This window comes from Pseudomonas hunanensis, assembly GCF_013393325.1.
Lineage (GTDB): Bacteria > Pseudomonadota > Gammaproteobacteria > Pseudomonadales > Pseudomonadaceae > Aquipseudomonas > Aquipseudomonas putida_P.
In genome coordinates this window covers 619,461-674,866 of the sequence record NZ_QJRC01000095.1, presented here as the reverse complement: position 1 = coordinate 674,866, position 55,406 = coordinate 619,461, and the positions used below count along the sequence as shown (strand labels likewise).

At 60.5% G+C, this 55,406-nt stretch carries 56 protein-coding genes and 3 pseudogenes (2 of these 59 cut by a window edge); 26 read left to right on the top strand and 33 right to left on the bottom strand.

Going from position 1 to position 55,406, the window contains the following annotated elements; genetic code table 11:
• Nucleotides 1-631 carry the 3' portion of a choline ABC transporter substrate-binding protein gene (locus tag DM807_RS19930; RefSeq protein WP_060492521.1) on the top strand. It extends 317 nt beyond the left edge of the window, so the window shows 631 of its 948 coding nt (coding positions 318-948); its start codon lies off the left edge, out of view; the stop codon is at nt 629-631.
• Between the two features lie 71 nt (nt 632-702).
• Here the strand turns inward: DM807_RS19930 and DM807_RS19925 are convergent, their stop codons facing one another.
• From DM807_RS19925 to DM807_RS19910, 4 genes are all read right to left on the bottom strand, one after another.
• Nucleotides 703-1,752: a GlxA family transcriptional regulator gene (locus tag DM807_RS19925; protein WP_049773300.1), complete on the bottom strand. Its 1,050-nt coding sequence runs from the start codon at nt 1,750-1,752 to the stop codon at nt 703-705.
• A gap of 111 nt (nt 1,753-1,863) precedes the next feature.
• On the bottom strand, nt 1,864-3,525 hold the full coding sequence (locus tag DM807_RS19920) for a choline dehydrogenase (RefSeq protein ID WP_179027781.1): 1,662 nt from the start codon (nt 3,523-3,525) through the stop codon (nt 1,864-1,866).
• 22 nt (nt 3,526-3,547) lie between these two features.
• Nucleotides 3,548-4,711, bottom strand: a complete 1,164-nt coding sequence (locus DM807_RS19915) for an aromatic ring-hydroxylating oxygenase subunit alpha (RefSeq protein ID WP_060492523.1) — start codon at nt 4,709-4,711, stop codon at nt 3,548-3,550.
• A gap of 664 nt (nt 4,712-5,375) precedes the next feature.
• The gene (locus tag DM807_RS19910; protein WP_060492524.1) at nt 5,376-5,810 is read right to left on the bottom strand and encodes a PRC-barrel domain-containing protein; all 435 of its coding nucleotides are present in this window, start codon (nt 5,808-5,810) and stop codon (nt 5,376-5,378) included.
• 580 nt (nt 5,811-6,390) lie between these two features.
• Between DM807_RS19910 and DM807_RS19905 the strand changes: the two genes are divergently transcribed.
• A complete protein-coding gene (locus tag DM807_RS19905; protein ID WP_060492525.1) occupies nt 6,391-6,906 on the top strand; it encodes an MgtC/SapB family protein in 516 nt (171 codons plus the stop codon).
• A 40-nt stretch (nt 6,907-6,946) separates the two neighbouring features.
• On the opposite strand, the gene DM807_RS19900 is transcribed toward DM807_RS19905, so the two are convergent.
• The 3 genes from DM807_RS19900 to DM807_RS19890 form a co-directional block, all read right to left on the bottom strand.
• On the bottom strand, nt 6,947-11,056 hold the full coding sequence (locus tag DM807_RS19900; RefSeq protein WP_063426138.1) for a CheR family methyltransferase: 4,110 nt from the start codon (nt 11,054-11,056) through the stop codon (nt 6,947-6,949).
• A gap of 121 nt (nt 11,057-11,177) precedes the next feature.
• Complete coding sequence (locus DM807_RS19895) at nt 11,178-12,275, bottom strand: mechanosensitive ion channel family protein (protein WP_060492527.1); 1,098 nt, start codon at nt 12,273-12,275, stop codon at nt 11,178-11,180.
• Nucleotides 12,276-12,346: 71 nt separating this feature from the next.
• Nucleotides 12,347-12,847, bottom strand: a complete 501-nt coding sequence (locus tag DM807_RS19890) for a DUF4142 domain-containing protein (protein ID WP_060492528.1) — start codon at nt 12,845-12,847, stop codon at nt 12,347-12,349.
• A gap of 216 nt (nt 12,848-13,063) precedes the next feature.
• Between DM807_RS19890 and DM807_RS19885 the strand changes: the two genes are divergently transcribed.
• The 6 genes from DM807_RS19885 (at nt 13,064) to ku (ending at nt 17,746) form a co-directional block, all read left to right on the top strand.
• Entirely contained in the window at nt 13,064-13,249 is a 186-nt protein-coding gene (locus DM807_RS19885) for a hypothetical protein (protein WP_060492529.1), read from the top strand.
• Between the two features lie 14 nt (nt 13,250-13,263).
• Nucleotides 13,264-14,589 (top strand): iron-containing redox enzyme family protein, encoded by a 1,326-nt coding sequence (locus DM807_RS19880; protein WP_060492558.1) that lies wholly within the window; start codon nt 13,264-13,266, stop codon nt 14,587-14,589.
• Nucleotides 14,589-15,542, top strand: a complete 954-nt coding sequence (locus DM807_RS19875; RefSeq protein WP_060492530.1) for a methyltransferase — start codon at nt 14,589-14,591, stop codon at nt 15,540-15,542. The genes DM807_RS19880 and DM807_RS19875 overlap by 1 nt, the downstream gene beginning before the upstream one ends.
• 7 nt (nt 15,543-15,549) lie before the next feature.
• Nucleotides 15,550-16,656, top strand: coding sequence for a carboxylate-amine ligase (locus DM807_RS19870; protein WP_060492531.1), 1,107 nt, complete (start codon nt 15,550-15,552; stop codon nt 16,654-16,656).
• Nucleotides 16,657-16,762: 106 nt separating this feature from the next.
• Nucleotides 16,763-16,900 (top strand): PSPA7_2676 family Cys-rich small protein, encoded by a 138-nt coding sequence (locus DM807_RS19865; protein ID WP_169725120.1) that lies wholly within the window; start codon nt 16,763-16,765, stop codon nt 16,898-16,900.
• Nucleotides 16,901-16,909: 9 nt separating this feature from the next.
• Nucleotides 16,910-17,746: a non-homologous end joining protein Ku gene (ku, locus tag DM807_RS19860; RefSeq protein ID WP_060492532.1), complete on the top strand. Its 837-nt coding sequence runs from the start codon at nt 16,910-16,912 to the stop codon at nt 17,744-17,746.
• Between the two features lies 1 nt (nt 17,747).
• Here ku and DM807_RS19855 read toward each other — a convergent pair whose 3' ends face one another.
• The 6 genes from DM807_RS19855 to DM807_RS27785 are packed head-to-tail and all read right to left on the bottom strand — an operon-like array spanning nt 17,748 to nt 23,256.
• Entirely contained in the window at nt 17,748-18,410 is a 663-nt protein-coding gene (locus DM807_RS19855) for a glycosyltransferase family 2 protein (protein WP_060492533.1), read from the bottom strand.
• Nucleotides 18,407-19,006, bottom strand: a complete 600-nt coding sequence (locus tag DM807_RS19850; protein ID WP_060492534.1) for a class I SAM-dependent methyltransferase — start codon at nt 19,004-19,006, stop codon at nt 18,407-18,409. The genes DM807_RS19855 and DM807_RS19850 overlap by 4 nt, the downstream gene beginning before the upstream one ends.
• A complete protein-coding gene (locus tag DM807_RS19845; RefSeq protein ID WP_060492535.1) occupies nt 19,003-19,773 on the bottom strand; it encodes a PIG-L deacetylase family protein in 771 nt (256 codons plus the stop codon). The genes DM807_RS19850 and DM807_RS19845 overlap by 4 nt, the downstream gene beginning before the upstream one ends.
• Nucleotides 19,770-20,795, bottom strand: coding sequence for an acyl-CoA dehydrogenase family protein (locus DM807_RS19840; protein ID WP_060492536.1), 1,026 nt, complete (start codon nt 20,793-20,795; stop codon nt 19,770-19,772). Before DM807_RS19840 ends, DM807_RS19845 begins: the two co-directional genes overlap by 4 nt.
• On the bottom strand, nt 20,792-22,798 hold the full coding sequence (ligD, locus tag DM807_RS19835; RefSeq protein ID WP_244965062.1) for a DNA ligase D: 2,007 nt from the start codon (nt 22,796-22,798) through the stop codon (nt 20,792-20,794). The genes DM807_RS19840 and ligD overlap by 4 nt, the downstream gene beginning before the upstream one ends.
• Nucleotides 22,717-23,256: a DNA polymerase ligase N-terminal domain-containing protein gene (locus DM807_RS27785; protein ID WP_244965061.1), complete on the bottom strand. Its 540-nt coding sequence runs from the start codon at nt 23,254-23,256 to the stop codon at nt 22,717-22,719. The genes ligD and DM807_RS27785 overlap by 82 nt, the downstream gene beginning before the upstream one ends.
• A gap of 154 nt (nt 23,257-23,410) precedes the next feature.
• Between DM807_RS27785 and DM807_RS19830 the strand changes: the two genes are divergently transcribed.
• Together DM807_RS19830 and DM807_RS19825 are read left to right on the top strand one after the other, a co-directional pair.
• A complete protein-coding gene (locus DM807_RS19830; protein WP_060492538.1) occupies nt 23,411-23,872 on the top strand; it encodes a hypothetical protein in 462 nt (153 codons plus the stop codon).
• Complete coding sequence (locus DM807_RS19825) at nt 23,869-24,099, top strand: metallothionein (RefSeq protein ID WP_081238088.1); 231 nt, start codon at nt 23,869-23,871, stop codon at nt 24,097-24,099. Before DM807_RS19830 ends, DM807_RS19825 begins: the two co-directional genes overlap by 4 nt.
• An 81-nt stretch (nt 24,100-24,180) precedes the next feature.
• On the opposite strand, the gene DM807_RS19820 is transcribed toward DM807_RS19825, so the two are convergent.
• From DM807_RS19820 to DM807_RS19800, 5 genes are read right to left on the bottom strand one after another with little or no spacing between them, the layout of a single operon-like run.
• Nucleotides 24,181-24,609, bottom strand: a complete 429-nt coding sequence (locus DM807_RS19820; RefSeq protein ID WP_060492539.1) for a hypothetical protein — start codon at nt 24,607-24,609, stop codon at nt 24,181-24,183.
• Nucleotides 24,610-24,636: 27 nt separating this feature from the next.
• Complete coding sequence (locus DM807_RS19815) at nt 24,637-25,596, bottom strand: lysylphosphatidylglycerol synthase domain-containing protein (protein WP_060492540.1); 960 nt, start codon at nt 25,594-25,596, stop codon at nt 24,637-24,639.
• Complete coding sequence (gene clsB / locus DM807_RS19810) at nt 25,596-26,798, bottom strand: cardiolipin synthase ClsB (RefSeq protein ID WP_063426153.1); 1,203 nt, start codon at nt 26,796-26,798, stop codon at nt 25,596-25,598. Before clsB ends, DM807_RS19815 begins: the two co-directional genes overlap by 1 nt.
• Nucleotides 26,795-27,568 carry an endonuclease/exonuclease/phosphatase family protein gene (locus DM807_RS19805; RefSeq protein ID WP_060492542.1) on the bottom strand — a complete coding sequence of 258 codons (774 nt, stop codon included), beginning with the start codon at nt 27,566-27,568 and terminating at the stop codon, nt 26,795-26,797. The genes clsB and DM807_RS19805 overlap by 4 nt, the downstream gene beginning before the upstream one ends.
• Nucleotides 27,565-28,485: a DUF72 domain-containing protein gene (locus tag DM807_RS19800; protein ID WP_060492543.1), complete on the bottom strand. Its 921-nt coding sequence runs from the start codon at nt 28,483-28,485 to the stop codon at nt 27,565-27,567. Before DM807_RS19800 ends, DM807_RS19805 begins: the two co-directional genes overlap by 4 nt.
• A 166-nt stretch (nt 28,486-28,651) precedes the next feature.
• Between DM807_RS19800 and DM807_RS19795 the strand changes: the two genes are divergently transcribed.
• Together DM807_RS19795 and DM807_RS27780 are read left to right on the top strand one after the other, a co-directional pair.
• Entirely contained in the window at nt 28,652-29,032 is a 381-nt protein-coding gene (locus DM807_RS19795) for a low affinity iron permease family protein (protein WP_060492544.1), read from the top strand.
• A gap of 83 nt (nt 29,033-29,115) precedes the next feature.
• A complete protein-coding gene (locus tag DM807_RS27780; protein ID WP_169725121.1) occupies nt 29,116-29,280 on the top strand; it encodes a DUF6021 family protein in 165 nt (54 codons plus the stop codon).
• A 48-nt stretch (nt 29,281-29,328) separates the two neighbouring features.
• Here the strand turns inward: DM807_RS27780 and DM807_RS19790 are convergent, their stop codons facing one another.
• The 4 genes from DM807_RS19790 to DM807_RS19775 form a co-directional block, all read right to left on the bottom strand.
• Complete coding sequence (locus DM807_RS19790) at nt 29,329-31,773, bottom strand: TonB-dependent siderophore receptor (RefSeq protein ID WP_060492545.1); 2,445 nt, start codon at nt 31,771-31,773, stop codon at nt 29,329-29,331.
• Nucleotides 31,774-31,910: 137 nt separating this feature from the next.
• Nucleotides 31,911-32,867, bottom strand: a complete 957-nt coding sequence (locus DM807_RS19785) for a FecR domain-containing protein (protein ID WP_060492546.1) — start codon at nt 32,865-32,867, stop codon at nt 31,911-31,913.
• A complete protein-coding gene (locus DM807_RS19780) occupies nt 32,864-33,370 on the bottom strand; it encodes a sigma-70 family RNA polymerase sigma factor (RefSeq protein WP_060492547.1) in 507 nt (168 codons plus the stop codon). Before DM807_RS19780 ends, DM807_RS19785 begins: the two co-directional genes overlap by 4 nt.
• Nucleotides 33,371-33,532: 162 nt before the next feature.
• On the bottom strand, nt 33,533-34,072 hold the full coding sequence (locus DM807_RS19775) for a type 1 glutamine amidotransferase domain-containing protein (protein WP_060492548.1): 540 nt from the start codon (nt 34,070-34,072) through the stop codon (nt 33,533-33,535).
• A 167-nt stretch (nt 34,073-34,239) separates the two neighbouring features.
• On the opposite strand from DM807_RS19775, the gene DM807_RS19770 reads away from it, so the two are divergent.
• Nucleotides 34,240-34,482 (top strand): hypothetical protein, encoded by a 243-nt coding sequence (locus DM807_RS19770; protein ID WP_060492549.1) that lies wholly within the window; start codon nt 34,240-34,242, stop codon nt 34,480-34,482.
• Entirely contained in the window at nt 34,479-35,276 is a 798-nt protein-coding gene (gene xth, locus DM807_RS19765; RefSeq protein ID WP_060492550.1) for an exodeoxyribonuclease III, read from the top strand. Before DM807_RS19770 ends, xth begins: the two co-directional genes overlap by 4 nt.
• Nucleotides 35,277-35,391: 115 nt before the next feature.
• On the opposite strand, the gene DM807_RS19760 is transcribed toward xth, so the two are convergent.
• The 7 genes from DM807_RS19760 to DM807_RS19730 form a co-directional block, all read right to left on the bottom strand.
• Nucleotides 35,392-37,935 carry a bifunctional diguanylate cyclase/phosphodiesterase gene (locus DM807_RS19760; RefSeq protein ID WP_060492551.1) on the bottom strand — a complete coding sequence of 848 codons (2,544 nt, stop codon included), beginning with the start codon at nt 37,933-37,935 and terminating at the stop codon, nt 35,392-35,394.
• A 148-nt stretch (nt 37,936-38,083) separates the two neighbouring features.
• Entirely contained in the window at nt 38,084-38,332 is a 249-nt protein-coding gene (locus tag DM807_RS19755; protein WP_060492552.1) for a hypothetical protein, read from the bottom strand.
• A gap of 78 nt (nt 38,333-38,410) precedes the next feature.
• A complete protein-coding gene (locus DM807_RS19750) occupies nt 38,411-38,875 on the bottom strand; it encodes a PA2171 family ribosome-binding persister protein (RefSeq protein ID WP_063426161.1) in 465 nt (154 codons plus the stop codon).
• Between the two features lie 143 nt (nt 38,876-39,018).
• Nucleotides 39,019-39,462 (bottom strand): DUF421 domain-containing protein, encoded by a 444-nt coding sequence (locus tag DM807_RS19745; RefSeq protein WP_060494708.1) that lies wholly within the window; start codon nt 39,460-39,462, stop codon nt 39,019-39,021.
• A gap of 9 nt (nt 39,463-39,471) precedes the next feature.
• Nucleotides 39,472-39,978 (bottom strand): hypothetical protein, encoded by a 507-nt coding sequence (locus DM807_RS19740; protein ID WP_060494713.1) that lies wholly within the window; start codon nt 39,976-39,978, stop codon nt 39,472-39,474.
• Between the two features lie 10 nt (nt 39,979-39,988).
• Nucleotides 39,989-40,492: a CinA family protein gene (locus DM807_RS19735; RefSeq protein ID WP_060494709.1), complete on the bottom strand. Its 504-nt coding sequence runs from the start codon at nt 40,490-40,492 to the stop codon at nt 39,989-39,991.
• A 362-nt stretch (nt 40,493-40,854) separates the two neighbouring features.
• Nucleotides 40,855-41,712, bottom strand: coding sequence for a glucose 1-dehydrogenase (locus tag DM807_RS19730; protein ID WP_054881852.1), 858 nt, complete (start codon nt 41,710-41,712; stop codon nt 40,855-40,857).
• Between the two features lie 196 nt (nt 41,713-41,908).
• On the opposite strand from DM807_RS19730, the gene DM807_RS19725 reads away from it, so the two are divergent.
• From DM807_RS19725 to DM807_RS19700, 6 genes and pseudogenes are all read left to right on the top strand, one after another.
• Nucleotides 41,909-42,433: a hypothetical protein gene (locus tag DM807_RS19725; RefSeq protein ID WP_004573937.1), complete on the top strand. Its 525-nt coding sequence runs from the start codon at nt 41,909-41,911 to the stop codon at nt 42,431-42,433.
• 99 nt (nt 42,434-42,532) lie between these two features.
• On the top strand, nt 42,533-42,826 hold the full coding sequence (locus DM807_RS19720; protein WP_060494710.1) for a DUF6555 family protein: 294 nt from the start codon (nt 42,533-42,535) through the stop codon (nt 42,824-42,826).
• Nucleotides 42,827-42,864: 38 nt separating this feature from the next.
• Nucleotides 42,865-43,023, top strand: coding sequence for a hypothetical protein (locus DM807_RS19715; protein ID WP_169725122.1), 159 nt, complete (start codon nt 42,865-42,867; stop codon nt 43,021-43,023).
• A gap of 29 nt (nt 43,024-43,052) precedes the next feature.
• Nucleotides 43,053-43,487 carry an HhH-GDP family DNA glycosylase gene (locus tag DM807_RS19710; RefSeq protein WP_060494711.1) on the top strand — a complete coding sequence of 145 codons (435 nt, stop codon included), beginning with the start codon at nt 43,053-43,055 and terminating at the stop codon, nt 43,485-43,487.
• A gap of 82 nt (nt 43,488-43,569) precedes the next feature.
• The gene (locus DM807_RS19705) at nt 43,570-44,004 is read left to right on the top strand and encodes a response regulator (protein WP_060494712.1); all 435 of its coding nucleotides are present in this window, start codon (nt 43,570-43,572) and stop codon (nt 44,002-44,004) included.
• A 142-nt stretch (nt 44,005-44,146) separates the two neighbouring features.
• Nucleotides 44,147-45,489: pseudogene (locus DM807_RS19700) on the top strand (cation:proton antiporter).
• Between the two features lie 59 nt (nt 45,490-45,548).
• Here DM807_RS19700 and DM807_RS19695 read toward each other — a convergent pair.
• On the bottom strand, nt 45,549-45,767 hold the full coding sequence (locus DM807_RS19695; protein WP_060494690.1) for a con-10 family general stress protein: 219 nt from the start codon (nt 45,765-45,767) through the stop codon (nt 45,549-45,551).
• Nucleotides 45,768-46,043: 276 nt separating this feature from the next.
• Here DM807_RS19695 and DM807_RS27775 point away from each other — a divergent pair, with 276 nt between their 5' ends.
• Nucleotides 46,044-46,322, top strand: a complete 279-nt coding sequence (locus tag DM807_RS27775) for a hypothetical protein (RefSeq protein WP_060494691.1) — start codon at nt 46,044-46,046, stop codon at nt 46,320-46,322.
• A 243-nt stretch (nt 46,323-46,565) separates the two neighbouring features.
• Here the strand turns inward: DM807_RS27775 and DM807_RS27965 are convergent.
• The 3 genes and pseudogenes from DM807_RS27965 to DM807_RS19680 form a co-directional block, all read right to left on the bottom strand.
• A pseudogene (locus tag DM807_RS27965) lies at nt 46,566-46,913 on the bottom strand (SDR family oxidoreductase); the annotation flags it as partial.
• 32 nt (nt 46,914-46,945) lie between these two features.
• The gene (locus DM807_RS19685; RefSeq protein ID WP_014859183.1) at nt 46,946-47,179 is read right to left on the bottom strand and encodes a PLD nuclease N-terminal domain-containing protein; all 234 of its coding nucleotides are present in this window, start codon (nt 47,177-47,179) and stop codon (nt 46,946-46,948) included.
• Between the two features lie 13 nt (nt 47,180-47,192).
• The gene (locus DM807_RS19680) at nt 47,193-48,395 is read right to left on the bottom strand and encodes a zinc-dependent alcohol dehydrogenase (protein ID WP_060494693.1); all 1,203 of its coding nucleotides are present in this window, start codon (nt 48,393-48,395) and stop codon (nt 47,193-47,195) included.
• A 424-nt stretch (nt 48,396-48,819) separates the two neighbouring features.
• Here DM807_RS19680 and DM807_RS19675 point away from each other — a divergent pair.
• From DM807_RS19675 to DM807_RS19655, 5 genes and pseudogenes are all read left to right on the top strand, one after another.
• A pseudogene (locus DM807_RS19675) lies at nt 48,820-52,942 on the top strand (CheR family methyltransferase).
• A gap of 646 nt (nt 52,943-53,588) precedes the next feature.
• Complete coding sequence (locus DM807_RS19670; protein WP_081238041.1) at nt 53,589-53,981, top strand: NUDIX domain-containing protein; 393 nt, start codon at nt 53,589-53,591, stop codon at nt 53,979-53,981.
• 153 nt (nt 53,982-54,134) lie between these two features.
• Nucleotides 54,135-54,425, top strand: coding sequence for a hypothetical protein (locus DM807_RS19665; protein ID WP_063425418.1), 291 nt, complete (start codon nt 54,135-54,137; stop codon nt 54,423-54,425).
• 27 nt (nt 54,426-54,452) lie between these two features.
• The gene (locus DM807_RS19660) at nt 54,453-54,704 is read left to right on the top strand and encodes a hypothetical protein (RefSeq protein WP_060494599.1); all 252 of its coding nucleotides are present in this window, start codon (nt 54,453-54,455) and stop codon (nt 54,702-54,704) included.
• Nucleotides 54,697-55,406, top strand: partial view of a cytochrome ubiquinol oxidase subunit I gene (locus DM807_RS19655; protein ID WP_060494600.1) — the 5' portion only. The gene runs 667 nt beyond the window's last position; only the first 710 of its 1,377 coding nucleotides appear in the window; its start codon is at nt 54,697-54,699; the stop codon falls past the right edge of the window. Before DM807_RS19660 ends, DM807_RS19655 begins: the two co-directional genes overlap by 8 nt.

Below are 55,406 nucleotides of genomic sequence, written 5' to 3'. Positions count from 1 at the left end.
GGTACGCACCAACCTGACCGGTGCCAAATACACCCTGGCCGTGCCGGACTATGCCTACGAGGCCGGGCTCAAGCGCTTCGAGGACATCGCCCGGTTCAAGGACGAGTTGCAAGGGCGCATCTACGGCATCGAGGCCGGCAATGATGGCAACCAGATCATCCAGGGCCTGATCGACAAGGACAGCTATGGCCTCAAGGGTTTCCGCCTGGTCGACTCAAGCGAGGCCGGCATGCTGGTGGAAGTACGCCGGGCGGTGCGCTCGAAAAAGCCGATCGTGTTCCTGGGGTGGGAGCCGCACCCAATGAACAGCCAGCTCTCGATGCGCTATCTGAGTGGTGGCGACGCTGAGTTCGGCCCGAACTACGGGGCTGCAGTGGTCGACACCCATACGCGCAAAGGCTTCGGCCAGGAATGCCCGAACGTAGGTGCGTTACTGTCTCGGATGGCGTTTGAGCTGGGGATGGAAAGCCAGATCATGGGGGCCATTCTCAACGACAAACAAAAGCCTGCGCTGGCATCACGGGAGTGGCTCAAGCGCAACCCACAGGTGCTGGAGAACTGGCTGGCGGGGGTGACGACGTTCGATGGCCAGCCAGGGGCATCGGCGGTGCGCAGTTACCTTGGGCTTTAACCTATGGCCCTGGGGCGCTTTGCGCCCCAGGGCGGCGATGCATCTGTGCAAGCCCGCGCAATGCACCGAGATCAGATCGCCAACGGCTGCCGGTCATGCCCCAACGGCTGGCGCATGACCGGGGCGCTCAAACTCTGCGAACGGTCGTTGCTCGGTGCACAGCCGAATTTGGCGCGGTAGGCGCGGGAGAAGTGTTCCAGCGAGCCGAAACCTGCACTGGCTGCAACCTGGGCAACGCTCATGCGGGTTTGCTGCAACAGGTTGTGGGCGCGCGCCAGGCGCAGGCTGAGGTAGTACTTCAGCGGCGTAAGGCCGGTGTGCTGCATGAACTGGCGCTCCAGTTGGCGACGCGACAGTGCCACACGCTCGGCGATGGCCTCGCAGCTCAGCGGTTCTTCCAGGTGCTGTTCCATCAACTCGATGGCCCGCCCCATCTTGCCGGCCTGGGCATGCAGGTTGCGGCGATAGCCTTCGGCTTGCTGGACCTGCGGCTCGCGTACCTGCTCGATGAGCATGTGCATGGCCACTTCGCGTGCCAGGTTGCCACCGGCCAGCCGGTCCAGCCAGCTGAGCACCATGTCCAGCACGGCAGTGGCGCCTGCGCAGGTCAGGCGCTTGCGGCCCAACGAGTAGAGCTGCGCGCAGGCTTGCACCCTAGGGTAGCTTTCCTGGAAACCTTGCAGGTTGTCCCAATGGACGGCGGCCGGGTGGCCGTCGAGCACACCTGCCGCAGCCAGCAGCTCGGTGCCGGTTTCGATCCCTACCATGACTGCGCCGAAGGCCGCCTGGCGCTTGATCCAGGCCTTGAGGGCCGGGTTGCGCGCGTGGCGGTGCACATCGAAGCTGGCGATCACCACGCAGGCATCGAATTCGCTGTGCTCGCCGATGCCCGCCTGGGCACCGGCGAGCAGGCCGTTGCTGGCGGGCACCGGCTGGCCGTCTACCGAGAGCAGGGTCCACTGGAACAGGTTGCACTGGGCCAGCCAGTTGGCGATCGAAAGCGGCTCGATCAGCGAGGCCAGGCCGAAGTTGGAAAACGAAGGCAGCAACAGGATGCCGATGCGCAGCGGAGGGCTGGCAGGGCCCTGCCACTGAAGGTCAAGGGTTTCGGATCGTTTCATGGTTGCACCAGGCTCGGCAATGGGCGCCGGCTGCATTGGCCGGCACCTCGTTCACAGGAAAGGCCCGCTGCGCCTATGCAAGCGCAGTGGGCCGGCTTTGGCAAGTACCCCTCAACGCTGGCATTCGCGCCAGCGTGGGTGAACCCACACAGGTGCATCGCTTGCGGTAAGCGCGGTGAGGCCACGGATCAGGTCGCTGGCCTTCTCGGCGATCATCACCGTGGGCGCGTTGGTGTTGCCGCTGACGATCTGCGGCATGATCGAGGCATCGACCACCCGCAGCCCGCGCAGACCGTGCACGCGCAATTGTGGGTCGACCACTGCTTCGGGGTCGCTGGGCGGGCCCATCTTGCAGGTGCCGCTGGCGTGGTAGCCAGTCTCGGTGATGCGTCGCGCCCAAGCGTCGAGCTGCGCATCGCTCACCTGGTCGGCACCGGGTACCAGCTCGTCACCGGCATAGGCGCGCATGGCCGGCTGGGCGAGGATCTCGCGTACCAGGCGGGCGCCTGCACGCATGTCGGCGCGGTCGCGCTCGGTGGTCAGGTAGTTGAAGAGGATGCGCGGCGCCTGGTGCGGATCGGTGCTGACCAGGCTGACGCTGCCCAGGCTGGTGGGGCGCATCAGGTCGATGTGCACCTGGAAGGCGTGCTCGGGCACCAGGTCGACGCTGCCTGGCTGGACCGCCAGCGGCATGAACGTCAGTTGCAAGTCGGGAAACTCCACCCCGGCCCGCGAGCGAATGAACGCGCCCGCCTCGAAATGGTTGCTAGCCGCCAGGCCATCGTGGCTGGCGAACCAGCGCGCGCCGATCAGCCATTTGCCCGGTGCACGTGTCCAGGGGTAGAGCGACACCGGCTGCTTGCAGCGGTACTGCACGACGGTATCGGGATGGTCGTTCAGGCGCTGGCCTACTCCCGGCAGGTCGCGTACCAGGGGGATGCCCAGGCGCCGCAGATGCTGGGCCGGGCCGACGCCAGAAAGCATCAGCAGTTGCGGTGAGTTGATGGCGCCAGCACTCAGTAGCACCTCTTGGCGCACACGCACCTGGTGCACCACGCCGTCCATTTCGAACTCCACCCCGTAGGCTTGTTCGCCGTCGAAGAGAATCCGCCGGCTCAGCGCCGAGGTGGCGATGGTGACGTTGCCGCCTTTGAGTGCTTCAGCCAGGTAGCCGCGCGCGGTGCTCCAGCGCTTGCCGTCGCGGGTGGTGCGGTCGACCGGGCCAAAGCCTTCCTGGCGACGGCCATTGAGGTCGCTGCTCACGCCATAGCCGGCTTGCTGGCCGGCCTCGATGAAGGCCTGGCACAGTGGCGGCGAGGTATCGCCTGGTGTGACGTGGAGCAGCCCGGTTGCGCCGCGGTAGGTGTTGGCGCCGTCCCGATGGTTTTGCGCCCGCATGAAGTAGGGCAGCACCTCCCGATAGCTCCAGCCTTCGCAGCCTTGTGCAGCCCAGCCGTCGTAGTCGCGGGCATGGCCACGAATGTAGACCATGCCGTTGATCGACGACGAGCCGCCCAGGGTACGCCCGCGTGGTGTGCCGATGCGTCGGCCGTCCAGGCCCGGCTCCGGTTCGCTGGTGTAGCTCCAGTTGAAGCGGGTGCCGCCTACCACGATGCCCACTGCCGAGGGCATGTCGATGGTCCAGCTGGCGTCCGGCGGGCCGGACTCCAGCACCAGGATGCGCAGGGCCGGGTTCTCTCCCAAGCGCTTGGCCAGCACGCAGCCGGCCGAGCCGGCACCAATGATCACATAGTCGTATTCATGCCCGAGCATAAAGGCTCCCCCATGACAGTGGTCAGCGGCCTGCGCCGATGCCGTCGAACACCAGCTTGTGGAAGTGATGCACCAAATGCTCGCTTTCGTTGCTGCGCTCGGCGTCGATCATGTAGCGGCCCTGGTCGTAGCCGAGCGAACGCAGGCCTTTCTGCACGCTGATGTTGAGCTCGATGTCCTCGGGGCCGAGGTCCTCGTTCATCCACTTCATGCAGGCGTGGGAAACCTCCGGGACCTGCTCGTGGGGGCTGTAGTAGCCAAAACGCAGCAGTGAGCGCTCTGCGTCCAGCGGGATCATGATGAACGTGCCGAGAAACGCCGAGAAGGGGAAGGTATAGAAGGTGTTGTTCGGCCACAGCCCGATGTTGAAGAAGCGCTCATCGGGGTTGCGTGGCCCGCTCAGCTTGACGCCGTAGGCTTCCTCGGCCTGCTGGTTGGCCGGTGCGATGTACGTCCACCAGTTGTCGCGCTTGGTCAGGCGGTAGCCCTTGAAGTCGATCAGCTTGGCCAGGTCGATATGGCAGGGCCCGGACAACTTGAAATGGTACCCCTCGATGGAGTTGTCCATGATCACCTTCCAGTTGGCCGGTACGATCACGTCCTGCTCTTCGATCAGGCGCATCTTGCCAAGGTCGGGAAAGACCGCGCGCATTTCTTCGTCGGCACCTGGGAACAGCTCCGCCAGCGACGGCGCGTCTGCATCAAAGTTGAAGTAGACGAAACCGCCGAGTTCTTCGACGCGGACCTTGGGAATGTTGAATTGCTGCTTGTCGAAGGCTATCAGCCGTTCGCTGCGTGGCGCACTGCGCAGGCTGCCGTCCATTTCGTAGCACCAGGAGTGGTAGGCGCAGCGCAGCACTCGGGTGTCGTTACCACGACGCACATCCAGCAGGCGATTGCCACGGTGCTGGCAGACATTGTGGAAGGCATTGATCTTGCCATCGTTGCCACAGGCCACCACCACGCTCTGGTCGAACATGTCGCACACCACGAACTGACCAGGCTCGGCGAACTCGTTGCGATGGCCGGCCAGGTGCCAGGCACTCATGAAGATACGGTCGCGTTCGGCAGCGAAGATCTGCTCGTCGAAAAAGTACCGCGAGGGCAAGGTGAAGGCGTGTTCCGGGCGCTGCTCGGCCCAATCTGCAATGGAAGTGCTGTGTTTGAACTGCTCGACGGATTGCATGGCTGGTCTCCTCCAGACACTGCCCCTGGGGTTCGATCAGGGGCTCGCTCGGGAGTCAATCTAGGGGAGGGTGAGGGGCTGCTCTTGATGGAAAGCGACAACATACGCCGATGTGCGCGGTGTCGAGGCCAAGCCTGAGCAGCACAGGCCTTGAGCAGGGGCAATGGGCGTCAGAGGATGGCTGTGCCTTGCGCATCAAGGGCACCGGCAGCGTGACGACGGTGAAGCACGCCATGATCACGCAGGGAATGCGTCGGCGTAGGTCAGGCTTTGTGCTTCGCGTGAACAAGCCCGACGCGAGCTTCAAGCGTGCTGGATGTGAAGACCCACGTTAGGGGTGCGAATCAAAGACTGTCCGGATCCCCGAAGAACATTTGGAAAGGCCTCTGGAACGGCATTTCTGGCTTCAAAAAGCAGAAATGTACCCCCAAAAATACCCGCGATACCCCCAGCAGGATGCACGATCGAGAATGGCGATTTCTGACAGCTGTCGAGATGGTGCAGCTTGGATTTCAGTGTAACTCCATGGCGGTGTGGTCGAAAGCAGGACAGTGCCTCGTCCGTATGGAAATTTTTCCACACGGCTGCTATCGACCCAAATCCGCCTGCCACGACCCTGTTGGTCAGGATAAGCTTGGCCGGAAGCCCGGCCAAGCAGGGCCCATCACAGCCGGGGATCGCTTTCCCACGTGGTGCCGTAGTAGTCGTGGATACCTCTGCCCCAAGTCGGATCGCTCATGTTTGGCCAGTTGTCCTTATCGAAGCCTGGGGCGTTCTTCAGGCGGTCCTTGTCGGCATCAAGGACGAAGCGCTTGTTCACCGTGTCCAGGCGCAAAGCAGCCCACGGCACGGCGAACAGCTTTTCACCCATCCCCAGGAAACCGCCAAACGACAGTACAGCGTACGCAACCTTGCCGCTGGCGGTGTCCAGCATGATTTCCTTGATGTCGCCCAAGTCTTCGTCTTGCGTGTTATACACGTCGTTGCCGATGAGGGTATCCGCGCCCATCAGCCGCGGCCCCGGGCCGCGGTCTCCCTCGGCAGTGAAATCGGTCCGTCCCTTGTACATACCGTACTTGTCGCGCTCTTCGAAATTCATAGTACGCTCCTGGCCAGCGGCCACAGGCAGTAGAGCCTCTCGACTCTTTGTTCAAGGCTGCTCGAGTGACGCCGGCGGGAATGTCGGCGTCATCTCACATTTTATAACCGCGCGATATCCCTCGAGCATTTAGTAAGGCTCGTACGAGAAGCGGGCGGGACAGCGAGCGACGGAATAGGACACTAAGCTACGACAGCCTGGATGCGTTCTGCGGCGCTCAGAATAGGAGAGTGGTCAGCATAACCAGCCGTTCGCTATTTGCGACCAGTGGTGGGACATGGAGTCGACTGAAGCGGCTGCGACTGGCCGTCAATTCGGTCTGAACGCCTTACCGACAGCACAGCACGCGCTGAGAATATCTACGGCGACCTGCGAAACTTGATGCTGACCGTCAATTGCAGAGACGAACAAGAGGTTTGCCCACGAATACTGCAAGGCGACCACTTGAGCGTTCGATGCAGCAAACGTGCAGTGCTCGCAGTCACACTCTGTAACTGCCTCCGGAAGACCCGGCCATGCCCATCGAGATCGTAAAAAGCGCCAGCAGAGGCCGAACGTGTAAACGGCACGGACCCCATCCATGGATCTGATCTGGCAAACAATCCAGGCCGAATTCGCCGATATCGGCGATGTGCGTGAGGTCGTGCGGATTCTTGTACGCCTCGTGATGGCTGCCGTACTAGGCGCGGTGCTGGGTTTCGAGCGCGAGCACAAGGGCAAATCTGCCGGGGTGCGCACGCACATGCTGGTTTCGCTCGGCGCGGCGCTGTTCGTACTGGCACCGAGCACGGCAGGTGCCGATGCGCAGGCGCTCAGCCGGGTGATTCAGGGCATCGTTGCCGGTATCGGATTTCTGGGCGCGGGCACCATTCTCAAAGGCAATGGCCAGGACACCAGTCATGTCAAAGGCCTTACCACAGCTGCCGGGTTATGGATGACGGCTGCCATCGGTACGGCAGCGGGGATGGGACGCGAAGCCACGGCGCTGGTCAGCACGGTGCTGGCGCTGTTGGTGCTGGGAACGATGCCTTTGCTGGTGGACAAGGTTGAAGGGCAGGACGAAGAAAAACAGAAGGAGGAGGGCAGGAAGCACTGAGGGGCGTGAGTCGCCCCCGGTAAAGCCCATCTTCTCCTATTCAAACCGACGCTGAGCCATTCAGGCGCTCGATCGCGTCAATCAAGTCGTCATAACCCACCGGCTTGTTCAAGTGGCGGTCAAAACCGGACTGGCGAGACTTGTGTTGGTCCGCGCTTGCCCCATAGCCAGTCAACGCAATGGCAGGGATGTAGCGCAGATGCTCCAGGCCGCGCAGCGCCCGGATCAGAGCATGGCCATCCATGCCAGGCATGCCGATGTCGGAAATGATCACGTCGTAACGCGCATCTGCCGCCGACTGCAGCGCCAGTTTCGGGTCGCTGTACGCATCGACGTCGGCATCTTCCATCAACAGCAATTGTTCCATCACTTCCAGCACATCGACCGAGTCATCCACCAGCAGGATGCGAACCCCTTTCAGGCGACCTTCTGAGGGCAGCACTTCGCCCTGAGCCTGGGGTTGCTGGGTATACACGCACAAAGGCAGGGTAATGATGAACGTACAACCCTGGCCTATTCCGGGAGACTCCACGCTTACCGCTCCGCCATGGGCTTCTACCAATTGACGAACCAGGGAAAGGCCAATACCTAGCCCCTCTCGCCCATGGCCGGTGGGTGCAGCCTGGTTGAACAGCTCAAAAATATCTTCCAGGGAGTTTTGGGCGAGGCCTATGCCCTGATCGATGACTTCAAGTCGCGCCTGCTCATCCTGTCGAGCAAGTCTCAACAGAATTTCGCCATCGGCAGGGCTGAACTTCAGTGCGTTGTTCAGCAGGTTCCAGATGATCTGCTCGACACGGGTGCTGTCGGCCTCCACATAGACCGGTTCGCCATCGGCCGGCAGCGTCAGCCGAACACTTCGGCCGCGCTGCTCATTGCAGGCTACGGAGCAGATACCCTGCAGCACGGCGCACAAATCGACCGGCTGGGTCTTCAGTTTGAGTTTGCCCGTGCGGATGCGCGCTACATCGAGCAAGTCATCGATGATCCGCGCCTGGCTGGTGACCGCTTCGCGAATGACGTTGACCGCTTTGCTCGCCATGCCGGTACTTGTGACCGATGGTATACGTCGCAAGATATCGGCATTGAGCTGAATCAGGTTCAACGGGTGCTTGAGCTCGTGGGACATCACCGCGAAGAACTCATCCTTCATGTGGCTGGAGCTTTGTGACTCGGCCAGGCGCTTGCTTTGTTCGTCCTGCAGGCGCTTGTGGCCGGTCAGATCACGGGCGATCTTCACGTAACCGCGCAGGCTGCTGCCCTTGAGGCGTGAAACTTCACCACTGCAATAAAAGCGGCTGCCGTCCTTGCGCACATGCCAGCGTTCGTCCTGGCCGCGGCCATGCAGGCGGGCAGCGCGCAATTCGCGTTCCGGCTCGCCGTTTTCGCGGTCCTGCTCGGTGAAAATCAGCGCATAGTGAATGCCCAGCACTTCATCCTTGGCGTAGCCGAAGATCAGCGCAGCGCCCGTGTTCCAGTCGATGATCAGGCCTTGTTCGTCAAGCAGGATGATGGCGAAGTCATGGGTGCTCTCTGCGACCAGGCGCATGCGCTCCTCGCCTTGACGCAAGCGTTCTTCGGCTGCGCGACTCTTGGTGATGTCGATAAACGTCAGCACGGTGCCATCGACATTCTGCTCGCTGGCCCGGTACGGTAGCAGGCGCGCCAGGTACCAATGCTGGTCCTGGCCGATCACTTCACGCTCGATCGTGGTTTCGCGTTCGATCACGGCGCGCGCATCGTCCGCCAGGCCTGGGTATTCCAGACGATGGGTGATGTCGAGCAGCGAGCGGCCGGTGTCGACCGGCAGTATGCTGAAAATGGCGGTGGCCCCAGGGGTGAACCAGCGAATGTGCAAGTTGCGGTCGACAAACACGGTGGCGATCTGGGTGGAGGCGATCAGGTTGCTCAGGTAGTCGTTGATCTTGTCGGTTTCATCGACCTTGGTCTTGAGCTCGTAGTTGACCGTCAGCAGTTCTTCGTTGATGGATTGCAGCTCTTCCTTGCTGGTTTCCAGCTCTTCGCTGGCCAGGCGCAGCTCCTCGTTGATCGCCTGCATTTCTTCGTTCGAGGCCATCAGCTCCTGGCTGGAGATATCCGACTGCTCGATGGTTTCCTGCAACTGCTGACGGGTGCGCTGCAGTTCGCGCTCCAGGGTGTTCAACACCATGCCTTCGGTTTGCTGGATAGCAGGCGGGGTATGGGGATCAGCTTCGCGAACCTGAAAAACCACCAGCAGGCATTCGCTGCCACTGGGTTCGTCCTGGTGGGGCTGGACCTGTAACTGGACTTCGACGCGTTGATCGTCGACGGTGGTGATCACTGCGCCAGAGCTGACCGGCTGACCGGTGTTCTGGGCCTGCAACAGGGTACTGCGCAGGGCAGGGCGCAGCGGCGTGAGTACCAGGTTGAGCAGGCTGGGGCTGACTTCGCCACCGGCGTGGCGCAGGAAGCGGCCGACACCATCGCTCATGTGCAAGATGTTGCCGTCAGTATCGACGATCAGGCTGGGCGGTGTGCGTCTGGACAATGCACGGTGATGGATTTCAGCATAGGACAGCTTGCGCAGGGGCTTGGGTTTGGTGCGTACTGCTTGCGTGTCGGGCGCTTGAAGCCGCCCTGGGCGGCTCGCCGGTTCTACTTCCCTGGCGCGGAAGATGCGATGGCGCTTGTCCACGGCAATAAACAGGTCGGCCGCCACGTCCGCTGATTCCGAACTGCCCAGGAACAGGTAACCTCCTTTGCGCAGGGCGAAGTGGAACAGCCGCAGGATCTCCCGTTGCACTTCCCGGTCCAGGTAGATGAGCAAGTTACGGCATACCACCAGGTCCAACTGAGAGAACGGTGGATCGGACAACAGGTTGTGCCGGGCGAACAGGACTTTTTCGCGAATGTCCTTGCGTACCTTGTAATGCTGGTCTTCCTTGATGAAAAACTGACGCAACCTGGCCGTGGGTACATCGGTGGCGATGGCATCGGGGTAGACGCCCAGCCGGCCGACATTGATCGCGTGTTCGTCGAGATCGGTGGCGAACACCTGGACTTTGGTGCTGCGCTGCTCCATGGCCAATTGCTCGGTCGCCATCATCGCCAGGCTGTAGGCTTCTTCGCCGGATGAGCAACCTGCCGACCAGATGCGCACTTCGCGCTGAAGCTCTTCGTTGTCGTCATTGGCAAGGCCCGGCATCACATGCTGCTGCAATGCTTCGAAGGCTTCGCGGTCACGGAAGAAATTGGTGACCCCTATCAACATGTCAGCCAGCAATGCACGGCATTCCTCAGGATGCTGCTCGAGGTATTCGCGGTAACCGGCCAGGTCGGTCTGTGCAGTGACATGCAGGCGCCGTTCAAGTCGGCGCAGGACCGTCGCGCGCTTGTAGTGCTGAAAGTCGTGACCGGTGCTGGCATGCAGGCGGGCAAGGATGTCGTCGAGCAGTGGGTCGCATTGAGCCGGGTCGCCTGAACGCTCGCCCAGAGGCGGTGGGAGGCTGTCATCCTCGATTTCAGGAAGTTTCACGTTCTGTGCCGAGCGCCACAGCTCCAGCAGCTTGCCCGGAATCTCGGTTACCGGCAGGATCAGGTCGACCATGCCGGTGGCGATGGCAGCCTTGGGCATGTCGGGGTACTGGGCGTCATCGGGGGACTGCACCAGGGTTACGCCACCCTGTTCCTTGATGCGTGACAGGCCCACTGCACCATCGCTGCCGCTGCCCGAAAGCACCACGCAGAACGCATGGTCCTTGTGCACGTCGGCCAGGTCGCGGAAGAACAGGTCGATGGCAACATGGTCGCCGCGGCTGCGCCTGGCCGGGCTGACCCGCAGGTAGCCGTCATTGGTGGACAGGCGGTTGGCCGGTGAAATCACATAGACGTGATCACGCTCGATCGGTACCGGCTCGCTCACCTGGCACACCGGCATGCGCGTGACACGCTGAATCAGGCGGTCGGCCTGGCTCTGGTGGTCCGGCGACAAGTGCAACACTACAACGAACGCCATGCCGCAGTGCTCGGGGGCGTGCTGGAAAAACGCCTGGACCGCCTCCAGCCCGCCAGCCGATGCGCCGATGCCCACCACTGGAAAGTCCAGGTGGCTAGGGCTGAGCGCAGGGTTGTGCGGCGACGCGATGGAAGTCTTGCTGGACGATTTCATTGGCACGAGCCTTGTGCGAACCGGGAGTGAGCTTTGGCACCGATTATAGGCCCGACACCCTTCAGACGACGAGCGGGGTTCACGTTAGGACAGCCCTCGTTGGCCAAAGTGCCGCTATTTATCAGTGAGCCGGTGGCTCAGCGGGCGGCTGCGGCAGCGCGGTGACCTTGATGGCACGTACCGGCACGGCAAACTTGGCTCCGATCCGGGTGAAGCGCTCTAGCAGGTGGAAGTTGATGGCCTGCTGGATATCCATGTAAAGGTTGTAGCCAGGGTCCCGCACGATATAAACGCACTCGAACTCCAGCGCCTCTTTACCAAAGCCGCGCAGGTGAGCGCGGTCGAAGCGGACCTGCTGCTGGGCCTTGATTGCCTCCTCGACGATGGCGGGTGCCTTTTTGACCGCATCAGTGGGGGTGTCATAGGACAAGCCGAACTCGAACACGATGCGTCGTTCCTGCAAGCGCTTGTAGTTCTGGATCGTGCTGCTGATCATGCTGGCATTGGCCATGACGATCTGCTCACCGCCCAGGCTGCGGATGCGTGTAGTCTTCAGCCCGACATGTTCCACTGTGCCGGCCAGTGGGCCGATGACGATGAAGTCGCCGACTTCGAAGGGTTTATCGACGGCGATCGACAATGAAGCGAACAGGTCACCCAGAATGTTCTGCACGGCCAGGGCGACGGCAATGCCGCCCACACCCAGGCTGGCCACGAAGGCGGTGATATTGACGCCCAGATTGGACAGCATGGCCAGCAACACCACCGACCACAACAGCACGCGCGCGCCCCAGGCCGAAAGCGTGGCCAGCGCACTGCCTTGGTAAAGGCCGTCGGCGCTGTGCCGGCTGAAGTAGCGGGTCAGGCCCAGCGCGATGGCGCGATTGACCCAGAGGCCGATCTGCAGGGCAGCGACCACGAACCACAAGCTACTGACCCGGCCCAGCCAGCGCTCGGGCAGGTCCAGCATGCTCAAACCCACCAGCAGCGAAGCGAGCAGCAGCAGGCTGTTGCTGGTGCCGGCCAGTACCTTGGCCAGCACCTGACTCATTGCCCCGTCATGTTCGGACCAGCGCTGCACCCGGCGCATCAACAGGCCGATGACAGCTCTGGCAATCAGGAACGTCAGCACAGCAACGCACAGCGCCACCAGCAGGTTGAGGATGGAAATGCCGAAGAATGTGGTGTCGGTGAACAGTTCGATGATTCGATCATTCATGGGGAGCCCACCTCCAGATGGCTCAAGGCAGGGCCGCAGGGCGGCCCCTGGATAGCGTGGTGACGTGTGGGTTACTTGCCGTGGGTGGCTTGCAGCGCCTTGGCCTGTTCCAGATGGTGTTGCAGCGTTGGCAGCTTGTCGCTGGCGAAGGCCTTCAGCTCCGGCTTGTCGGAGGAGGCGGCCTCTTTCTTGAACAGTTCCACGGCCTTTTCGTGCGCGTCGATCTGATTATTGACGTATGACCGGTCGAAAGACTCCTCGCGCCATTCGAGGATCATCTTCTTGACCTTGTCGGTCAGCGCCGCTTCGTCGGGCACGCTGATGTCCAGCTTGCGGGCGATATCAGCGAGTTCCTGGTTGGCTTTGGTATGGTCCGTGACCATTTGCTGGGCGAATTGCTTGATGTCTGCGCTCTGGCTCTTTTCCTGTGCCAGGTTGCCGGTGACCACTTCGGCGATACCGGCTTCAGTGGCCGCATCGACGAAATCGTCCGAAGACGCTGCCTGTACTTGCAACGAAGCCAGGCCCATCAACAGGGTTACCCCGGCGATTTTCAAGAATGGTTTGTTCATCTGTCACTCCTTCGCTTGGTGGCTGCGACCTCTGTGTCGCACTCGGTTGAGCGGTGGGAGCAGGTGAAGGTTTAGTTTTTCTCGAATTCAGGGCCGCCGTGAGGGCGCAACCGGCGTTTCGGGCACCGCTCATCCGCTATGTCGGAATCAGAACGAATTCACGGGTACCGGTCGGACTCGTTGCTGTAAGTCTTCACAAAAACGAGAGCTCATCAGATGAAAAACAACCTGTTTGTCGTGCTGCTGTTGTCTGCCAGTTTTTCGCTGCTCGGAGGTTGCTTCGACCGCGACAAGGATCATCCGGCGAAGGATGCTGACCCAAGTAAACCGTCGCTTCAGATGCAGCAACCCACACCGTCCGTAACCAATCCTCCAGCTGAGACCAAACCGCAGAATCAATGATCGAGGTACAAGGCATGGTGGCAATGACACAGGCAGGTACCACGACCCACAAGGCCAGCGCAGGGCTTGAACGCCGCTATCGAGCGCTACTTGAGGGCCCTGAACCGACGGGCGAGGCCTGGCTGGAGGAGCAATTGCGTCATGCCCGTCTGCTTGTCGACGATCTGCCAGAGGATCCGGGGCTACTTGCGCAATGGGCCGATGCCCATGCAGGTTGTGTCGCCAAAGCGCATGCGGCCTATCTGGAACACCGGCGTCAGGGTGGGGCCCGCCGTTATTTTGCCAACCGTTCCCATGCCTTGTGGTTCCTGCAACAAGTCGCGCCGACCAAGGCGGTCGACGGTGCATGGCTGCACGGGGCCCTGTGGCACTGGCAGGACCCGCGCTTCCATGGGCTGATCCGCACCTTTCTCGAAGAGCTCGGGGACGGCGACCCACGCTGCAATCACGTGCTGATCTACCAGCGTTTGCTCAGCCGTCTGGGTTGCTCGCAGGAGCGGCCGCTTGATCCTGCTCGTTACCTGCAGGGCGCGCTGCAACTGGCGCTCGGCCAGCACTGCGAGCGTTTTCTTCCAGAAGTGATCGGTTACAACCTGGGTTACGAACAGCCCCCCTTGCATCTGCTGATCACCACCCACGAGCTGGCCGAGCTGGGTATCGACGCCCATTACTTCCAGTTGCATGTGACCATCGATAATGCCGCCAGCGGCCATGCGCGCCGCGCCATAGAGAGCTTCACCGAGCTGATGCGGGATGAGCGACCCGCGTTTTACGAGCGTGTCAGGCATGGTTACCGTCTTAATGACCTGGGGATCGACACGCCGTCGTTGATCGCCTCGTTCGACCTGCGGGCCGAATTGCTCGGCGCGCTGGAGCGCAAGCGCATCTATGGCCAGTGCATGCATTCGGACCGTTGTCGCCTGCAAGGACGCACCATCAACCAGTGGCTTGCCGAACCCGGCGCGATGCCTGATTTTCTGGAGGCGCTACAGGTTCAGGGTTGGATCAAGCGCGACACCGATCCCCGACAAAGCCGCTTCTGGTCGCTGATAGAAGGCCCTGTAGCGGCCATGTTCGGTGTGTTCGATGCTTATGAAAAGCAGCTTTGGCATGACTGGATCGCCGGAGACTGGCAAGGCGCAGAAATCCGTCGGGTGCCGCCAGGGCAGTGGGAGCACGCCTTGCAGTTGGCAGATGAAACACCCCTTGCGCCGCCTGCTGCAGACATGGCTGCGCTGATCGAAGCAATGGCTGGCAATCGGCATGCTACCCCGCAGGGCCTGCACGCCACCCGCGCGTTCATTCAGGCCACCGGCTTGATGCAAGGAGGGCTCTACTGATGCTGCTCGACCAGGACCAGATCCGTGCCGATGAGGCCTTGTTGCAGTTGGGGCGTCGACTGCGTGCCGACGGCTATCGTTTCACCTGTGTGACGCCGGCGACCCAGGCCAGGGTCAATGCCCGGGCCGATGCGCAGCAGGCGCGTACCTTGCGTGATGTGTTCGGCTGGAGTCGACCGTTTGCCGCGTCGCTGCTTAGCCCTGACGAACTGGAGCAGCTGCGCCTCGCTGGCGTGCTGGAGGCCCAAGGTGCGCTGTGGCGCAGCACTGTGCGCTGGTCCAGCCTGGACGATCTGTTGCTGGTACATGCTGCCTGGCCAACGGACAGCCGCGACGCGGTGTTCTTTGGCCCGGACAGCTACCGTTTCGCCCAGCTGATACACGATCATTTGAGAAGCACGCCCGAGCGCGTGCAGCATGCCGTAGACATCGGCTGTGGCAGCGGTGTAGGGGCGTTGCTGATCGCTCGCGCCGCCCAACACGCTCAGGTTTGCGCAGTGGACATCAACCCTATGGCATTGCGCTACACCGCCATCAATGCCGCCTTGGCCGGTGTGGCCAATGTTTCGGTCGAGCGCAGTGACCTGCTCAATGACATCGCAGGTACGTTCGACCTGATCGTCGCCAACCCGCCGTACATGCTCGACGCCGGACAGCGCGCCTACCGCCACGGCGGCGGCGCACTGGGGGCCGAGCTGTCGCTGCGCATCGTGGAGCAAGCCCGGGAGCGCCTGTCGCCAGGGGGCACGTTGCTGCTCTACACCGGTGTCGCCATCGTCGAGGGGCGCGACGCGCTGCTCGAAGCCATGCGGTTGCGCCTGGCAGGGCCTGCGTTCAGTTGGTTCTATCGCGAGCTGGACCCGGATGTATTCGGTGAGCAATTGCTTGAACCCGGTTACGAGCAGGTCGAGCGCATTGCCGCCGTGGCCCTGACCGTCACCCGTCGCGGCTGATAGCGTCGTGGCGCGGCAGTGCACGTTTGGCATCGAGGAAGAATACCTGCTGGTGAAGCTGGCCACCGGGCAGGTCATGGCGGCTCCGTCAGCAGCCGTGGCCAGCTGTTGTCGGGATGCGCTGGGCCCGTGGTTCGCCGAGGAAATGTTCCACAGCCAGATAGAGCTCGCTTCGCCCATATTCGACGCACTGCACCAGGCGCGTGATTTCTTTGGCGAGCGGCGTCAGCGCCTGGCCCAGGCACTGGCCGACGAGGGCGCCGGGCTGTACGGCGCGGCGAGCCACCCCAGCGCCCAGTGGCTGCGCCAACGCCCACGTGGCACCCCGCACTATCGCCAGTTGTTCGACGATTATCAGCTGGTGGCCCAGCGCAGCCTGTTGAATGGCTTGCACGTGCACGTTGGCGTACCGGTGGGCATCGATCGGATGCGGGTGATCAATCGGGTGCTCTACTGGCTGCCCTTGTTGTTGGCGCTCAGTACCTCGTCTGCGTATTGGGGCGGGGAGGATACCGGCTACATGAGCTACCGCCGCGTGGTGTGCGGGGAATGGCCGCACATGGGGCTGCCTGAGCCGTTGCCGGACTGGAGCGCGTACCAGCGCTACCGGGCATTGCTGCAACGGACCGGCAGCTTGGCCAAGGACGGCGACTTCTGGTGGGCGATCAGGCCCTCGCGGCGGTTCCCTACGGTCGAGCTGCGTATCTGCGATGGCTGCCCGCGGCTGGAAGATGCACTGGCCGTCGCCGGCCTGTTTCGCCACCTTGTCGAGCTGGCGCTGGCCCGCCACGATGACCCCGCCAGCCGCGAGATGCGCTGGGTCACCCAAGAGAACTACTGGCGCGCCCTGCGTCAGGGCCGCCTGGCCACCTTCATCGGTGTCCACGAGCAACAGCCGGTAAGCGCCGAAGGTTGGCTCATGCAGTTGCAGCTGCAATGCCCGCCGGACACTGCAGATGCCGAGCGTTCATTCATTCAGGCCCGGCACATCCTGCGCGAGGGCAGCAGTGCCGATCGCCAGCGGCAGGCCTTCGCGTTGGCCCGTGAACAGGGCCTGGATAACCGCCAGGCGATGCGCGCAGTGGTCGGGCAGGTGATGAGCGATCATCGGTAGGCCGGTGGCGAGCCGCTGCCCTTGGAAATCCGGATAAACCTTCGCGGCGCCTTGGAGTCAGTTTCAGTAAGGGCCCGGATACTCCAGAGGGCCAGGGAGGTGGCTGATGAAACTCTACTGCCTGCTGCGTGGCTGCCAATGGCGCAGCCTGCTGGTGTGTGAAGTCGCCGGGTTTCACTGCCAGTGTTGCGAACGCTGTGGCGCGCTGCGCTACAGCCAGCCCGGCCAACCCTTCAATACGTAGGAGCGGACCATGGCCCGGTCAATCTGGAAAGGCGCGATCAGCTTCGGCCTGGTGCACATCCCCGTCTCGCTGAATACCGCCGTGCGCAGCGAGCGTGTGGACTTCGACTGGCTGGACAAGCGCAGCATGGAGCCGGTTGGCTACAAGCGAGTAAACAAGGTGACCGGCAAGGACATCGACAAGGAGCACATCGTCAAGGGCGTGGAGTACGAGAAGGGCCGTTATGTGGTGATCAGCGAGGAAGAAATCCGCAAGGCCAGGCCCGAGGCGACCCAGACAATCGATATCTTCTCGTTCGTCGATGCCGGCGACATCCCGCTGCAACAGTTTGACACTCCCTACTACCTGAGCCCCGACCGTCGTGGCGGCAAGGTCTACGCCTTGCTGCGCGAGACCCTGCACAGCACCGGCAAGGTGGCCCTGGCCACTGTGGTGCTGCACACCCGCCAGCACCTGGCCCTGCTGCGCCCGCTGGAAGACGCGCTGGTGTTGATCACCCTGCGCTGGCCGGAAGAGGTGCGCGGGCTGGATACGCTGGAGCTGGACAAGAGCGTGACCGAGAGCAAGGTCGACAAGCGTGAGCTGGACATGGCCCGGCGCCTGGTGGAGGACATGAGCGGGCAATGGACGCCGGATGATTACCATGATGCGTTTCGCCAGACCATCCTCGACCTAGTGGAAGAGAAAGCCAGCAAAGGCAAGATCGAGACCGTGGACAAAGGCGAGGGCGCGACGGCTGAGAAGGGCGCCGACATCATCGACCTCACTGAACTGCTTAAACGTAGCCTCGGCGGAAAGACCAAAGCGAAGAAGCCGGCAGCCAAGCGACCGCGCAAGGCGTCATGAGTTATGCAAACGGCCCCTCCAGCGCCTTGAGATAGTCCCCAAAGCCCTCGCGCGCACGGCTGTCCACCCGGCTGCTGGTGGCCACGCTGTGCGCTGCGGTCCAGACGATCTGTGCGCCGCTGGCTTCGAGGGCGAGCACCAGATGCACATCTTCATGCGCCGGCAATGGCTGGAAGCCGCCCACGCGCTGGTAGGCCTTGGTGCATACACCGAGGTTGGCGCCATGGATATGTCGATGCCCGTCTCGTGCCTGATAACGGCTGCGGTACAACTGGCGTAACGCTGCGTTCTGCCACGGCTGCCAGCGTTCGATGTGCACCGTGCCGCACACCGCGTCCGCGCGCCATTGCAGTTGTGACACCAGCCAATGCCCAGGCACGCGGCTGTCGGCGTCGGTGAAGGCCAGCCACTGGGCACCGCGCTCGATCATCCACTCCGCGCCCAGCCGCCGGGCGATGCCGACGTTGCCGGCCTCCAGTTCCAGGGTATGCACGCCATGGCGGCGGGCGATGCGCGCGCTGGCGTCGACACAGCGGTCGAGCACCACCAGGACCTCCACTGCCAAGCCCGCCGCTTCCGCTTGCGCCACCGCCAGCTTGACGGCGGCCAGACAGTGCCCGAGGCGACGAGCTTCGTTGTGGGCGGGTATGATGACGGCGATCATGGGCAGGTCTCGTCAAGGTCCACCACGCTGGGCTGACACGACCAGTATTCGAGCAGGAAGTCTGCCTCCTCGTGGCGCAGCACTGGATAAAGTGGCAGATGCCTGGCCAGCAGGGCATGCACCTCGCGGCCATCCTGCGGGCAACCGGCGATGGGATGGCGCCAGTGGCAGGCCAGCAAACCACCGTCATACGCCAGGCTGGCCACCGATTGCTCGATCACCTGCAGCCAGTCGGTGGGGTCCAGGTAGTAGCCGATTTCGCTGAGCACGATCAGGTCGAACTGCCCGCCCGGCCAGTCGCCCGGCAGGTGGCCCTGTTCGACATGGGCGTGGCTCACACCTGCAAGCCGCTGACGGGCAAGGGCCACGGCGGTCGCGTCGATGTCCTGGCACGACAGGCTGGCGCAGCGTTCGGCCAGCAGGATGCTTAGCTCGCCATTGGCGCAGGCTGGCTCGAATACGCGTTCATAGCATTGGCGCGGCAGGCTGGCCAGGGTCAGCTCGCGCTTGCGCCGTTCGTACCAGCGGGTACGAAAGGCCCAGGGGTCATCGCTGCCGGCATACAAGTCGGCGAAGTACTGTGCGTCCAGGCTCATGTTGCCTCCGTTGACAGGAATATCAGCTCGAACGGTTGCAACAGGCAAGCCTGCAGCTGTTCTGACACAACCGGTGGCCGATCACCATCGGGCTGCAACTGGCTGGCATGTGCGGCAAGGGCTTGGCGCTTGAGCGCCAGATGCTCATCGCACAGCTGCAGGCGGTGAGCCCGGGGCCAGGGCAGGCGCGGGTCATCGGGGCTTGCCCAGTGCCAGGCCCAGACCGGGACCTCAGCCAGTTGTACACGCCTGGCCTGGGCAGCCTGGGCACAGGCGCGACCTGCTGCTTCGTGGTCGCAATGGCCGTCGCCGCGCCATGTGGTCAGCAGCAGGTCGCCAGGTTTGAGCAACTGGTTCAGGTGATTGACCAGGAAGGCTTCATCATGGGGCAGCGCGCCATCCTTGAGGTTGAGTCGTCGCCAGTCCAAACGGTTGAGGTCCAGCCCAAGCAGTTGCAGGGCATGGCGGCTTTCCAGTAGGCGCTGATGACGCAGGCGGCGCTCGGGCCATTGCGAGGAATGCGGGTGGCTGCCCTCGCCATTGGTAGCAGAAATCAGCAGCACGTCCTGTTCTCGTCCCTGGAAGCTGGCCAGCAGCCCGCCGGCCATGAAGATTTCGTCGTCCGGGTGCGGAGCCAGCAGCACCAGGCGCCTTCCGGGGGGGCACAACTGCTCGGGCAGCGTCCAGCTGGCGCGGGCCAACTGAGCAGAATGCTGCCAAGCGCCCCATGGCGTTCCTTGCGCAGCCTGTATCAAGTTCTGGCTCATAGTTGCCATGCTCCCGCCGGCAGGCCGGTCAGTTGCCGGCCCAACTCGGCCAGGTCGCGTTCGGCATGGCTCTGGCGTATGTATACCGGCAGGTCGGCACTGAGCCGGGCGAAATGGCTGCTGCAACAGAACGGCGTGGCACCGAGCGCCCGGCCGACATGCTGAATGACCTGCTCGACCGCCTGCTCGACCTGGGCGCGGGTGCGCCGCACCTCGAAGCTGGCGTCGTCCTGAGGGTGGAGGTCGATCCAGGTGGCGCATTCGCGAAGGGCGGCACGGGCACCGTACAAGGCAGCATCGACTGCGCCCAGATGCGCATCGGCATGCGGGTCGCGCCGGGGTTTACGGCAATGTTCGCGAAGGTAGTCCGCCAGGGCCTCGGCGGCGCCATACCAGCAAGCGGCGATACCCGCGCCGCCTTGCCAGAAGCCGGGCCGGGACAGGTACTGGCCGGGCGAACCGATGGCCAGCCCTGGCGAGTCGTCGAATTCGATGACGACACTGCGGGTGGCGGCCATGCCTACGGCCTGCCAATGCTCGGCCAGGATGCGCTGGCTGGGATGAGGCAGTTCGATGGCCACCAACTGAGGCTGGTCGTCTTCCCAGGCCGTGAGCAGGGCACGGTCGACCTGCAACGCGCCCGAACACCAAGCCTTGCGGCCTTGCAGGCGCACGCGTTCACCGTCCCGCTCGACGATGTATGCCCGGGCATCTGGCGGCTCGGCGGCCCACACGCCCCAAATGCCGTTGGAGGCATGCTGGGCGGCACCGCATTCGGCGAGGATCGCCAAGGCGTCGGTATGGCCTTCATAGAGTTTGGCCAGGCTTAGATCGCAACCGGCGACCCGCGCCAGGACGCGCCAGCGTTCGAGCGTGCAGCCCTGGCCGGGCAACGGGAGCACGTCGAGCCGTTCGCCCTGCAAGGCCTGCATCAGTTCTATTAGCGAAGCGTCGCGTTCGATGGCCTGCGAACGGTGAGCAAAACGGTGTAACAACGAATCGAAGTGGGTCAGTTCCATCATGCAATACCCAACTGCTTGCGCATACGCAACGTGATCGACTGGCGTGTCTTGCCCATTTCGGCCCACGGGTCTTCGACCTGTGCAAGCCGCGTGTGAAGGTTGCCGATGTTCCACTGGTTGGCACCCTTGAGCTGGCTCAGTTCCTCACGCCAGATCGGCACCGACACCGGCAGGACCTCGCGGGCCCGCAGCGAGTAGGCGGCAACGGTGGTGGCACCCTTGCCGTTACGCAGATAGTCGATAAAGATCCGCCCGACCCGGTTCTTCGGCCCGGACACGGCGCTGAGACGATCAGGGAACAGCCCGGCCATGTGGTTGACCAAGGCATGGCTAAAGTCCTTCACCTCGTCCCAGCCAGCGCGTCGGGTCAAGGGTACGACGAGGTGCATGCCCTTGCCGCCGCTGGTCTTGAGAAACACCTTCAGGCCCAGTTCGTCGAGCAGGGTAAGGATCAACTGGGTGGCCTCAAGCATGGCTTTCCAGGGCAGCGCCGGGTCAGGGTCCAGGTCGAGGACAAAGCGGTCGGGTTTATCGAAATCCTTGGTGGTGGCATTCCAGGTGTGCAGCTCAAGCGTGTTCATCTGCACCGCGCCCAGCAGGCTGTCGGCGCGGTTGAGCACCATGGCCGCCTGGCCGGCCTGGGCCTTGTTGTAGCTGAGCACCTTGGGAATATGCAGCTGGCCGGCGTTTTTCTGGAAGAACAGTTCGCCGTCCAGACCATCCGGGGCCCGGACGAGGGCTACAGGCCGGTCCTTCAGCTGTGGCAGCAGCCAGTCGGCGACCTGAGCGTAGTAGTGAGCGACCTCGCGCTTGGTGGTACCCGTGGTTGCGTCGACCACGCGGTCGGGGTGGGTCAGGCGCAGGGTGCCCAGGTTCTCGGGTTCTGTCTGTGCTGCGCGCTTGGTGGGCATTGCTCGCTCCAGGTCGATGGCGGTGGCAGGTTTATCGTCACGCAGGCCGTGGAACACCGAGTGGCGAACGATGCCTTCACGGGTCATCTGGGCATAGGCGACCTCTGCCAGCAGCTGTGGTTTGAGCCAATGCACGCCGCGGGCTTCGGCACCGGTGGGTGGTTTCGGCAAGGGCGATCTGTCGGTTTGCAACGGCTTGAGGCGGGCGTGAATGCTATCCAGGGTGGTAGCGCTGAAACCGGTGCCGACCTTGCCGGCGTAGCGCAACTGGCCGCTGCCGTGGTCGTGCAGGGCCAGCAGCAGGGCGCCGAAGCCGTTGCGGCTGCCTTTGGGGTCGGTGTAGCCTACGATCACGAATTCCTGGCGCTGCTTGCACCTGAGCTTGATCCAGTCGCTACTGCGCCGGCCAACGTAGGGGCTATCGGCACGCTTGCCGATCAGGCCTTCGAGTTCCAGCCGGCAGGCGCTATCGAGCAGTGACTCGACGGGTTCCTCAAAATCGGCGGAATACCTGAGTACCTGCGATGCATGGCCTTCCAGTAACCGGGCCAGGCTGTCGCGACGCCGTTTTAGCGGCAGTGCACGCAGGTCCTCGCCACCCAGCCAGGGCAGGTCAAACAGGTAGTAGGTGATGCGCTCGTCATGCTCGGTGTCGAAGGCGTTCTGCAAGGCCTGGAAGTCGGCCACGCCGTTGTCGTCGACCACTACCATCTCGCCGTCCAGCCATGCCGAGTCCAGGCCCAGGGCCTTGAGCGCCTCGACCTGCCGGGGCATCTTCGCACTCCAGTCGTGGCCATTACGGGTAAACAGGCGTATGTCGTCACCGTCGATACGCGCCAGGATGCGGTAGCCGTCGAATTTGACTTCGTAGCGCCAATCGCCGCTTGGCGGGGAGTCGACCAACGTGGCCAGTTGCGGCTGGAGCGTATCCGGCAGGGGTTTGCGGCCGACTCGCTTGTGCCTGGCGGTGGTCGCCTTGGCCGGGCTGCGCGGGGGCAGGGTACGTTCGCTCAGCACGCTGTCCGGCAGGGCCTCGACAATGCTGTAGTCCGTTTCACTGCGTGCCTGCCCATCATGAGACTTGACCAGCATCCACTGCTCTTTCTTGCCGGCCAGGTGAGTACGGAACAGGTTCCAGACCCCTGACAGTTTTTCGCCCTGCAGGCGAAAGCGCAGCTTGCCCTTTGCATAGGCTTCGCGTGGGTCGCCTTCGGGCTCCAGACACCCCTGTCCCAGACGATCACATCGCCTGCGCCGTAGTGGCCTTCAGGGATGCGCCCTTCGAAATCGGCGTAGTCCAGTGGGTGATCCTCCACATGCACTGCCAGGCGCCGAACCTTGGGATCCAGTGAGGGGCCCTTGGGGATGGCCCAGCTCTTGAGGGTGCCGTCGAGCTCCAGGCGAAAATCGTAATGCAGGTGGCTGGCATCGTGCTTCTGGATGCAGTACTGCAGCGCATGGGCCGAGCGGGGACAGGCGCGTTTACCAGCCGGCTCGGGCGTGGCATTGAAGTCGCGCTTGCGCTGGTACTCCTGCAGGGGTTTGGCCATGACGGGCTCCGGAATGGTTCGCGGGTCTCAGGATTGGGAGGCGGCGGTGGCGCGAGGAGTTCAAAAAATGCGAGGGGTGAGGGCTGGCAGAAACTCTGAATCATTTGCCGCCGGGGAGAGTCGACCGAGTGAAGCCCACAGACGGAGAACGTTCATGTCCACACCCGATGACCCAAGACCGCCCATTGAGATCGACGACACCGAGGACCGCATGGGCAGCGTCCACGAGCTGGATTTCAGCGAACGCCGCGATGAACGCCAGGGGCGTGTCGGCGACGAGCGTCCGGCGCGGGAGATCGCCGAGGATTACCCGCCCCGGCGTGTCGCCGAAAGCGGCATGACCGGCGGCGAGGCGCTGAGCGACAGCCTGCACGAGGACAATGTCACCCTCGATGACCTGAGCCCCGATACGCTGCTCGATGAGACCGGTGCCCGCGATCCGCATGAGCCTGGCAGCGGCGGCCCGGCGGACAAGACCTTGCGCCAGGTGGAGGCCCACGAGATCGGTGCCGGTTCCGGCCTGGACGAGGCCGAACTGGCCCGCTCCGCGCCGCTGGACGGCGAGCTGTGGACCGATGAGGTGGTACCCGATGATGAAGGGAGAGAGCCGAAATGAATGAGCAACGTTGTTCCTGCACCCATTGTTCTTGCACCGTGGATGCCAATGCTGTGGTCCAGGATGGCAAGGCCTATTGCTGCGAGGCCTGTGCGAAGGGCCATCGCAATGGCGAACCCTGTCGAATGAGCGACTGCAAGTGTGGTGAGTTGGCTGAGTCGAAAGAGTCCAATGTCGATAATGCACTGGAGGAAACATTCCCGGCGAGCGATCCGATTTCGCCATGAGGCCAGTTGCTGCCAGATGTGAGACGGGAGTTGGGATCATGTGGAAACTCACCCGTCACGCATCTGGTTTGAGTTACGCCCTCAATGGGTCTGCCAGACACCGTTATTGCGTTCGCAATCGCTGCGGGCCTGGCCCAGGCTAGGGGTGTCGTAGTAGTAGGTGATGATCCGCGCATCCTTGGGTAGTGCAGGGCGGGTGGCAGGTTCATCACGCCCAGCGGCATCGGGGTTGGCCAGTGTCTCCTGCGTCAGTGGCGCGATACAGCTGCCAACGCTGCCGTCGGGGCAACGCTCAACCCGACGCTTCTCGTTGTTCAACATCTCTTTGCTTTCGTTGCTGCACGACCAGGCAATCGCCTCAGCGGGAATGTTGCCGTAGCTGTAACAGGTGTGTTGCTGCACGGGTTTGACCGCCTCGCTGGATGAGCGGGTAACCACGTCGCAACCTTCGGCCAACACCTGCCCGCAGCTCAGGGTGCCCAGCATTGCCATGTACAGAGCGAATCGCATGATATACCTCCCGGGCACCAAGGCCCGTCAGCGCTTGTCGAGGGCTGCCCCGACCTGCTTGCGCAGGGCCTTGGCGCGCTTCTCGAGAACCAGGTAGGTCACCACCGCCAACAGCAGCGGGATCAGGTAGTACAACGTTCGATAGCCCAGCAGCGCCGCGACCAGGGTGCCTTGGCCTAGCTGGCCGTGGAGCAGCGCCAGGAATACGGCCTCCAGTACGCCGAGCCCGGCGGGAATATGGGCGACCACCCCGGCCACGCAACTGATCAGCAACACACCCAGCACCGAGGGATAGAACAGCTCAGCGGGCAACAGCAGGTGAATCAGCGCTGCCATCAGCGCCCAGTTGCTTGCGCCCAGCGCGACCTGGCAGAGCGCCATACGCAGGCTTGGCAGGGTGACTTCGTGCCCGCGCAGCGCCCACGTGCGCCGCGTGGCGAAGGCGCAGGCGCACAGGTAAGCCAACGCTATCGCCACCATCAATACGCCGATCAGGCGCAGGCCGCTGGCACCCACCGCCCAGCTTTCCGGCAGCTTCACGAAGCCCAGGGCGAATACCGAGCCGGCCAGCAGCAGGTAGCCCATCCAGTTGGTCAGTAGCCCCAAGGTGAGGATGCGGGTGATGGTCGGGGTATCCAGGCCCAGCCGGCTGTACAGGCGATAACGCAGGGCCACGCCACCGACCCAGGTGGTGAAGTTGAGGTTGAACGCATAGCAGACGAATGCTACCGGCAGCACTTGACGGGCCGGCAGGCGGTGGCCGGTGTAGGCGCGGGCGAGCAGGTCGTAACTGGCGAATACCAAGTAGCTGCACAGGGCTAGCAGCAACCCCAAGGCCAGGGTCGAGGGCCGGTACGCCAGCAGCGATTGGCGGACTTCGTTCCAGTCCAGGTTGCGCGCGAGGGAGAACAGCAGCACTGGTATCAACACCAGAAACAGCACGGTCAGAAAGCGTTTGCCCCATGTCTTCCAGCGGGTAGTGGCCATCAGGTCTTGCCCCCGTGGTAATCGGCCGGGGCCTCGCCGTCGGCTTGCAGCGACTGCAGGCGCTGCCGGTGCGCCGGAAACCAGCCGGCGATCTGCGGGAAATAGCGCGTGATGTGAAAGCCCAGGAAGATCAGCGGAGCACGCCACCAGTAGCCGCGCACCATGCGCTCCAGCGTCACGGTCTTGCAGTGCTCCCGGCTCAGTTCGGTCAAGTGCTGGTACAGTTGTTCGTTGAACGCGGGGTCGCGTATCAGCAGGTTGGCCTCAAGGTTAAACGACAGGCTCAGTGGATCGAGGTTGCTTGAGCCTACGGTGGACCAGTCGTTGTCCACCAACGCAACCTTGCCGTGAAGCGGCCGCTGGCAGTACTCATGGATGCGCACGTCGTCGCGCAACAGGTAGTTGTAGAGCAGCCGCGAGAGCGCGCGTACCCAGCGCATATCCGGTTGCCCCTGGAGGATCAGCGTCACCTCGACCCCGCGCCGGGCGGCGTTGCGCAGTTCGCGCAGCAAGCGGTAGCCGGGGAAGAAGTAGGCGTTGGCCACGACGATTCGTTGCCTTGCTTCACGGAAAACCTGAAGGTAGCAGGCTTCGATATCGTTGCGATGGCGCTGGTTGTCGCGTTCCACCAGCACGGCGCTGGCCGGGCCTGAAGCGATGCCGCCCGGCGCAATCCTGCTGGCGGCATCCAGCACCGGTGCGAGCATGCGGCAGGAAGAAGCATGCACCTGGGCCACCACTGGGCCGACGACCTCCACGGCGTAGTCCTGCTTGGCCTGTGGGCCGAAGTCACCCAGGTGGTCGGCACTGTAATTGATGCCGCCGATGAAGGCGCGTTGACCGTCGATCACCAGGATCTTGCGGTGCAAGCGGCGAAACAGATTGGTGCGCATGCCCACCAGCCGTGGTTGCGGATCGAACGAATGGAAACGCACCCCGGCCTCGGTCATCGATGAGATGAAATCGTCAGGCAGGTCGGCGGTGCCGTAGCCGTCCACCGCCACCTCGACCCGCACCCCGCGTCGCGCGGCATCGATCAGGGCCTGGCGCAGGGGCTGGCCGACTTTGTCGTCGTAGATGATGAAGGTTTCCAGGAGGATTTCCTCGCGTGCCTGGGCCATGGCCTCGAATACGCGGGGGTAATACTGCTCGCCGTTTATCAGCAACTCGACGCGGTTGCCGTCGCACCAAGGCAGCTTCATAGCGTCACCTGCGCCACCAGCGGGGCATGGTCGGAGAGGTGTGACCACGGGTATCTGGACAACACCCGTGCTTCGCAAGCTTGTGCGTTACGCAGGTAGATGCGGTCCAGCCGCAACATCGGCAAGCGCGCGGGAAAGCTGCGTGCCGGCTTGCCGAAAGCCTCCACCAGGTGGCCCGACAGCCTCGCATCTGCTTTCAGGCGCCAATCGTTGAAGTCGCCAGCGACGATGACCGGCTCATCCGGCGGCAGGCTGTCAAGCAATGCCTGCAGCAGGCCGACCTGCCGCTGACGATGCGCTTCACGCAGGCCCAGGTGTACGCAGACTGTGTGCACCTGTTCATGGCCCGGCACTTCCAGCTGGCAATGCAACAGGCCCCGTTCTTCGTTGCCATGGACCGAAACATCCAGGTTGTCATGGGCACGGATGGGAAACTTGGACAGCAGGGCGTTGCCATGGTCGCCATGGGGGTAGACCGCATTGCGGCCATAGGCGAACTGCGGCCACATGCTGTCGGCGAGGAATTCGTACTGGGGTGTCTTTGGCCACTTGGGATGGCGCTCGGCATGGTGTTGATGACTGCCGTGCACCTCCTGGAGAAACACCAAGTCGGCGCCGGTCGAGCGTACCGCCTCGCGCAGTTCCGGCAAAATGAAGCGGCGGTTGAACAGGGTGAAGCCTTTGTGCACGTTAAGGGTCAGTACCGTCAGGCGATGTACGGCGGTGACCTTGTCGATGATGCAGCGGGGGGCGGGCAGTGTCGGGTTCATAGCGGCTCCTGCGGCTCGACGCCTGGTTCGGTCGCCAGCTCGCCGTCAAGGCCTAGCTTGTCCAGCAGGCGGCGGGCATCGTAAGGGGCATGGACTTTCTGGTCGTTGTCGAAGTAGCAGTAGACGTCACGGGAGGTGCGTTTTGCCGGGGCGCGACGCACCACACGCTGAGCATCCTCAGGCTGACCGCCCGCAGCCCAGGCCTGGATGCGCAGGCGCCAGCGGCGCAGTGCCCTGGCCGTGTAGCCGCTGCTGTACAGTTCGACATCGCCATGCAGGCGCAGGTACATGAAATCGGCCGTGACCTCTTCGACATAGGGCCATTTGCCGGCGCTGTCGGCGACCACCAACGCAACCTTGTGCTTGCGTAGCAGGTTGATGAAGGTGTCGCAGAGGAAGCTGGGGTGGCGGATTTCCACGGCGTGGCGCAGGCGCGCATTACCCGGCACGGCCACGCCGCCGTTGCCTTGCAGGCGTTCTGCGGCGTGGCGCGCAATGCTGCGGGCGGCTTTGCGGTCGCGTGGCAGCTTGGCCAGAAAGTCGCCGAAGCGCTGCGCGTCGAATTTCAGGTTGGGGGGAAACTGCCACAGGAAGGGGCCGAGTTTGTCGCCCAGCAGCAAGGGGCCCGATGCGAAGAAGTTGGCAAGCGCCTCGTCGATTTCGCGGAGCCTGCGTACATGAGTGATGTAGCGCGGCGCCTTGACTGAGAAAACGAAGCCCTGCGGTGCCTCGTCACGCCACTTGCCATAGCGCTCGGGCGTTTGCAGGGCGTAGAACGAACCGTTGATTTCGATACTGTTGACTGCCCGTGAGGCAAACGCCAGCTCGTCGTCCTGGCGCAGCCCCTCGGGGTAGAAGTCCTTGCGCCATGGGCCATAGCGCCAACCGGAAATTCCAATGCGGATCTCGCTCACCATAGCCCCCTGAGCTCCTGTGCTTAACAGTAGCGACAGGCAGCAGGACGAGATTGTTCACCGGGATTGACGAGTGGATGGCTATGCAAAATTGGGAACTTTGCCGGTGTTGCAATCCTCCACCGGATGCCAGGGTTGCACCGCGGTACACCACGAAGGAGGCTCAGCGATGAAATTTGATCGTTTTGCACAATGGCTAGCCAACCACAGCGGGCGGCCGTTGACCTTCTTTATTGCCTTGATGTTGATCATAGCCTGGGGCGTAAGTGGGCCCTTGTTTCATTTCAACGACACGTGGCAGCTGGTCATCAACACGTCGACCACAATCATCACGTTCCTGATGGTGTTCCTGATCCAGAATACCCAAAACCGTGATAGCGACGAGTTGCACATCAAACTGGACGAACTGTTGCGCACTACCCAACGGGCGCACAAGGCATTGCTCGACCTTGAGGACATGGGGCCTGCTGAACTCCATGCGCTTCGAAAGCGGTACCAGCAACTGGGGGAGCACGACGAAGCGGGCCCAGGCAGGGACGATCCCCATTGAAATGTTCAGGAACAAGCCATGGCGTTGTCTAGGCAGGGGCAAGGCCGTGACGGTGACACACACACACACTCGGAGAACGGATGATGAACAAACCCGACGAGCAGCGGCAAAAAGGCCCCCATTCTTCCGATCATGCAACGAAGGATGAGGACCTGGGGTTCGACCCGGACTCTCCGGACTTGGACGACCCTCAATTGGACCCACAAGGCCCGGCGAAAGCACCCAGGGATGTAGAAAAGAAACCGTGAGCCTGGCTAGCGTGCCCGGCTGTGTGAGAGCCGGGGGCAGCGCAGCTGTCAGAATGTGTACTTCAGCGACAGCATCAGGTTGCGTTGCTCTCCGTAAACGCTGCTCGGCACCGTGACAGAGTTGCTGAGCGCGTTGTAATACTTCTTGTCGAACGCATTGTTGAGATTGACGCGCGCATCGATGTGTTCGGTCGGCTTGAACCCCAACATGAAGTCCACCAGTGTGTAGCCATCCTGCTCGATCATGTAGGTGGTGTTTTTGTTGTAGATTCGATTCTGGTGATAAAGGGAGGCCCCCACACGCCATTGGTTGAATTGCCCTGGCAGGGTGTAGGACGTGCTCATCTTGAACAGATGGCGGGGAATATCGGTGTCGAAGAGGCGGCCCTCGTTTTCCTTCTTGGCATCCTTGACATACTTGGCTTCGGCAAAGGTATAACCCGCAGCCAGTTGCCAATCAGGCGTCAATTGGCCCTGAACCTCCAGTTCTATGCCCTTGCTGCGCACTTTGCCTGCCGCTTCGTAGCACGGGGTAGTGGGAGCCGTAGGGCAACCGTCGGTAAATGACTTCGCGCGGTCCTCCTGGTCGATCTGAAAGAGGGCGGCCGATGCGTTCAGTGCCCCGTCGAAGTACTCACCCTTGATGCCCAGTTCATAGTTTTTCCCGGTGATCGGCGCAATGATATTGTCGGAGGCATCCCGGTAGTTCTGGGGTTTGAAGATGTCGGTGTAGCTGACATACACACTGTGATGCTCGTTGATGTCATAGATCAGGCCGGCGTACCTGGTGACATGCCGAGTGACTTTGAGCTCGCTCGGGGCGGTGCCTTTGTAGGGCGAGGAGGTGGTGTTGTCGTACCAGTCCAGGCGGCTGCCCAGGATCAGCTTCAGCGGGTCGGCCAGGCTCAGGCGTGTGGTGGCATAAACGCTGTTGAGCTTGGCATTGGTGTTCTGCCAGCCGTACTTGTCCTGGCTCGGCGGTTTTGGCGTGGCGCCAGCGTCCCAGTTGTAAAGGTCGATGTTGCTGTTGAGCAAGATGTTGTAGGGCACGTCCCCGTTGAACACCACCCGCCGGTGACTGGCGCCGACCACCAGTTCGTGGTCTCGGTCCATCAGGCGAAACGGGCCGCTGGCGTAGGCATCGAAGCTGTTCTGGGTTTCCCGATAGTGGCCCGCGCCGACGAACTGGTTATAGGCCTGGGTGGTGGTGTTAGCGACCAGATAGGTGCCCAGCATGTCCAGGTCGGCCCAGGTCTTGGTAGCCGAGATGTTGAGCTTCCAGCCGTTGTCCAGCAGGTGTTCCAGTGCCGCGTAGGCAGAGGTGCTGGTCTTGTCCCAATACTCCCAGTCACTGCTCAGCGACGTAGAGCGTGACAAATGCAGGTCACTGCCGTCGAAGCCCACTGGCAGGCCGGTCCAGCCGTTGCCATTGTTGTTGTCTTGCTGGCGCGATGCACTCAGGGTCAAGGTGGTGCTGTCGTCCAGGTCGGCCTCAAGGATGCCATAGAACAGGTTGCGTTCGTTTTCCAGGGTGTCCCGGTAGCTGTTGCCGGTCTGATACGCCGTCACCATTCTGCCGCGAACGGTTCCACTGTCGTTGAGCGCCCCGGAGACATCGACCTCGGTGCGGTATCGGTCCCAACTGCCCATGCTGCCTTCGATGCTGGCCTGGAATTCCCGCGTCGGCCGCTTGCGGATCAGGTTGATCGATGCAGCAGGGTTGCCCGCACCCTGCATCAGGCCGGTGGCACCGCGCACGACTTCGACCCGGTCATACATGGCCATGTCGGCCGACAGCAGGTCCTGGGACACCTGTGAGCTGTCCAGGCTGGTGGGCAGGCCGTCATACATGATGTTGTCGAGGGAAAACCCCCGGGCGTAGTACGAGGATCGTTCGGGGCCCGTCCGGCGCAGGGTGAGCCCAGGGGTGTTCTGCACCACCTCGTTGAGGTTGGCGAGGTTCTGGTCCTCGATGCGTTGGCGCGTGATGATCGTGACTGATTGTGGTGTCTCGCGCAGGGACAATGGCAGTTTGGTGGCCGTCTGCGCTGAACGTGTGGTGTATGAACCGGTACCTTCGGTGGTGCCAGCCAGCAGTGCGCCGGTTACGGTAGTCGCCCCCAGTTCCAGGGCACCTTCGCTGTCCGCTGCCACTTCTATTATGTAGCTGTCCGCACGCTTGAGCACGCGCAGGCCGGTGCCGGCCAGCAGTTGGGCGAGGCCGTCACTCACTGAGTAGGTGCCGCTGAGCCCCGGGCTATGCTTGCCGGCGGTCAATTGTGCGTCTGCGGACAGCAAGATGCCGGACTGGCTCGCGAAACGGTTCAGCGCCTGATCAAGGCCCCCAGCCGGGATGGCGTACTGGCGTGTCTGTTCGCTTGCGTAGGCCAGTGCTGCAGGCACGGCAAGCAGTAAAGGGGCGCCGCCGAGCAAGCTGGCAAGCAGGATGTGGTGGGTCAGCCGTGAACGGGTTGGCGTGGGCAGGTGCGACACTCTGAACGATCCTCTTGAGAAGGCTTGTTGATGGGTTTCAAGAGGTATCCCGTACAACTCGACCAAAACGACAACACTGCACAAACTCTTTTTTGCCATTCAGGCCGGAAGCAGACGGCCAGCAGCCTTCTGCGTTTCTAAGCCGGGCTGACGTTGACCCAGAAGCGCGTCAATCTGTGTATTTTTACGGGTAGCGACTGCTGAACGGCCATTAGCACGCGGTCGGTGTCTGCCAGGGGAAACACCCCCGTCAGTGGCAACTGCGCTACAGCGGGGTCGCAGCGAAGCACGCCGGGACGATGGCGAGCCAGTTCGGCGACGAAATGCCCCAGCGGCATGCGTTCGGCGATCAAGCGGCCGTCTAGCCAGGCGATGGTGTTGAGGTTGGCTGGCCCGAGGTCGCCGAGGCGATTGGCGGAAAACCAACGACTTTGTCCTGCCTGCAGGCGGCTGGCGGGCGCCTGCCGCGGACGCAACTTCAGCTCGCCTTCAAACAGCTCGACATGGCTGCCACCCTCACGCTGGTACACGGAAAAGCGTGTGCCCAACGCCTGGATTTCCCCCTCTGCAGTTTCAATAATCAGCGGGCGCTGCGCCGGGTCATGACCACTTTCAAGCAGCAGTTCTCCAGCAATCAGGCAAATGCGCCGCTCTGACGTGTTGAAGCGGATATCAACCGCAGTGCCGCTGTTCAGGCTAAGCCGGCTGCCATCGACCAGCGAGCGTCGCAAACATTCGCCAGTGCCGCTGCGCAGGTCTGCCATGGTTTCGCGCCAAGGGGAATGCGAATGCACCAGATAGCCGCTCCCGCCGGCCAACAGCAACATGCCAAGCAGCTTGAGCGTCTGCCGACGACGCGCATCGGGCAGCTCGCGCAGCACCCCTAGTGCTGTATCCGCAGGGACACCGCTCAGGGTACTTTGCAGGCGCTCCAGGCGTCGCCATGCACGATCGTGCTCCGGGTCCGCGGCGCGCCATTCAAGAAAGCGCTGCTGTTGTGCCGCTTCGAACTCACCGCTCCAGTGCAGCATGAGCCAATGACTGGCCTGCTCGAAGATTGCGGGGGAGAGCGGTGCTTCGCTGGCGTTTTTCATTCAGCGTACAGGACCTGATAGCAAGCAGTGATGGCGCGGAGCATGTACTTTTGTACCGAGCTGACGCTGACGTCCAGCCGAGCTGCGATCTGTGTGTAGGTCAGCCCTTCAAATTGCGACAGCAGAAATGCCTCGCGTACCTTTGCAGGCATGTTGTCGAGCATGGCGTCGATCTGCATCAGGGTTTCGATCACGATTGCGCGGGTTTCCAGTGACGGCGTCTCTGGCTCGGGCAGGGCTGCGAGGCTCTCCAGATAAGCTTGGTGGATACGCTGGCGACGCCACTGGTCTATGACCAGGTTGCGGGCGATCTGCACCAGGAATCGACGGCCGTCACGCTGTTCCGGCAGGCGGCGGGTTACCAGCAGGCGCAGGAAGGTGTCTTGAGCGATGTCCGCCGCCCGCTCGCGATCACCCAGGCGGTGGCGCAGCCAGCCTTGCAGCCAGCCGTGGTGATCGCGATACAGGCTGTCAATGGGTTGCAGTGGGGTGTCGATGGGCACTTCACCTTTCCGCTAATCAGATGCATATGGGAATTAATCGCGATTGCAAGGTGGTGTGCCGGTTTTGCAAACCGTTGCAGCAAAAGTCAGGTCAATGCGTGCAAACGGAGTTGGTGTGTTGAACTGGCAAACCAGGTGTTTGCCAGTTCACAGGTCAGGGAGCTAGCCCGCAAGGGCCTTGACCAATTGCTCGCTGAAGGCGGGGATATCATCCGGCTTGCGGCTTGTTATCAGGTTGCCGTCCACCACTACCTCTTCATCGACCCAGTGGCCACCTGCATTGCGGATATCATCCTGCAAGGTCTTGTAGCTGGTCATCCGTTTGCCCTTGGCCAGTCCACTCGATACCAGCAGCCAGGCGCCGTGGCAGATTACCGCCAGTGGCTTGCTGGCCGAATTGTGGCTTTTGACCAGTTTCTGGGCGCCAGGTATCAGGCGGATGGTGTCGGAATTCTGTACCCCACCCGGTAGCACGATGGCATCGTAAAGGTCGAGGTGGGCGCTGTCGAACGTCGCGTCCACCGCAAACTCATCGGCCGGCTTGTCATGGTTCCAGCCGCGGACAGTACCTTCCTTGTCACTCAGGATGTCGATCACGGCCCCGTTTTTCTGCAAGGCTTCGCGAGGTCCGGTCAACTCCACTTGTTCGAAGCCATCGGTGACCAGAAAGGCAACGCGCTTGCCACTCAGTTTTGCACTCATCGTTCAATCTCCGTTTTTGCCAGGTGTGGATGTGGGACGTCTCGGACGGGGTGAGAAGTTCCAATGCACTCCTTCAGTGGTATGGGATGCTGACCGACTGGCCGTTGCGGTTGAACATTGCGCAGCACTAGGGCTCTCACTAGCAGGGATAGAACGAGGCGGCCGTCATGAACATCGAACGCAGCATTCCTGAACTTGAAGCCTGGTACGCGCAGTACGACGACATCAGCTACCGGCGCGAATCGCCGGACGCCTACCACCATGAACTGGTTCGCACCGCCGAGGCATTACGGGACGATGGTGCGATTGACTGGGATGACTGGTTGAGGCTGAAGGCACTGGCCGATGAGGCACATATCCGGGCACTGGAAGATGCCGTGCAGGCTCACGTGAGCGACCCTGACGCATGAAAGCGCTGAAGATCGCCACCTTCAACATCAATGGCATCCGCAGCCGCCTGCCCGCACTGTTGGCCTGGCTGGAGCGGGAGCAACCGGACATTGCCTGCTTGCAGGAGTTGAAGGCGGCCGATCAGCAGTTTCCTCGCCAGGCCATCGAAGCTGCAGGTTATGGTTGCCTGTACCAAGGGCAACCCTCCTGGAACGGCGTGGCGATCCTGGCGCGTGATAGCGAGCCGCTGGAGGTGCGTCGCGGGCTGCCCGGCATGCAGGACGATCAGCAGAGCCGCTATCTGGAAGCTGCGGCGCATGGTGTACTGGTGGGCTGCCTTTACCTGCCCAATGGCAACCCGCAACCCGGCCCCAAGTTCGATTACAAACTGCGCTGGTTCGAGTGCCTGATCAAGCATGCCCAAACACTGCATGGCAGCAGCCATCCTGCGGTGTTGGCGGGCGATTTCAATGTTGTGCCCACCGATCTGGACATCTATAACCCGCGCTCATGGCTCAAGGACGCGCTGCTGCAACCTGAATCGCGGGCGTGTTTCCAACAGTTGCTGGCGCAGGGCTGGGTCGACGCTGTTCGTCACCTGTATCCCGAGCAGCGCATCTACACGTTCTGGGACTATTTTCGCAATCACTGGGCGCGCAATGCCGGGCTCCGTATTGATCACCTGCTGCTCAACCCTGATCTCAGCCCTTATCTGAGGCGGGCGGGCGTGGATGCCTGGGTGCGCAACGAAGCCAAGGCCAGTGATCATGCGCCGGTCTGGATCCAGTTGGGCGGGCGCCGCCAGCAACGCTAGCTGTCAGCGGGGATGATCCGTGGAACGGGTGAATTAGACCGGCGTCTGGACTTGGCACCCATCGGGAAAGTTACACGCACATCCCCTCATCGCGTTCTCCGAGACGTGAATTCGCTCATGAGATCTGCTCCCTCATCATTCCTATCAGCGCTTCGTTTTCCAGCGGTTTGCTGAGCAGAAAACCTTGCACTTCATGGCATTGGTCATCGCTAAGGAGGGCCAGTTGCTCTGCGGTCTCGACACCTTCGGCAGTTACCGTCATACCCATTGCGTTGCCAAGATTGATGATGGCCTGGACCACGCTGCGGTCGCTGCCGCTCTTACCCAGATGCTGAACGAAGCGCTTGTCAATCTTGATGCTGTCGAACGGGTAGGTACGCAGGTAACCCAGAGAGGAGTAACCGGTCCCAAAGTCGTCCATGTTCAGGCGCACGCCCAGCTCCTTCAGTGCATGCATGGTATGCAGAGCGCCTTCAACGTCGTTGAGCATGACGTTTTCAGTGATTTCCAGTTCCAGTCGATGGGCCGGCAGGCCGGTGGTGCGCAATGCGTCGCCGACGTCGCGAACTACATCGCTGCGGCTGAACTGGGCCGGCGACATGTTTACCGATACGATTACCGCCTGTGGCCAGCCGCGCGCCTTATTGCAGGCTTCCTGTAACACCCAGTTGCCAAGCAGCACGATCAGGTCAGACTCTTCGGCCAGCGGGATGAACCTATCCGGGTGTAGCAGGCCCAGGCGTGGGTGTCGCCAACGCACGAGGGCCTCAGCCGATGCGAGCGACACCCCGTCGACCTTGAAGCGCGGCTGGAAGTGCAGCACAAGCTCGCCACGTGGTATGCCATCGCGTAGTTCGCTTTCCAGGACACGCTTGTCCATCAATGCTGCATTCAGTTGCGCTGAAAAAAAGCGCCAGGTGTTTTTGCCCGCCTGCTTGGCGCTGTAAAGAGCCACGTCAGCGTAGCGGATCAAATCGGTTGGCGTACCGGGATATTCGGCCGACATCACGACACCAAGACTCACACCCACTTGAACACTATGCCCCTCGACCTGCATGGGTCGTCTGATTGCCTCGATCAAGCGGATGCAGAATCGGTCCATGTCCTTGCGATCCCCTGGCCGGGTCACTACGACGATGAACTCGTCGCCTCCCAAGCGGGCAACCAGGTCACTGTCGCGGGTAACCTGACCAAGGCGGCCGGCCACCTCGAGCAACACCGCATCGCCTGCCGGATGCCCAAGGCTGTCGTTGATCGGCTTGAAATTATCAAGATCCAGTATCAGCAGCGCTACCTGGAGTGGCCCAGTGCTACTCATGGTTTGTTCGAGGAACCGAAACAGCTTATTGCGATTCGGCAGCCCGGTAAGGGCATCGTGCAAAGAGAGATGCTGAATCTGGGCATGTGCGGCTACTTCGTCGGTGATGTCGCTACAAGTGCCACGAAACCCGGTACAGACGCTCTGATCCACGATTGCGCGGGAAGCGATTCTGCAAATACGCTGTTGGCCCAGATGATCCTGATACTGGCAGCGTAGGGTACCGGAAGAGCTTGTCGCAGCCAGACTATGAAGCCAGGTCTGGAAATGGCTGGTATCACACGACAGCAGCTCGGTAATCGGGCGCTGTTGCCATACTTCTACAGGATGCCCGGTAAGTTCGCTAAAACGGTCCGACAGGTAGGTTAGCCGTAGGAGCACATCCGTTTCCCAGATCCAGTCCGATGCGGCTTCGGCCACAGCCTTGAAGCGCTCTTCGCTCGATTGCAGGGCAGCCCTGGATGTCATGAGCGCATGGTGGCTACGATCGATCCTCGTGCTGGCCCGCATCGCATAGCGTGCAAACAGTGCAATGGTCAGCGCAATCAGGAGCACGGCGATAGCGAGGGGCGTAATTACTGTCTTGATCAATTGGGTGCCAGGCTGCGGTAAATCCCAGCTCAGGGCGAGACCGATGCCTTGGAGGGCGAGAACACCACGCCCTTTACGCTGCTCGGTCGAATCGCTTACAGCCACGCCGGACAACCCCGCCAACTCGCCCAGCACCAACAGCACCTTCGGTGAGAGAACGCGAATGAACACCATCACTGCTGTGGGTTTCGGCAGGTGGTGGGGTTGGGCCTGTGGACGTATCAGTGCAGCGCTGTACAACGCCGGCAGGCCACGAAATACGATATATCCTGAAGTCGCCTGGTCATGCTGGGCGGCTTGGCGAGCAAGGTGCAAGATCTTGTCAGCACTGGAGGTGAGCTGCTCAAGCCCCTGCTGGCTGAGCTGACCTTCCAGCATGGCGTAGCGGGTACCCTCATCATCGAGCACGTATACTCCCTCATACCCATCGGCGGTGAAGAGCGTGGCGCCTACGTTGTCCTCGATGTATGCCCAATGCGTGTCGACCTGCCTCCCCAGGTGATCATAGGCGGCCTGCCAATCAGTGTGGGTCAGCAGGAACGTCCTGTCGCTCTTCTGCAGTTGTTTGATAGCCGAATCAGCATGAAAACGGCTTTGCTCCATTTGTTGGACGTCGAGCGCCCCGGCGAGGCGGTAGAGGGAGAACAGCCCCAGCAACAGGGCTAACAACAAGATCAAGGAGAACACCATGATGAGTTGCCCCACCACGTGACTACGGGTCGACATATCATTGTCAGCAAGCACGTCCATTGATTCACCGTCGCGGTCGAAGTCTCCCAGGGTTGACCGGTGAGCTGGCATGGAGGTCGATGGAACTGACGACCGGTGGTGGGCGAAAGGCGCCGTAGATAGACGAATACGGGCAGCATCGCTGGGCCACCTGCTTGTCAGAGCGTTATCACCCGGCAATTTCCAGTTGCGTGTTCTTCCGCCACCCCCGCAAATTCATCGCGCAGAGGCAGAACTGCAGGATTATCAGTGCCCAGGCATGTGCTTGCCAGCCCCACACGGCCCACAGCACGTTGCTTGCGATGAAACAGCAGAATCCTGTCTTCCTTCTGCCCGGACGGCCCGAACCGATGCACCAGGCTGCCACCACGGTCATCACCATGGCAGGCCATTCAAGTAACCCAATCCAATATTCCATGAAACCTTCCAACTGATGATGGGGAATCTGAAGCTGATCACCTGCCAGCGTTCAGGGCGCTGGCAGGTGCTCACTTGCTTAAGTCGCTCGCTGCTCGCCCTTGAGGATCTTTTTCTGCATTTCCATGGTTTGCCCAAGCTCCTCGAGGGTGTCCTTGCTGAGCAGTTTCTTCGCGGTGGGGAAGAGATCGCCTTCTTCTTCCTCGATGTGATGCTCCAACAACTCTTTCATGACCTTGACCCGCCCGGCGAATTCGACGGTGCCGGTTTCGGTATGCATAAGGTCGGGCAGGACGAGGGCGTCGACAGTCCGGTGTTCTTCCTTGGCCTCGTAGTACATCTTCGCTTCTTCCTTGCCACCCGCTTCCTTGATGGCCGGATAGAGAATTTCTTCTTCGAGCGCGGTGTGAATCTGTAGCTCCTGCTCAATTTTGTGGAGTAACTCAGCCCGTTTCTTTACCGCTCGCTCCGTAGTGGTCGACAGCTCTTCGAGCAGCTTTTTCACCAGCTTGTGGTCTTGGATCAGTAAGTCGATAGCGTTCATTGGCGTTACCTCATCACGGAATCAGCTAGCACTTGCTCGTGGTTGAGTACGCACGGAGTGACACGGTTCAATGCTTACGATGGCTGGCATCATCGCGTGTGTGTGCGAGGCGGTAGTCGTTGCTTTACTGTTGCCCCCAGGCCTCATTCGGCAGGAATGATCGAAATCTTTCCATTGCGTTCGACGATGGCGAACTTGACCTGCTCAATGTGCTCAATGCCCTGGCTGTCCCGCGCTGACTCAAGGATATCGTCCTCCGTGAGGCGTGCCCGACGCATGCGGCGATGCAGAAAGCGCCCATTCTCGACAACCAGGGTAGCGTGCCCATCCAGAAACCTGGCCAAAGACTTGGAGTTGAGCTTCGCGAGCGAAAGGCCGACGTCCAGAACGATCAGCGTGGTAATTACCAGCATGGCATTGGTGAATGAAAAATCGTCGCCCAGAAGCGCTTGCTGGGTGGCTTCTCCGATGATCAGCAACAACACGAAGTCGAAGGTCGTCAAATCAGCCAGCGAGCGCCGCCCGGCTACGCGAAACAGCAGCATGAGGGCAACGTACATCCCGGCTGCGCGGAGGATCGAATCCATGACGCACTCCTAGGGGTAAAGGAATGTGGAGAAGTGAACGGCGCTTTCAGGGCCAGCCCTGACGTTGCCCTCCAGAGTGCCTACGTGCTCACTTCGAAGGGTCAGGTACAAGGTGGCCACGCCATCTTGCCTGGTACCCAACTGGAACAGCATGGCCTGGCCGTGCGACAGCGACCGTTGTGGCTCCGGTTGTAACGTCTCGATACTGGCGTCACGGAGCAATGATCCCTCGAGTTGCACCTCCACCGGCTGACCAGGGATGCCCTGAACCGTGATGAAAAGACTGTCTGTCGTGCCGCTTCGGCTGAGGCGCTGGTACTCGACCCGTACCCGGCCATCCTGGCTTACCACCTGGGCATCGCTCAACGGGCCATTACCGAACAGGCCTGCCAAGGCAAGCAATACGATGGCCACGAGCACGTACCACCCCACGCGCTCAAAGCGCCAGACGCGCTGCTGCATCGGCATGTCTTCTTGAACAGGTTGATGCCTGGATATCAGTTCATCTTCCGACATGACCACCCCCTCAGGCGCGCTCACCGCGTAACCAGCGCTGGTGATAGTGGGAGAGCCGGGCCAATCCGAACAGGGCGCCTTGGCGCATGACTTCAGACCGCTCGCCGAAGAAACGCTGAGTGCGCGTGAAAACGGCTATTGGCTCGCCGGCGAAAGCCCAGGCAAAGCACATCGTCCCCGGTGGTATCCCGGATTCGGGCGCCGGCCCGGCTACCCCGGTGGTGGCGATCACCACATTCGCATCGCTGTCTCTCAAGGCGCCCAAGGCCATTTCCCAGGCTACTGCTTCGCTGGTCAGGCCGTATCGTTCGATGGTTTCGGGGCTGACCCTCAGCAGGCGTTTCTTGGCGCCAGGTGAGTAGACGACGTAGCCGCTTTCCAGCACCTCTCCTGTACCAGGTACGGCCGCCAACAAAGCCACAAGGCAGCCCGCAGTGCACGATTCCGCTGTGGTCAAAATCAATTTGTTGTTTTTGAGATAGCCGAGGGCGGCCAGTACAGGGTCGTTTTCCATTTCAGAGTCTATTCGCTTGTTTTGCAGTGGACGCGGTCCTGAGGTAATTGGTTCATCGCCCCTGTTGCCCGCCCATCTCCTGAAGTGACACTGACCTGAACTTTGTCCCGTAGATTGGCTTCCTTTGTTTAAATGCGAAGGGAGGAAAAAGCATGAAAAAAGAGACCCAGACGCAAAAGCCAGCGGCGCAGACGAGGCCGCATGGGGAGGAGGAGCGAGACAACGATGCTCATCGTCCGGATGGATCCACCGGTACAGCCCATGACTCGACAGCGCAGAAAACGGCTCGTGATCACGATCAGCACAAACGCTGAAACCGCCACCCAAAAAGGAGGCTCGCCATCAAGGCGAGCCTCTTTTCGCTAAAGGATCGGTTTGCCGCCAGTCACTGCGTAACGTGAGCCACTGATGTAACTGGCTTCGTCGGAGCCCAGCAGCACATAGATTGGCGCGACCTCGACCGGTTGCCCCGGGCGCCCCATCGGGTAGCTGGAACCAAAGTTCTTGACGGCCTCGTCCGGCATGGTTGCCGGAATCAAAGGCGTCCAGATCGGGCCTGGCGCGACGCTGTTGACCCTGATGCCTTTCTTGCCTAGCAACTGAGCCAGGCCAGCAGTGAAGTTGGCAATGGCCCCTTTGGTCGTGGCATAGGCCAGCAGGCTGGGGGATGGATCGTCGGAATTGACCGAGCTGGTATTGATGATCGAACTGCCCTTGGGCATGGAAGGCAGTGCTGCCTGGCAAATCCTGAAGATCGCGGTGATGTTGGTATCGAACGTCTTCACCCATTCGTCATCGTCGATTTCTTCCAGGGTCTCGTGGGACATCTGGAACGCCGCGTTGTTGACCAGGATGTCGATACGCCCGAACTGGCTAACGGTTTTTTCGACGATGTCGTAGCAGTGCTGTTTCTGCGCCAGGTCTCCGGGCAACAACAGGCATTGACGGCCTGCAGACTCAACCCAGCGCGCGGTTTCTTGCGCATCTTCATGCTCATTCAGATAAGCGATGGCGACGTCGGCCCCTTCGCGGGCATAGGCAATCGCGACTGCCCGCCCGATACCGCTGTCTGCTCCGGTGATAAGTGCAATCTTGCCTTCGAGTCGATTGTGGCCGGTATACGACTGCTCACCACAATCCGGATAGGGCTCCATCTTGCGCTGTGAGCCTGGTACATTTTGAGGTTGCGAAGGGAAGGGCGGGGTAGGGAAGTCGCGCATGGTAGAAGCTCCTGCAGTTGAGAACGTTCATACCGATTCGAAAGGCCTGGCCACCTCGTGTTGATTTCAATCTGCAGTTGGTACGACGAGCGGTGCGGGATATCAATCCAGCTGAATTCCATGCCCCATCGCCTGTTCTACCGGACTCAGCTCCAGGCTCATGTCGTCGCTCGGGGCCCAACTCCCGGAGTAGCGAGTGCCTCGAATCATTACCCCAGCGACCCCCGAACACGAGATCAGCGAGCACAATGCCAGGATGTTTGGCTCTCCCAAGGAGCGTCTGGATTTTTACCGGCGTGAAATCCAGTACGAAACCAGCATCCTGGCCAACCGCACCGATGCCTACCTGGCGGCGCAGTCATTTCTGGTCATCGCCTTCGTCTCCTCAATGGGAAATCTGAATCAAGGATGGGGCGAGATGTTCACCCTGATCGTACCGGCGTTCCTCGCCTTGCTCGGGGTACTGAGCTCACTCAACGCTTGGCCTGGCATCCGGGCGGCATACAACATCATCGATCACTGGCAGCTCAAGCAAAGTCACCTGCTGCGCAGCGAGCCGTTGATGGGGTTGGCCTACGACGAGTCGCCGTTGTTTTGTGAGGCTGAGACATCGCGTGCAGGTCATCGCAAATCACTGCTGTTTTCGCTGCGCACACCGTGGATCTTTCTAGTGTTCTGGGTGCTCCTGGGTAGCTACTCGGTGTACATCCAACTCGCCTGACTGCTCGGGCATGGGTTGGCTGCAGATCATCCTGCCAATCCGATGGAATTATCTCTTCCAGGAATCGCTCAATAGCGTATCAACCAAGGAGCGGATCTTGTGCCATCACTTCAATTGTACGTAATCGAGTATGACCTGCACGGTAAGCATCGGACGTTCATCATCCGCCTGGAAAAAATGGACAACGCCGTGGCTTGGCACTGGGCCAGCTGCGATGCCGGCGTTGGCATCATCCCGAGATTGAGTCAGCAGAAAATCAAGCTGGTCAGTCGACCGATGGCCGAGCGCTACGGCATCGCCAATGTGAAGTGGCGGCTCGCCGGCGATGGCCCGGAATTCGTAGCGCAACCTATCGACGTCAAAAAGTTCTCGGGCGTTGCTGCGGGTACTTGAAGCCCCGCGCCCCGATCCATCTGCTTTGAGGTATTGCCATGCAGCCGAAAACCGAAGGCTCCGAAGAAAAAGGGCCCAGCGATGTGCCCTTCATCAATGATCCCCAAAAGCCCACGTCGCCACCTTTGAATGACGCGGATGCCACGGAGGCAGCAGAGGCAGAGGAAGACATCCAGAATGATGGCGAATCCATTTAGCGATCTGCTGACTCGCGTCGTAGTAAAGGTTGAAGACTATAACCGCCTGTGACCTCGGCATTGAGGTCACGGATGCCCTTGGCGTGTTCAGATGGTTGCTGGCCAGCTTTCTCATGGGCAAGCGCATCCGATCCACCGTAGCAGTGGAGGCGTACCGGGTTCTTGTTGATCAGGAGGGTCTGGATACGCCGCTTAAGCTTGCCCAGACTTCTCATTCGGCACTGGTCAGACTCCTCGGTCAGGCTGGCTATGGGCGCTATGATGAATCCACTGCCCGACGACTGCATGATCGTGGCAACAAGGTAGAAGTGGAACTGGCTGCTCAACTTGAGGTAATGCAGCAAGGATCAAATGCTGAGGGATTCAAGCGCTGGCTACTGAGTTTCGAGGGCGTAGGGCCAAAGACCGTGGAGATTTTCATGCGTGAAGGCTTGGCCCAATTGAAGAAGTTGGAAGGCCATTGAGCATGGGTGGCCTTTAGCCCTCATCGACGCATGTGCGGATGAGTGAAATACTCGAAAATCCAACCATGGGATGGAGAAGGTGATGAAGCTCGGCATCGAGGGTTTGTCGTTGTCAGGTAAGACGGTAATTGTAGTAGAGGACGATCCAACGCTACAGACCCTCCTGGTGGACATCCTGATCGAGTTGGGCGCCATCTGCGATGGGTTCGATAACTCAGAAGATGCCTTGATTCATTTGATGGGACTCAAGAGCGGCTGCTCGTTGATCGTTGTCGACCATGGTGTTCCGGGAAGCATCAAAGGTATGGAGTTCATCTCCATGGCCCACGAAAGGTGGTCTGGACTACCCGCCATTCTGACCTCTGGCCACCAGCTTGATGCTTCTCAGGTCACACCTCCCGTTACCTACCTCTTCAAACCGTGGTCGATAGACGAGCTCGCTCAAGCTATTGTCCAGGCGCTTCCCCCTGCAAATGTACCTTCAACTCTCCCGCCGCTCGACCAGCAAGGTCTCTAGCGCAGTTTGACCGCAGCGGAGCGCTGAAAATCTTTTTTACGTTTACCTCAGGTATTGGCTGAACCCACCAAGCGCAGCGGAACGACGTGGCGTGCCGAAAAGTCAAAAAATACTCGGAAACTTTCCCTGGGCGTCTGCGGAAATGACCTTCATCGTCTGGTTCGCCATGCTGGGCGCAGTCTTGCTGCTGCTCGCACTCTCATCCTCCTACCTGCGCTGGATCCCTGTGACCTCGTCTGTAGTGTGTCTTGCCCTGGGTATCGGGCTGGGTACATCGGGGCTGGGTATTCTTCAACTGGACTTGAGCCAGTCGAGCGGGTGGATGGAGCACCTCACAGAGGTTGCGGTGTTGTTTTCGCTGTTCTTTAGTGGCTTGAAATTGCGCCTGCCCTTGCACAACCGCCGTTGGTGCAGCGCCTTTTTTCTGGCGGGGCCGGTGATGTTGATCTGCATCGCAGGGGTAACGCTGGTGCTGCATTACGGCTTGAACCTGGGGTGGGGCATTTCGCTACTGATCGGGGCGATCCTCGCACCCACTGACCCCGTGCTCGCAACCTTGGTGCAGGTGGTTGATGCCCAGGACGATGATATTGTGCGTTTCAGCTTGTCGGGTGAGGCAGGGCTCAACGACGGCGTGGCGTTTCCCTTCGTCATTCTCGGGCTGCTCCTGCAACAGGACAATGACCAGGCCTGGTTCAGTGACTGGCTGCTGAAGGACATGCTGTGGGCAGTAACCGCAGGCCTGTTGCTTGGCTACTGGACGGGCGCGGCCTGGGCAAGCTCACACTGTTCTTGCGTCTGCGCAACGACGACAGCACCGTCTCGCCCAATGACTATCTGGCCCTTGCGCTGATTGCGTTGGCATACGTGAGCGCCGAGTCGATACAGTCCTATGGGTTTCTCGCGGTATTCGCTGCGGGCCTCGGTTTAAGGCAGGCGGAGGTTCAGACCGCCAATAGCCCAGAAGAACCGGCTGCTGAACATCTGGTACAGCCTGTGGTAGGTCACCAGGACGTGGCGCCGGAGCTAGCCGTCAAAGGCGATGTGAAAGGGCTCGACGACTCGCAGGTTGCAGCGGGGATCATGTTGGGTGACATGTTGGCTTTCGGTAGCCTGATCGAACGGGCAATGGAAGTGTTTCTGGTGACCCTGCTAGGGGTAGTGCTCATTGAGCATTGGGACTGGCAGGCAGTGCTGGTTGCCGGTGCTTTGTTTTTTGTCATTCGCCCCATCAGCATCCTGCTGTTCCCCGCTCGAGGAATGCTGGATATTCGCCATCGCGGGCTTTTAGGGTGGTTTGGTATCCGAGGTATTGGCAGCTTCTACTACCTGTTCTATGCCCTCAATCATGGGCTGCTTCCCACTTTGGCCGCGCAGAGCACCAACCTGGTGCTGTCAGCGGTGGCGTTGAGCATTCTGCTGCATGGGTTGAGTGTCCAGCCGCTTCTTGCCAGATACGAAGCGTGGAAGGAGAGGGTTTCCTGATGGCCGTTCAGTAGAAAAGCGCCAGGGCAGCTCTTGCCCTGGCGCTTGATCACCGCCAGTTAGCGGTTTTCGCTACCGCGCCCGCCGCCGTGGCTGTTTTGGCCACCTTTACGGCCAGCCTCTGAAGCACGCTCACGGTCGTTGGCAAAATTGCCACCTGAACTCTGCCCGCCTTTGCGACCTGCCTCCGACGCTTTTTCGCGATCATTGGCAAAATTGCCAGGATTGTTCTGAGCAGTACCACCTTGATGGCCACGATTGGTTGGGTTGTTAGCCATGATCTTTCACCTCATGTCGTCACACAGGAAAGTCTGTGTTCAACTCGGACGTCGCGGAGCGGGGTGTTTACTCCTTGGGTTTTGGCCAAGGCCGACGGGTTGCGCGAAAGAACCGGCGCAGGCGCCTGTGGCGCCCTTAAGCTTTGCTCGCGAACGTTTGGGAAGGATCAAGCTTGCATCCAGTCGTGCAGAGCACAATCAACGCCGTTGACACCGCTCTACTGAGCCTCTGCAATCTTCGTGACTCAACCCTCCATCAGAGTGTGAGGCCTCCAGATGCGAACATTCGAGAAAAACCTCTCCGCCGCCCAATTGCTGAAGCTCAACTGTTTGGCAGCCTGGTACTGTGTGCTGGAAAGCAGGGCCTTGAGAATGGACTCGCCTGACGACTATCACGAGGAACTACTTCGCCAGGCCGATGAGATGGATCGTCGAGGGATTATCTGCTGGCAGGAATGGCGCGATCTTCGCCTGGAGGCTGACGCTGCTTACCTGAGAGCGGTAGCAGGGGAGGACTATCGTCCGGTTAATCCCACGAACTCGTCAGCAGAGTAGGGGGCGAACGTGATCTCGCAACGAAACCACGCTCATTCCTCTGAAAGCAGACCTTCCCTATCTATCCCCGCGTCGTGAGTGTGTGAGTGTAAAACCCACAAAAATTCCCAGCGCCGCTGCGACGATCAGCAGCGGCGTTATGTCTTTTGGCTTCCTCCTGCCTCCGTCGATACCCTTCCTGCCACTTGGAGGCTCAAAGAGGTTGCCTGATGATGCTTCGGCTTTTGGAGCGCAATTTATCCAAGCGCCACTGTCAGGCGCTTCTTGTTCCGTACCCGATGCACCGGGGGCAATCGGAACAATGGTGTCGCTGGCCTCGATCCGTGAGAGCTCAAGGGTGGTGCCATCGACCAGGGTCATCGTCAGGCCTTCTATCGTGCCTGCCACCCGGTTTGGAAAAACGGGTTCACCTGCGGCATCCAGGCTGTCGTAGATGAAGCGCGTACCTTCAAGCCAGCCCACGGCGGTGAGAAGTTCAGGGCCGAGATAATACTTTCCGTCTTGGAAGAAGCCTGGAAACTGATGAGCGCGCTCCACGTTCTCCACGCGATAGCGTTCGCCTGATTTCATGCCTGTCGCTTGATCGATCATGTTGAAACCCCTGAAAGTGGAGCTCGGAAATATCAACCTTTGCTGTGCTCGTCAGAAGTGGGCCCCGTACCTCGCTTGATACCCCGCGGGCCAGCAACACCCCAGATACCCAGGCCAACCAGCGGTAGCGCGACGATCAGCAGGGCCCAGGCCGCTTTGACTGCATCTGACTTGTCGCTTCTGAAAACGCTGACGATGGCCCACAGATCGATGAGTAAAAGGATTGCCGCCACGGCAATCCAGAAGTAGCTGGCGAGCCCGTTCATGACTTTGCTTCCTCTATACGTAGTCAGGTCCCAAGGTGCCGGGTGCTGCGCCTGGCACGAGGATGACCTTGCGGCAGTTGTCCTGCTTCTGATCGAACATCTTGTAGCCCATGGCCGCTTCTTCGAGGGCCAGGCGGTGAGTGACGATCAATTCCGGTTGTAGACGGCCTGCTTCAATGTGTTCCAGTAGTTCAGGCAGGTATTTCTGGACATGGGTCTGGCCCATCTTGAAGGTAAGACCCTTGTCGAACGCGTCGCCGAACATGAAGCCGTGAATGAAGCCCGCGTACACACCGGGGACACTCACGACGCCGCCACGCCGCACGGCCGCAATGCTCTGGCGCAACGCCTTGCCACTGCTGCCTTCAATTTTCAGCGCCGTCATCACCGTTTCGGCAGTGCTGCCCTTGGCCTCGAAGCCGACAGCGTCGATCACCGCATCCACACCGCGCATGCCTGGTGTCTGACGGATGATGCTGTCTGCGGGATCATCGTCCCGCTCGAAGTTGATGGGTACAACATCGTAAGCTTGCTGGGCATACGCCAGGCGGTAATCGCTGTCATCGACCATGAAAATGGTCTGCGCACCGAGCATTCGCGCACAGGCGGCACTCAGCAAGCCTACTGGTCCGGCGCCGTAGACCGCCAACGTTGAACCTGGGCCGATCTCGGCGTTGATGACTGCCTGCCAAGCGGTCGGCAGAATGTCCGAGAGAAACAGTACCTTGTCATCGGCCAACTCGGTGGGCACTTTGAACGGGCCGACGTTACCCTTGGGAACCCTTACGTAGTCAGCCTGGCCACCAGGAATACCACCATAGAGATGGCTGTACCCGAACAGCGCGGCGCCCGGGGGAATCCCTTTCTTGTTGATGATCGAGCCCCGCCCCGTGTTGGTGGTTTCGCAGGCAGCGAAAAGGTCGCGCTGGCAAAAGAAGCAGCTACCACAAGCGATCACAAAAGGGATCACTACGCGGTCACCGACCTGGAGATTGGTGACTGCACTCCCGGTGTCTTCCACGATACCCATGAACTCATGGCCAAAGATATCGCCCGCTTCGGTTTCTGGAATTTTGCCTCGATAGAGGTGCAAATCGGAGCCGCAAATGGCGGTGGCAGTCACCTTGAGGATGATGTCGTCTTCTCGCTCGATGATGGGATCAGGGACGTTATCGACCCTGACGTCGTTTGCTCCGTGGTAAGTCAGTGCTCTCATGCTCCTCGCTCCTGCGTCACAAAAAACGTGGGGGTATGCAGGGGAAGCTTCCATGCCATGCAAAGTTCAAAACAACAGCTTCAGTGGTGACGCTTGAGGAGGGGAAGGCTGTTTTCGAAACAGGAATGAACGAGGTGTGGCGACGAGCAAGGAATTGCGGGCGTCGAAACGCTTAGGACCTGCAGTTCTAAGCGTTGTATAGTACGGATCGGAGCACGAAGGGAGTCTCGGCAGTGCGAAGGTAAACGCTATACTTCGAGAAGACGTTATTTATGATCAGGATGATGGCATTCATGATCAGCGCATTTTCGTTACGGATTACGCGCCAAAATTGACCATTTTGCTGGCGGGTGAAGCCTCCAGGAGCATCACTCCTCGACCCAGCCACTCACCCTATCAGCTCAGACAAGATCTTGATATCATAATGAAACCGACAACTAAAGTTCCCACCTCTCTGCCGGAGCGAGAGGGCATCCTCCCTAGCCATCTGCGTTTCCCGGTGGTGGGTATAGGTGCGTCGGCGGGCGGTCTCGCCGCGTTGAAAACATTTTTCGAGCAAATGCCCAGTGATAGCGGTATGGCCTTTGTCATCATCCTGCATCTATCACCTGATCATGAAAGCGTAGCTGACAAGATCCTCCAGGCTTGCACAGACATGCCCGTCATGCAGGTAACCGATACCGCTCCCATCGAGCAAAATCGGGTTTATGTCATCTCTCCTGCTAGTCAATTGGCCATGAATGATGGCTATCTGAAGGTCACACCTGCTAATCGTCCGGCGGGAAGCCACGTCGCCATCGATCTTTTCTTCCGTGATCTGGCAGATGTTCACAAGGAATTCGCATTTTGTCTTGTGCTCACCGGCACGGGTAGCGACGGGGCCGTGGGTCTTTCTCGTATTAAAGAGCAGGGTGGGATCACCATCGTGCAAAGTCCCGACGACGCAGAATTCGATGGGATGCCTTTGGCAGCGATAGCAACGGGTATGGTCGACGCCGTCTTACCTGTAGCAGAAATCCCTCACAAACTTCTCGAGATATGGCGCAATACCAGAGCCATCAAAATCCCGGCACCTCATGATATGAAAGTCGCCTCGTCCTCTCCAGAGCTAGAGCGTGAGGTTGCCGCGGGTTCTACTGGATATCCTGCTGCTCTTGCGAACCCGCACCGGGCATGATTTCAAGCACTACAAGCGGGCGACGGTGCTGCGCCGTATCGAGCGGCGCATGCAGGTAACGGCTCAACCCGATCTTCCTGCGTACTACCAGTACCTGGAGAACTCGCCCGATGAAGCCAAGCAGTTGCTGGGGGACATGCTGATTGGAGTGACCAACTTCTTCCGCGACCGAGAAGCCTTCGAGGCGCTTGAGCGCCACGTGCTGGGCCCTCTGATGTCAACAGGCGATGACGAAGCTCGCCCCGATGAGGTGCGCATCTGGTCTGCTGGATGCTCGACAGGCGAGGAGGCGTATAGCCTGACGATCCTGTGTACCGAGCACCAGAAGCTTGAGGCCAACCCGGTCAAAATCCAGGTTTTTGCCACGGACATTGATGAGCGTGCCATTGCGGTAGGCCGGGCTGGCGCTTACCCGGAAGCGATCATCACCGACGTGCCACCCACGCGTCTGCGGCAGTATTTCCTCAAGGAAGGTGAGCACTACCGCGTCCGCAAGGAAGTCCGCGAAAAGGTCTTGTTTGCCAAACACAGCCTATTGTCCGACCCGCCATTCTCTCAGATCGACCTCATTGTCTGCCGCAACCTGCTGATCTACCTGGATCGGGACATCCAGCGAGAAATGTTGCAGATGGTCCACTTTGCCCTCAAGCCGGGCGGTTATCTTTTCATGGGCTCGTCCGAGTCTGCTGATGCCTGCCCGGACCTGTTCACGCCGGTCGACAAGCGTAACCGGATTTTCCGTGCACGAGCGGGCGCCAACATCAATCGCCGGGCGCCTTCTATGCCCCGGGGTGGCTTTGCGCTGTCCAGTCTTGCCGCGCCGCCACCCATGCTGCCGCCTACGCGTAAATTTTCCTATGCCGATATCCATCAGCGGGCGATGGCTGAGCAGATGCCGCCGAGCATGATTGTCGATCCCAATGGCGACATCCTGCACATGAACGAGGGTGCTGGCAGATTCCTGCGTTACGTTACTGGGGAAGTGGGACGAAACGTACTGGTGCTGATCATGCCGCAGTTGCGCCTGGAGCTTCGCACCACGCTGTACCAGGCCCAGCAAAGTGGTAAAGCCACGCTGTCCCGCAAGATCCGGGTGAACGATCCTGAAGGCGACTACCTGGTCGATATCACGGCGCGTCCCTTCAAAGACGAAGCCACCGATCAGGATGTGCGTACAATCGTGTTCAACGTCACGTCCATCGAACCCGGCGCCGATCTGCTCGACCTGGATTTGCAAACCGAGAACAAGGTGCTGGCCAGTCTGGAAAACGAGCTGCAGCGAACCAAGACCCACCTGCAGGAAACCATCGAGCAATCGGAGGTTTCGAGCGAGGAGCTGAAGGCGTCCAACGAAGAAATGCAGGCCATCAACGAGGAGTTGCGCTCCGCGACGGAAGAGCTGGAAACCAGCAAGGAAGAACTTCAGTCGATCAACGAAGAGCTGCTCACGGTCAATTACGAGCTCAAGACCAAGGTCGAAGAAACCGACAAGATCAACGACTACCTGGCGAACCTCATTGCCTCCACGGATATCGCCACGGTGTTCGTTGACCGCAACATGCATATCCGCTGGTTCACACCGCGCGCCAAGGACATTTTCAGCATGCTGCCGGTGGATACCGGGCGCTCGCTGCTGGATATCACCCATCGCTTCAATTATCCAGAATTGGCCGAAGACGCGTCGTCCGTGTATGAATCGCTGACCATGCTGGAGCGGGAAGTCAGCAGCGCCGAAGGCCGCTGGTACATTGCCCGGCTCCTGCCGTACCGCTCCAGCGAAGACCATATCGATGGTACGGTGCTGACCTTCATCGATATCACCAAGCGGCGTGAGGCCGAAGAAGATCTGCGCCTGGGCCAGGAACGCATGCGCCTGGTCGCCGAAAGCACCCACGATTTCGCCATCATCATCCTGGATGAACACGGCAAGATCACGGACTGGAACACCGGCGCTCAGCTGATCTTTGGCTACACCGCTGAAGAGGTTATCGGTTCCTCCTACGAGCTGATTTTCTCCGCTGAAGATCGTAGCGCGGGTGTTGCCCAGAACGAGATGCGCAATGCCCGTGAGCATGGGCGCGGAGAGGATGAGCGCTGGCACGTGCGCAAGGACGGTAGCCGGTTCTTCTGCAGCGGAGAAATCGCCTTGCTCCGAGCTGAAAGTGCTCTGGGGTACGTGAAAATTGCTCGTGACCTGACGGGGCATAAACGGCTGCACGATGAGCAGAGCAGAAAGCTTGCCGAGACACAGAGCACGATCCACATGAAGGATGAGTTCTTTGCCGTCATGTCCCATGAGCTCAAGCACCCGCTTAACCTGATTCAACTGAACGCAGAAATTCTTCGAAGGCTCCCTTCCGTTCGCAACACCGAGAACGCCAGCAAGGCGGTCGGCGCCATCGGCGAGGCTGTTACCAGCCAGGCCCGTATTATTGATGACCTGCTCGATGTGGCGCGCATTCGTACGGGCAAGCTGAAGTTGAAGACCCGCCTGCTCGACATCGGTGCCATGCTGAATGAAATCCACTCAATCGTTATCGACGAGTATCCCAACGCAGAGATCACCCTAGAGAAACCGAGCGCGGAAGTGCCGGCGATGATTATCGACGGCGACCCGACCCGCCTGGAACAGGTGATCTGGAACCTTCTGCAAAATGCGCTGAAGTTCAGCGGTGAAGCGGCCAAGGTACGTATTGTGCTCAGCAAGGCGGACAAGCACGCCCACATCGATATCATCGACAACGGTGTCGGATTGCCTACTGCCGAACTTGAAAACGTATTCGACCTGTTCAAGCAGGCCAAACCCAAGCATGCCACCCACCAGCGAGACGGCCTGGGTATCGGCCTGTCGCTGGTTCGCCAGCTGGTCCAGGCGCATGGGGGCTCCGTCGTTGCCCGATCTGCGGGGATCGGTCATGGCTGTACGTTCAGTGTCTCGCTGCCACTCTCTCAGGAGCTGATTAAAGAGCCGAAGGATGGGGATGAAGCCGGCGAGTCCCAAGGGCGACTGAAGGGTCTCAAAGTTTTGCTGGTCGATGACTCGCCAGCAGTCCTGGATGTGATGCGCATGCTGCTTGAAATGGAGAGTGCCCAGGTCAAGAGCTACAGCGATCCTGCCCAGGCGCTTGAGCATTCACTCCAGGAGCGCTTCGATGTCATTCTTACCGACATCGGAATGCCGGAGATGGATGGGCATGAACTGATAAGTGCCCTTAGGGCCGGCAAGGTTCATAAGTACACGCCTGCGATTGCATTGAGCGGTTATGGCGTGGCGAAGGACATGCAGTTCGACCGACACCTCACCAAGCCCGTGCAGTATGGCGACCTGGTCGGAACTATCGAGTCGTTGTGTAAAAGCGCATTGTCCTGACGTGTGGCCGGCAGGAGGGTGGCGACTGATCATCAGCCTGAAGTGAGTCAGTTTCGGTAGCTCTTCCGCTCACTGAATGTCAACAGCGGTCGTTATTCTCAGATAAACCGACCGCTGTTCTCAGAGCCGAAATCCGCTTGATTTCACTTCTATCTTTCCAGTAACCAAGCCCACCCGGCGGCGGTTGGGTCACCGGGTCTTTCGGCGTCGTCCAACGCTTTCAAGGCATTGAACTGGACTGCGCACTTATGCGCAGTTTCTCAAGATCCGTGCAACAGCTGTCTGATAGCCCCCTTTCATAGGCTCTCAGCGATGTCATAGCCTGGCTGCAAGCGTTCAGCTGTGCCGTTATTCGAATCGAGTCCGCCTTGGTCATTTACAAATGTCCTTAGAGGCTTAAACGGTCAGGATCCGGCCCAGTTCACATGCCGGACAAATTTCACGCTCTCTAGACCATACACCGACCGGCGGTTACCGCGCTACCGGGATTTGCTGCAGTGCCGCGCTCTGCTGATCCGAGGCAAATTGACGGCTGAAACGCCCATGAAATTGAACGAGTCGCAGCAGGAAACGTCTTCAGGGAAGAAGCCCATTACTCTGTATCGCGAGAGGCTGGGTGTTGATGGGTGATGATACGAGTGCATGTATGCGGGACAAACGAAAAGGCAGAATCAAATCCAGGGCAACGATAATCTGCCTGCGAAGCGGCAGGGTACTGCTTGTCCGGAAGAAAGGCGGCAAATGGAATTTCCCAGGTGGTTCGATTGAGCCTGGTGAGAGCCCTCATACAGCTGCAGCAAGAGAGCTACGTGAAGAGACATCGATTGAAGGGTATGGCCTGCTGTCTCTGTGTTCAATCAAAGTGGATTCAGTTGTGCATCACATCTTCACCACCCGATTCCACGAAAATGAGAAGCCTGTTGCCGACCATGAAATCGTCGCGTGTAAATGGGTGCTTCGCGAAAAGCTTACACCTCAATTGCTGACGTCCGCAGCAGCCGGCCTCTTGGCAACGCGGCTGCCTGCTCTGACCGCCTGATGAAAGTTGCAAAGTTGTACAAGAAAATTTGTTTGTATCAAAAATTAGACCGGTTGTCTGATGCCTGTATTCGCAGAGCCTAAGTCATTGAACTGCCTCTTGGCTTTGCTATGGTGAGGTTTCCGCATCAGACTAAAGTCGTAGGAGGGCGGCATGCGTATTCGAGGTGACGTGTTTTGGAATTGGGCGGATCCAGTGCTTCATCATCGTATCCATGACGAGGAGCTCGATGACGGCACCACGATTGATGTCCAGGTCAGGCTCTCACGCACCGGCCAGACGCAAATGTTCATCGGAGTGTATGCTGGCTGTGGAATGGCTTTGCATGAAGAAGCGTTCGATTCCCGCCCGGGCGAATCGATGACTCGGGCTCTGGCCTGGGGTGTTGGTAGAGCTAGGCGTCTGGCTACAGATCAACGGCGGGAAGCGATGAAGATGGCCTAGGACACTGTGTAATTCGAAGTTGGTCGTATGCCGCTCATGTTGATCATTCATCTCTCTGATGTGCGGGGCGCCAGCAGCGTGATCTTCGGTGCGTACGACATTCGCGAAGGCTGCGCAGCGGGTTACTACCCGCAAAGCAACCCGTTGAAGACGCTCTGGCACCGCGCCGAGCACGTCAAGGTGCCTGCGGCCAGGTCGGTTCCGGTTACGCTGGACCGCGCGCAGTCGTTGGCGGCTGATCCGCAAAGCGGCTTGCCAGCGGAATATCCGCTTGGTTGAGTTCGGCGGTGCGGCGACAGCGCTTCTGGCTGCGCGGCTTCAGTTCGCCATCACTATCAGCTTTCATATCGTCCTGGCGGCGTTCAGCATTGGCCTGGCCCAGTGGTTGATGGTGCTTGAAGCACTGTGGTTGTACCGTCGTGATCAGCAGCTGATGGCCATCTACCGTTTCTGGCTGAAGGTGTTTGCGTTGACGGTGGCTGTCGGTACCGCATCGGGGCTGGTGATGGAGTATCAGTTCGGGCTCAACTGGTCGGGGTTGTCCTCGGCGGCCGGGGAGGTGATCGGGCCCTTGATGTTCTATGAAGTACTGGTAGCGTTTTTCCTGGAGGCGGGATTCCTTGGGGTCATGCTGTTCGGCCTCAACAAGGTCGGTCCGAGGCTGCACTTCATGGCCACCTGCGCAGTGGCTGTCGGGGCATTGGTCAGCGCTTTCTGGATCCTCAGTGCCAACTCATGGATGCAGACCCCCGCAGGCTACTCGATCGATGCCCACGGCCGCTTCGTCGCCGAAGACTGGTGGGCGATCATCTTCAATCCGTCATTTCCTTACCGTCTGGCGCATATGCTGGTGGCTGCGTTGCTGGGTACCGCCACAATGGTTGCGGGAGCGGGCGGTTGGCAACTGCTGCGCGCGCCTTCAAACCAGCGCGCACGGCAGCAGTATTCGATGGCGCTGTGGGCCATTGCAGTGCTGGCGCC

Excerpts from the sequence above, each read along its gene's own strand:
- DM807_RS19915 (WP_060492523.1), bottom strand. The coding sequence starts at position 4,711 with ATGCAATCCGTCGAGCAGTTCAAACACAGCACTTCCATTGCAGATTGG.
- DM807_RS19665 (WP_063425418.1), top strand. The coding sequence starts at position 54,135 with ATGCGTATTCGAGGTGACGTGTTTTGGAATTGGGCGGATCCAGTGCTT.
- DM807_RS19800 (WP_060492543.1), bottom strand. The coding sequence starts at position 28,485 with ATGGTGAGCGAGATCCGCATTGGAATTTCCGGTTGGCGCTATGGCCCA.
- DM807_RS19750 (WP_063426161.1), bottom strand. The coding sequence starts at position 38,875 with ATGAACGCTATCGACTTACTGATCCAAGACCACAAGCTGGTGAAAAAG.
- DM807_RS19770 (WP_060492549.1), top strand. The coding sequence starts at position 34,240 with ATGAACATCGAACGCAGCATTCCTGAACTTGAAGCCTGGTACGCGCAG.
- DM807_RS19875 (WP_060492530.1), top strand. The coding sequence starts at position 14,589 with ATGCTGCTCGACCAGGACCAGATCCGTGCCGATGAGGCCTTGTTGCAG.
- DM807_RS19880 (WP_060492558.1), top strand. The coding sequence starts at position 13,264 with ATGGTGGCAATGACACAGGCAGGTACCACGACCCACAAGGCCAGCGCA.
- DM807_RS19905 (WP_060492525.1), top strand. The coding sequence starts at position 6,391 with ATGGATCTGATCTGGCAAACAATCCAGGCCGAATTCGCCGATATCGGC.
- DM807_RS19755 (WP_060492552.1), bottom strand. The coding sequence starts at position 38,332 with ATGGAATATTGGATTGGGTTACTTGAATGGCCTGCCATGGTGATGACC.
- DM807_RS19890 (WP_060492528.1), bottom strand. The coding sequence starts at position 12,847 with ATGAACAAACCATTCTTGAAAATCGCCGGGGTAACCCTGTTGATGGGC.
- DM807_RS19900 (WP_063426138.1), bottom strand. The coding sequence starts at position 11,056 with ATGAAATCGTCCAGCAAGACTTCCATCGCGTCGCCGCACAACCCTGCG.
- DM807_RS19695 (WP_060494690.1), bottom strand. The coding sequence starts at position 45,767 with ATGGCTAACAACCCAACCAATCGTGGCCATCAAGGTGGTACTGCTCAG.
- DM807_RS19895 (WP_060492527.1), bottom strand. The coding sequence starts at position 12,275 with ATGAATGATCGAATCATCGAACTGTTCACCGACACCACATTCTTCGGC.
- DM807_RS19865 (WP_169725120.1), top strand. The coding sequence starts at position 16,763 with ATGAAACTCTACTGCCTGCTGCGTGGCTGCCAATGGCGCAGCCTGCTG.
- DM807_RS19775 (WP_060492548.1), bottom strand. The coding sequence starts at position 34,072 with ATGAGTGCAAAACTGAGTGGCAAGCGCGTTGCCTTTCTGGTCACCGAT.
- DM807_RS19760 (WP_060492551.1), bottom strand. The coding sequence starts at position 37,935 with ATGGACGTGCTTGCTGACAATGATATGTCGACCCGTAGTCACGTGGTG.
- DM807_RS19680 (WP_060494693.1), bottom strand. The coding sequence starts at position 48,395 with ATGAGAGCACTGACTTACCACGGAGCAAACGACGTCAGGGTCGATAAC.
- DM807_RS19740 (WP_060494713.1), bottom strand. The coding sequence starts at position 39,978 with ATGTCGGAAGATGAACTGATATCCAGGCATCAACCTGTTCAAGAAGAC.
- DM807_RS19830 (WP_060492538.1), top strand. The coding sequence starts at position 23,411 with ATGTCCACACCCGATGACCCAAGACCGCCCATTGAGATCGACGACACC.
- DM807_RS19730 (WP_054881852.1), bottom strand. The coding sequence starts at position 41,712 with ATGCGCGACTTCCCTACCCCGCCCTTCCCTTCGCAACCTCAAAATGTA.
- DM807_RS19670 (WP_081238041.1), top strand. The coding sequence starts at position 53,589 with ATGCGGGACAAACGAAAAGGCAGAATCAAATCCAGGGCAACGATAATC.
- DM807_RS19805 (WP_060492542.1), bottom strand. The coding sequence starts at position 27,568 with ATGAACCCGACACTGCCCGCCCCCCGCTGCATCATCGACAAGGTCACC.
- clsB (WP_063426153.1), bottom strand. The coding sequence starts at position 26,798 with ATGAAGCTGCCTTGGTGCGACGGCAACCGCGTCGAGTTGCTGATAAAC.
- DM807_RS27775 (WP_060494691.1), top strand. The coding sequence starts at position 46,044 with ATGCGAACATTCGAGAAAAACCTCTCCGCCGCCCAATTGCTGAAGCTC.
- DM807_RS19885 (WP_060492529.1), top strand. The coding sequence starts at position 13,064 with ATGAAAAACAACCTGTTTGTCGTGCTGCTGTTGTCTGCCAGTTTTTCG.
- DM807_RS19820 (WP_060492539.1), bottom strand. The coding sequence starts at position 24,609 with ATGCGATTCGCTCTGTACATGGCAATGCTGGGCACCCTGAGCTGCGGG.
- xth (WP_060492550.1), top strand. The coding sequence starts at position 34,479 with ATGAAAGCGCTGAAGATCGCCACCTTCAACATCAATGGCATCCGCAGC.
- DM807_RS19855 (WP_060492533.1), bottom strand. The coding sequence starts at position 18,410 with ATGATCGCCGTCATCATACCCGCCCACAACGAAGCTCGTCGCCTCGGG.
- DM807_RS19815 (WP_060492540.1), bottom strand. The coding sequence starts at position 25,596 with ATGGCCACTACCCGCTGGAAGACATGGGGCAAACGCTTTCTGACCGTG.
- DM807_RS19850 (WP_060492534.1), bottom strand. The coding sequence starts at position 19,006 with ATGAGCCTGGACGCACAGTACTTCGCCGACTTGTATGCCGGCAGCGAT.
- DM807_RS19925 (WP_049773300.1), bottom strand. The coding sequence starts at position 1,752 with ATGAAACGATCCGAAACCCTTGACCTTCAGTGGCAGGGCCCTGCCAGC.
- DM807_RS19705 (WP_060494712.1), top strand. The coding sequence starts at position 43,570 with ATGAAGCTCGGCATCGAGGGTTTGTCGTTGTCAGGTAAGACGGTAATT.
- DM807_RS19715 (WP_169725122.1), top strand. The coding sequence starts at position 42,865 with ATGCAGCCGAAAACCGAAGGCTCCGAAGAAAAAGGGCCCAGCGATGTG.
- DM807_RS19920 (WP_179027781.1), bottom strand. The coding sequence starts at position 3,525 with ATGCTCGGGCATGAATACGACTATGTGATCATTGGTGCCGGCTCGGCC.
- DM807_RS19795 (WP_060492544.1), top strand. The coding sequence starts at position 28,652 with ATGAAATTTGATCGTTTTGCACAATGGCTAGCCAACCACAGCGGGCGG.
- DM807_RS19825 (WP_081238088.1), top strand. The coding sequence starts at position 23,869 with ATGAATGAGCAACGTTGTTCCTGCACCCATTGTTCTTGCACCGTGGAT.
- DM807_RS19745 (WP_060494708.1), bottom strand. The coding sequence starts at position 39,462 with ATGGATTCGATCCTCCGCGCAGCCGGGATGTACGTTGCCCTCATGCTG.
- DM807_RS19910 (WP_060492524.1), bottom strand. The coding sequence starts at position 5,810 with ATGAATTTCGAAGAGCGCGACAAGTACGGTATGTACAAGGGACGGACC.
- DM807_RS19685 (WP_014859183.1), bottom strand. The coding sequence starts at position 47,179 with ATGAACGGGCTCGCCAGCTACTTCTGGATTGCCGTGGCGGCAATCCTT.
- DM807_RS19785 (WP_060492546.1), bottom strand. The coding sequence starts at position 32,867 with ATGAAAAACGCCAGCGAAGCACCGCTCTCCCCCGCAATCTTCGAGCAG.
- DM807_RS19845 (WP_060492535.1), bottom strand. The coding sequence starts at position 19,773 with ATGAGCCAGAACTTGATACAGGCTGCGCAAGGAACGCCATGGGGCGCT.
- ku (WP_060492532.1), top strand. The coding sequence starts at position 16,910 with ATGGCCCGGTCAATCTGGAAAGGCGCGATCAGCTTCGGCCTGGTGCAC.
- DM807_RS27780 (WP_169725121.1), top strand. The coding sequence starts at position 29,116 with ATGAACAAACCCGACGAGCAGCGGCAAAAAGGCCCCCATTCTTCCGAT.
- DM807_RS19660 (WP_060494599.1), top strand. The coding sequence starts at position 54,453 with ATGCCGCTCATGTTGATCATTCATCTCTCTGATGTGCGGGGCGCCAGC.
- DM807_RS19735 (WP_060494709.1), bottom strand. The coding sequence starts at position 40,492 with ATGGAAAACGACCCTGTACTGGCCGCCCTCGGCTATCTCAAAAACAAC.
- DM807_RS27785 (WP_244965061.1), bottom strand. The coding sequence starts at position 23,256 with ATGGCCAAACCCCTGCAGGAGTACCAGCGCAAGCGCGACTTCAATGCC.
- DM807_RS19840 (WP_060492536.1), bottom strand. The coding sequence starts at position 20,795 with ATGATGGAACTGACCCACTTCGATTCGTTGTTACACCGTTTTGCTCAC.
- ligD (WP_244965062.1), bottom strand. The coding sequence starts at position 22,798 with ATGCTGGTCAAGTCTCATGATGGGCAGGCACGCAGTGAAACGGACTAC.